This is a genomic window from Nonomuraea sp. NPDC049269, from assembly GCF_043197155.1.
Lineage (GTDB): Bacteria > Actinomycetota > Actinomycetes > Streptosporangiales > Streptosporangiaceae > Nonomuraea.
In genome coordinates this window covers 462,274-517,706 of record NZ_JBICSO010000004.1, presented here as the reverse complement: position 1 = coordinate 517,706, position 55,433 = coordinate 462,274, and the positions used below count along the sequence as shown (strand labels likewise).

The window sequence follows — 55,433 nt, the reverse complement described above, 5'->3', positions numbered from 1 at the left end:
TGCGTACCTACAAGGACCCGAACACCACCGACCTCGAGACCGTCGCCGACGGTGGCCTGCTGGGCACGGAGCAGACCGCGTGGCTGCTGCGCGAGCTCAAGGCGTCGAAGGCGACCTGGAAGGTGATCGCCAACGACCTGCCGATCGGCCTCGTCGTGCCCGACGGGAGCAATCAGGAGTCGTCGTCCAACGGCGACCCGGGTGCGCCGCTGGGCCGCGAGCTCGACGTCGCCTACCTCCTCACGCAGATCAAGCGCCTCGGTATCCGCAACCACGTCTGGCTCACCGCCGACGTGCATTACACCGCCGCGCACCACTACCACCCCGACCGGGCGGCGTACCAGGACTTCGACCCGTTCTGGGAGTTCGTCTCCGGACCGCTCAACGCCGGCGCCTTCGGCCCGAACGCGCTCGACGCGACCTTCGGCCCGGAGGCCGTCTTCCAGGCCGTGCCGCCGCGGCCGTCCACCTCGCCGCTGGAGGGCTACCAATTCTTCGGCCAGGTCGACATCGACCCGCGCACGCAGCAGTTGACCGTCACCCTCAAGGACGTCGAGGGCAAGGCGCTCTTCACACAGACGCTCGCCCCCGAGCGCCGATGACATTGGGTCGCTGAAGATCCTGCTGGGCCGAGGTGCCCGGGTCTCCCGTCTCCTGCTTAGGCTCTGCGGCTGGACGCTGCATGCCCAGGGAGAGCGCCGTGAGGCGGTGGACCTTCGACGGTCTGCCGGGCGCTTGGCCGGTACCTTGACTGCCGACGAAGGAACTGCGCACCGCCGCGGGCAGTTCCTTCAGATCGGATGTGTCCCCACCGCCCGGACAGTGGCCGCCGGAGGGTCCGTCGATCGCCCAGCGGCTTGCCTGGTGGCACGCTGGGCTCAAGAGGCTCCTTACAAGTGAAAGGTCTCTGGTTCGAACCCAGTACCGCCTGCCTGCATCAAGAAGCCCCGCAGCGATCACGCCACAGGGCCGCTTACGCCATTCGCATGCCATCTTGTCTGGCTGGGCGAACCGCCGTACATGGACATCAGCATCGCCCCTACTCCGAGAGCTTCCGGTAGGTTGTTGGCCGCCCTTGGCCCCCAAGTTGCTCGACGAGCCCCCTCGATCTCAGTTCGCGTAGTGCCTTGCGGATGTTGGGTGCGGACAGGTTCAGTTCCTGCTTGAGGTCAGCGACACTGCGTGTCCCGGCCGCCAAGGTGTCGTAGACGCGTAGCTCCGTCTCGTTCAGGTCGTCGCCCGGGCGGATGACGGGAACTGCCTGCCGCCGTAGGACGACAGTGAATCGAATGGCGGCGTCGATATAGTGCGCAGGTGGAAGCCCGGCCTCTGCCAGGGCATCGGCCACGATCGGAATGCCGGTTGCCAGCGCCTCGATCACTCGCGCGCCTGTTTCTGGTGTGCGAGCGTGTTGGCAGATCGCAACGAGTCGCGCATTGCGTGCTGAGGTGACGGCATCCCGGCCGAGCCGATCGACCGTGATGCCGTACAGGCCGCCCGGGTTTGAGACGATCAGCCGGTCACGGCGGAGCCGAACCTCCACGGCCATGCCAGCCGACCAATGATCGAGGTCGCGATGGAGAAGAGCGTTCGCGATGATCTCGCGAAATGCGATGTATGGATAGGCGGGCCGATCACGAACAGTCCCGTCCGGTGCCGACACGACGCTGGTGTCAAAGGTTCGCCGTGCCCAGTTCAGGGCCTCTTCCAGCATCCGTGGAATAGCTCCAGTGATCGTTGTCTGGTTCCGAGCCCGCGATCCTACGGGATCGGTCGGCAATGGCTCTGCCGAAGCCTGGATGACGAAGCGCGGAAACCACTCCTGTGGATGAACCCCCAAAGCCAACACTCCTGCGACGGTCGGAGTGCCGTCGGGCAGAGTAACTCCAGCACGCCGCAGCAACTCGGCATCGTCAAGGAAACGGCCCAGGCCGTAGGGATCCCGTTCGCGGACCGAACGTAGGAACGCTGCGACAAGGTCGCTGTCCAGGTCCTCGCGGCTGGCGCCTGTGACGGGCTGCCGGTCGAAGAGCGGCGGCTTCCGGGCGGCAAGGAATGCCTGCTCTTCCAAATCCGACAGTGGGAAGTCCCCGTCGTACCCCCGCATGTATGCCGTACCCGACGCCGTGATCCGACACGGCTTGGCCGACGGATCGCATTCATGCACCCTGGCGACGATGACCGGTGCCCCATCCACTTCCGCGTCGCTGATCGTAAGCTGGACAGGCGGCGAGAACGAGCGAGCCTTGTGAGCGAGGCCCTGCTTGAGAGCTTGCGGATCTGAAAGCTGTACCGGACGAAAGCCGGTGGCCTCGTCGAGGCCGAGGATGATCATCCCGCCGCCTGGATGGTTTGCCAGCGCACTCAGAGTTGAGGCGAGCGACTGCGGCAACCCTCCTGCCGCCGACTTGACCTCGACATCGTCGTAGTCGCCTCCGGCTGTGCGGAGACGTGCGACCAACTCGTTTACGCTCTGGCTCACAGGTAAATGTAATCATGTGCTGGTTACATTTACTCGGTTTCCGGTTACATTTCGTCCTGTTCCGATTCGGCGCCTTCAGACGCGTCGCCTCCGAGAGAGCCCAGCACCCCGGAGCCGGCTGTCCGAGCATCGCGCAGCCTGACGAGTTCCCGATCGACGTGATGTCCGAGGCGCCCCCCGTCCGGCGCCGCCGACGTCACCAGCCTCCTGATCGAGCGTCTTGCCAGTCGTCTCAATGCCGCCGTCACCGCCCGTTCACCGTTCGCTCTACATTTACATACATGGTGCATGTATGTATTCTCGCGTCATCATCACTCCAGGAGGGGCGGTCATGCGGGCGATGCAGCAGTCGGCGTGGGGAGAGGCCGAGACCATGGCGTTGGTCGAGGTGGAGGAGCCTGCGCCGGTGTTCGGCGAGGTGCTGGTCAGGGTCATGGCGGCCGGGGTCAATCCGGTGGACGTCTTCACGCGCCGGGGGCAGGCGTACAACCGGGTGCTCGACCTGCCGTTCATCAATGGCTGGGACGTCGCGGGGACAGTGGTGAGGACCGGCTACGGCACGGCCCGGTTCCGGCCCGGCGATCGGGTGTTCGGGATGCCGTGGTTCCCCCGGGCCGCGGGTTGTTATGCCGAGTACGTCACCGCCCCTGCCCGCCACTTCGCCCGTATGCCGGAGGGCTTGAGCTTCACCGAGGCGGCGGCGCTGCCGCTCGCCGGGTTGACGGCGTGGCAGATGCTCACCGAGGTCGCCGCCGTCGCCCCGGGGCAGCGGATCCTCGTGGCGGGCGCGGCCGGGGGCGTGGGACACCTGGCGGTCCAGATCGCCAAAGCCCGCGGCGCCCACGTGACCGGCACCGCGAGCGCCGCCAAGCATGCCTTCGTCCGCGGATTGGGGGCGGACGAAGTGATCGATCACACCACGACAGAGGTGTCCGCCGTGGCGCGTGACATGGATGTCGTCGTCCAGATGTTCGGCGGTGAGGCCGGGCTCAAAGCGCTGGAGTGCCTGCGGCCGGGCGGCGTCCTGGTCAGCGGGCAGGCGGCCTGGACCCCCGGGTTGCACGAGCGTGCCGACGAGCTCGGCGTGCGTGCCGTGGCCTACCTCGTCGATCCCGACGGCGCCGGGCTCGCCGCACTGGCCGGCCTCGTGGCCGAGAGGCAGTTGAAGGTGCACCTCGACGCGGTGTTTCCGCTGGCGGAGGCGGCTAAGGCGCATGACCTCCTCGGTTCGGGGCGTACCAGGGGCAAGGTTGTGCTCGCCGTCGGCGAGATGAATTAAGGAGGAGCAGTGTCGGAACAGCACACCACACCGGCTGACGTGGTCCACGCTTACGCGCAGGCCAAGAGCCGCGCCGATATGCAGGCGGCTCTGCGGTACTGCAGCCCGGACACCGTTTTCGAGACGATCGCGTTCCAGGCCGTCGCGACCGGCATCGATGAGGTCGCCCGACAGAACGCCGCGTTCCTGCGCACCTTCCCCGATTACGGTGTGGAGCTCGAATATCTCGTTGCGGCGGGCGACCTGGTCGTCGGCGCCGGGACGATCCGAGCCACCATGGTGGAGAGCCTGGTGGGGATCGAGCCCACGGGCAGAGCCTTCGCGCTGCCGTTCGCCTGCCACTGGAGAGTGCGGGACGGGCTGATCGCCCACGAGCGGTTCTTCTTCGACTTCCATCAGATGTGCGAACAACTCGGGCTGTCCACCGCCGAGGCCGCGGCGCGGTTCGCCGCCTGGCGGGAGCGGGCGAAGGCGGCGGCGCGATGATGGCCTACGTGCTGGTTCATGGGGCCGGGCACGGCGGCTGCTGCCGGCGGCACGTGCCCGCGCGGTTGTGAGAGACCGGTCGTGAGGTCCACGCTCCGACGCTGACCGGTCTCGGCGAGATAGCTGAACTCCTACATCCGGGTAGGAGCCCGGCACGTCATCATCCGGCTGGCCGCTGATGACCATCACGCGGCCCTGGAAAAGGTCGCGGGCCAGGTCCTGCCACTGCTCCACCTGCACGGGCACCCGTGACGGCTCAGAAAATACGTTCGCCGCGTATGTTCTTCTAACCTCGAGTTGAGAGCAAGAGGAGATATGCGGGTGGCAGAGAACACGAATGTGCGACGGAGCCAGCACGAGCGCACCAAGGCGACCACGGGCGCCTTGGTCGCGGCGGCGCGCGAGCTTTTCATCAGCGACGGTTTCTCCGCCACCGCGGTGGACGAGATCTGTGCCAGGGCCGGCGTGACACGTGGCGCTTTCTACCATCACTTCAGCAACAAGGAACACATCTTCCGCGAGGTCTACGCCGCCGACCAAAAGGCGCTCGCGATGATCGTCCGGCGGGCGTTCCAGGCCCAGCGGGATCCGTGGGACGGGGTGTCGGCGGGCTGCCGACGCCTGCTGGAGGCGTCCCTCGAACCCGCCGTACGCCAGATCACGCTGGTCGAGGCGCCGGGCGCGCTCGGCTGGTCCGCCATGCGAGACATCCAGGCCGGGTGCAAGGAGCAGATGCGGGGCGGGCTGGCCATCGCGATCGAGGCCGGATGCATCCCGAACCGGCCGTTGGACCCCCCCACCTCGCTGCTGTACGGGGGGATCTGCGAGAGTGCCCTGGACATCGCACGCGCCCCGGACCAGCGTGCCGCTCTGGAGGACTCGCTGGCGGAACTCGACCTGGTGCTCGCCGGCGTCGCCCACCGTTCAACTCCGGGCTGCATGCACGCAAGATAGGGGAGCGGCATCCAGGCGCGGCTCCGCAGGCCGAAGTCACGTTCCTGAAGTCCTTCGGTGGCAACGGGTTTCAGTGGCCGGGTCGGAGGACGAGGACCTTCCTCGCATGGCCGAACTCGTCGAGAGGTCTATAGATCTTTCTCTCGGCCTGGTGGACGCCGCTGTCATCGCGATCGCCGAGTGCCTGGGACTCAGGAGGTGGCAACCGTCGAACACCGGCACTTGCTAGTGGTTCGCCCGCGCCACGACGAGGCCTTCACTCTGCTTCCCGGCTGATCGCAGGCGCCGCCGTACTGGGTGACCATCTGGGTGCCGACGGCCGTGTACAGGCTCGGACAGTGGTGGCCAACCGTGGACTGTCTGCCCAAATCAGGGTAGGTGCTGGTGCTGCTCCCGCCCCTTCCCGGGTTGGCTTACAAGCGAGGGGTCACTGGTTCGATATCAGTATCGCCCACCGGCAGAAAACGGCTTGTGCTCGTTGATCATGGCGTTCGTCGCGTCGGCGATCTTACGGTCTGCTTCATGGAAGTGCGGGCCGGGAGCCGATCTTCCGTGTGTTCTCGTCCCACTTGGCCGCGCCTCGGAAGTCGCTCCGCCGCAGGATGAGGTCCAGGTCCATTCGACGGAGGGCTGCCACTTCGCCCCAGCGCAGGCTCGCGAAGGTGGCGGCAGGATCAGGGAGCGCAGCGGATAGCATCGAGGGGTGGACGATGATCTCTCAGGTGGACCAGTGACCAACGTCGAGATCGCTCTCGGGGTCGGCCTCATGGTGTTGCTCCTTCTGCTGCCCACCATCATTTGGCTTGCCACGATGTTGCTGCCACGCCGTAGATAGAGCCTGCGGCGGGGCCTCGGCTCCGGGAATCGCGACGGGCGCCGCAGGCGGTCAGTGCGGGCGTGCCATTCGCTGGCCCTGGCGCGATGAGGAAACCCTGATCAGACGGCATAGTGACATGGTGGAAGAGCATGATCGTCGTGCCATGGGATCCGGCGGAAGCCTGGCGGACCTTTCGGAAGTCGCGCCGTACGTGTGGGCCGTGACAGGCGTCCCCGTCCGTGTGCAGAACACGAGGTCCGTGTCCTTCCACGCTCGCAGCTTGCGAGCCCGAGAGCAGGCAACCACATGCTTGTCGGCGCAGGTGTTGTGCATCTTCACCGTGGCGACCGACCTGCGCCGAGGCCGCGCTCCAGCCAGGTCCCAGCAGGTACGGATCATGCGACGCGCTTGGTCGGTGACGGGGATGGCGTCGAGGCTCAGATCCGGTTTGCGTTCCGTGCCGTGGCATAGGTCGCAGGTGGCCGTCAGGCTCAACCGCCCGCGTCCGGCGCACACCCGGCAGGACAGGCGATGAACGACGGTGCCGGCGGCTTCGGCGCCCTTGGCGGCGTACGGGGGCAGCCAGTGATCCCGGTGGAACGTTTGCCCAGGTGAGAGCCGACATCATCCGAACGAGTGGGCACGCTCAAGGTGCGCGGCGGGAGGACATCGCCGAGAACAAGAACCATGAACCTGCCATGGTGCATCCGATCGCGAGAAAGATCAGCGCCAGAGACAATCCATGTGACCAGCCCATCACCATATTGGACAGTGCCAGGAAAACGGAGAAGAGCCCCATGAGTAGTTGCCCCAAGCCGTAGCGGCGAGGCTCATATTGCGCGCGTTTGCCGATCAACGGGCGGGGGAGTCGATTGGTGACCAGCGTGTATATCCCGAATGCGCGAGGACGCATCCGAGTCCTAATATGACTGCCCACATTGTGAAGTTCACTTGAGTCGGCTCCTTGGCTGCGCAGGGTAAGTGCTGTTCAGATCATCCTGCTGCTCGCCTTGATGAAGATCAAGCGGCGGCGCGGCGCGCTGCCCTTTGGGGGAAACTCGCTCATACCCTCGCCGGACACGCCGGGGTCCTGGCCGCCTCGGGGCGGCTGACCCGTCAGGCCCGGCTGGAAGCGCCCCGCGGTCGTTGATCCTGGTCGGATCTGGTGGCCTCGCGCACATCTTTCGCCCGCGTGCCCTCTCTGCGTACCGGCTCCGCAGCGTGAGCGCGAACCGCAGGTCAACCTCCGCTCTCCCGGTTTCCGGTGACTGACGGTGACCAACAGGTGCCCGAACCGGCCGGCCCTCTATGCGGGTTTTGGATGTTCTCTGTATGGCTCATCCGCACTCTTGATCTCCAGCAAGAGACGTTTCGCACGACCTCATAGACAACGCACGGTGCCGGCCAAGCCTCGTCCCCGGCACACGTAGAAAGGATTTCGTATGAGACCCAAAGGGGTACTCACGGTTGGGTTCGCTCTGTTCGTCTGTCTCGCGTCGGGCCAGGCCGCGTTAGCGAGCACGACGGGGACCGAGGCCGGTCCGACGCCGACTGCTACACCGACCGCCACGAAGACCGTCACACCCACCCCCACGCCGACCTCCGGGGCGGACAACAACGACCCCCCGAACCAGGTTGAGGGGCCGCAGGTGTCGACCCTGGCCGCCCCGGGCTTCCAGCTCCCCTTCCCCTGCGGCCAGTCGTGGAACGGTAACAACAGCGGCAGCAGCGCTCACCGGTCCTATGAGATCGACTTCAACCGGGGCAGCACGCCGAACGCCGACCTCGGGGACACCGTTGTCGCCGCCGCCGCGGGCACCGTGGTCATCTCGGCCCACCAGGGTTCGGTCAACGGCTACGGGAACCTGGTCAAGATCGACCACGGGGGCGGCTGGACGTCCTTCTACGCGCATCTGAACTCGCGCGCCGTCGCCGCCGGGGCCAAGGTCACTCAGGGCCAGAAGATCGGCGCGGTCGGCAACACCAGCAAGCCGGGCAACGGCATCTCGCCTCACCTGCACTTCGAGGTGCGCCAGGGCAGCAGCTACCCGTCGAACATCCGCAAGGCCGTCTTCAACGGGGTTACGTTCGGCTACCCGAACCAGACCCTCACCTCCAAGAACTGCGGCGGAGGCGGCGGCGGTAACCCGCACACCGCCGCGTCGGTGTGCGGCAGCGGCTACAAGGTGATCGACTCGGCCGCCCTGGGTACGGCGGGCAAGGTCTACCTGCTGTTCAACTCGGCCAAGGGCCAGAACTGCGTGGCCACCATCAAGGCGACCTCCCTTGGCAAGGCCACCGCGGCCAGCGCCTACCTGGAGGTGAAGGGCAAGACGCGGGTCAGCGACACCGGCAACTTCACCTACTTCGCGGGTCCGGTACGCGCCAGTGCGGCGGACAAGTGCGTCAAGTGGGGCGGCAAGGCCGGTACCGCCACCTACAACAGCCCCTTCGAACACTGCAGCTGACGTCTGAACCATGAACGCCGCCACCCCCTGCGGGTGGCGGCGCTTTCATGCCCTGCAGGCTACCGAGGGCGGTTGCCCTTCTTCTTACGGCTGGTCGGCACGGTCCGGCGGCCGGAGCCACTCTGCGAGGCTTTTTGTGGCTTTCGTGGGTTTTGTGGCTGCCGCTGTGTCCGCTCCTCCGCAGGGGAGGCGGCTGGAGTACGGCCCCGCGAGCTGTTCACGGTCCGGCCGCGTACGATGCCGATGAAATCTTCCACCAGGTCGGTGGTCGCGTCCGTGGGCCAGGCCAGCGCGACCTGAGACTGCGGCGCGTCCAGCACCGGCCGGTACGTGAGATCCCGGCGGTCGTGGAGGCGGGCCAGCGACTGCGGGACCAGGAGCAGCCCAGCGCCGGAGGCTACCAGCTCGACCGCGGCCGCAGTCGTGGCCGGGCGGGTGAAGGCGGGCACTCCGGGCCGGACCGTCCACTCGATTATCTCGTCCAGAGGATGGAACACCTCGTCGTCGGCCAGATCGGCGATGGCCACCTCGTCGGCGGCGGTAACCGCGTGGTCCTTGGGCACCACGACCACCGTGGTCTCCACGTACAGGGGAATCACGCTGAGCCCGTCCCGGTCGACCGGCAGCCTGACGAATCCGGCGTCGGCGCCGCCTTCGCGCAGGAGTCCCACCACCTCGGCGGCGGGAACCGCGACCAGGGTGATCGGTACGTCGGGCAGTCTCTCGGTCCAGACGCCCACCCATTTGGCTGGTGTCACCCCGGGCACGTACGCCAGCCGGAACTCGTCGCCGGTCTCCCCATCAGTCACTTCCTCAGCGTACCGATGTCAGCGGAACCCGTTTCGACTGACTACGCTTTGCGCCATGTCCAAACCGAAGACCATCCAGACGATGAAGCCTGAGACCGCGGCCAAGAAGCTGGGTGTCCTTCTCTCGGCCACGCCCGCCGAGTTCCAGGCGGGTGTCGTCTCCAGGGACGAGTTGAACGAGTTGCAGTCGACGCCACCCACCTGGCTCGCCGACCTGCGCCGCAACGGCCCGCACCCCAAGCAGGTCGTCGCCGCGAAGCTCGGGGTCTCCATTTCCGGCCTGGCCAGAGGCGGGATCACCGAACCGCTCACCACCGCTGAGATCGACGCGCTGAAGGCGGAGAACCCGGCGTGGCTGGAGCGCGAGCGGACCGTCCAGGCCGAGACCCGCAAAGAAGCAGTCCGCCTCAAGCAACGCTAGACGGCGGAGGTCCTGAGCCCCTGGGCCGACCCGAGCCGAGCTCGTGGGGCGATGCGGTTCCGCGCCGGGCTGGGCACGACCCACCTGCGACCCAGCTGACCAACTATGGTGACCGGCCATGAGAACCCTCATAGTCGGCGGTAGTGGCTTGCTCGGCGGCGAGCTCGCTCGACAGTGTTCGCTGGCAGGACACGAGGTCGCCGCCACGTACCTGACCCGACCGGGAGAGACCGCCGGCGTTGAGTGGTCGCAGCTCGACGTGCGCCGACGAGAGGACGTCGATGCGTTGATCAGCGCATTCCGGCCAGAGGTGGTCATAAACGCTGCCTACCGGCAGACCGATTGGGTTACAACGGCGATCGGCGCCGCGAACGTGGCCCTCGCGATCTCCACGGCAGGTGGACGCCTCGTCCATGTGTCCAGCGATGCGGTCTTCTCCGGCGCTGCGGTTCGCTATGACGAGATGTGCGTCCCTGACCCGATCAGCCCGTATGGTGCGGCCAAAGCCGCCGCCGAGACAGCGGTGAACGCGATCGTGCCCGCCGCGGTGATAGCCCGGACATCCTTGATCATCGGCGACGGTGACTCCCCGCACGAGGCCCTGGTGCATTCACTTGCCACAGGGAGCGCGAGAGGAGTGCTGTTCACCGATGACGTGCGGTGTCCCGTGCATGTCGTCGATCTTGCTGCGGCGCTGCTGGAACTTGCCGCTGCTGAGTATCGGGGTATCCACCACGTCGCCGGAGCCGATGCCGTAAGCCGATACGAGCTTGGGCTGCTCATCGCTCGCCGCGATGGCCTCGACACGCACCACTTGCCGTCAGGCAGGCGGGCGGACACCAGGCTGCCCGGCCCCATAGACGTGCGCTTGGACTGCGCCATGACCCAGCGGCGGCTTCGGACCGAGTTGCGCGGCGCGCGGCAATTCCTGGGTGACGGTCAGCGGTGATCATGATGCGGTGGGCCGGGCCCACCGCATCATGATCATCACTCAGGTGCAGGGTCGGTTGTTCACCCTGCAGATGCAGTTGGTGCCGCTCTTTCTGTAGTCGCAGCACTCGAACCGGTACAGCGTGCTCCCCAAGTAGGCGCATGTCGTCCAGCAGTGCTTGCCGCCGCAGCTGTTGATGCTGGTGCAGCCGCTCGAGCAGCAGGTCGTGGCTGAGCAGCAGCTACAGCCGTCGTAACCGTAGCAGCCGTCCGGCGCCGCTTCGGCTCGTCCGGGGAACCACGCGTTGGTGGCGACCCCGACGATTGTCGCCCCGGCGACGGCGAGGAACTTGTTCCTCGTCAGCCGAGTCTTCTTCACGTGCTCGACGATCATGCTCTCATCCCCTCTGGTACGTCCACTCTCTGTTCCCACAGCACCTCGAGGTCCGCGGCGCTGTCGGCGTCGCTGCCCGTCGCGACGGCGACCATGAAGCCGTCCCGCTGCAGGACGACGGTGGGCCACATCGCCATGGGCAGGTCGGCGTCGACGGCCTTGGCCCGCTCGCCGTCGAAGGCATTGACGTGTGATGGGATCATCGCGAGCAACTCGGCGGTGGAGTCGCCGGCGATGATCGCCACCGTTTGACGGTCCGCGAACTTGTCCAGATCTGCCGCGAGGCCGTGACAAGTGCCGCAGGTGCTGGACATGAAGAGCAGCAACGCGTCCTGCGTCGCGTCGGGGATCAGGGAGACCAGGCTGTCTGGAAGTTTCCTGCCGATGATCAGCTGGGCGCTGGGATCCATGCCGCGCCCGGTGAGGCGCAGGCGCAGCTCCGCGATTCCCCGCAGGCAGGCCAGGAAGGCCACCGTGAGGACGACGCACGCCGCCACCAGCACGACGGCGAGAACGCGTTCCATCAGGCAGCCTGCCTGATCCGCCGCATGAAGTGGACGGTCAGGGTGCCGTCCACGCGGTTGTCGAAGCACTCCAGGGCGACGGTGTCCCCGGCCTTCAGTGGCTGGGCCAGCGGTTTGGCGGCCGGTTCGGCCGACATGCCCTCATAGTGCAGCGTCCGCGGGTCGAGCAGGCAGACCTGGCCGTTCACCGAGATGCGATCGGCGGTGACCTCCGTCACGCTTCCGGTGATGTTGCGGTGCAGAGTGACCGCGACGCGCTGACCCGCGGTGGACTCGTCGAGCACGACGAGGTCGCCGGGCCTGAGCGTCCAGCCGTAGGGCAGTTCCTCGGCCTTGGCCGGGACGGGCGCGGCGGCCGTGAGGCCGGCCGAGCCGTAGCGGCGCACTGTCACGTCCTGGCCCGAACCGCTGACCAGGACGCCGGCAGAGGCGTCGGACGGGGGTAGTGGCGAGCTGCCGGCCGTGTCTTTGAAGACTCCGGCGAACAGCCCGCGTCTGGTTGTTTCCTCCTTCATTACTTCTTCCTTTCTGTTGGTGACACAACGGTCTGTTGGTCACAGCAACGGCGTGAGGATGGGGTAGAGGGCGCCGAGCGCGGCGAGGGCCAGCGGGTCGGCGATCATGCGGGCGCGAATGATCCCGTCGGAGATATAGATGTCCGCTGAGGTGAGCAGCGCGGACAGGCCCACCCGCGTCAGCGCGAAGACGGTGAAGCCGAGCGCTCCGAGGACCGGGTCGGCCGTGATGAAGGCGGTCAGCGGGACCAGGTACCAGAGCCAGAAACCGATACGCGTGGTGAAGCCGACGCCGAGCGCCAAGCCGTTGTACGCGGCGGTGCGCCAGTCGTTGTACGTGAGCCAGCGGGTGTTGGTCTCACGGTCCAGTTGCCAGGGAACGGGCTTGAACGCCGCTCCGATGATGACTGCCGACACTGCGGTCACAGCGAGCAGAACCCGCATCGAGGGTTCCATAACCGCGCCGAGGAGACCGACGAATGCCCCGGTGAGCGCTGCTCCGGCCATTGCCGACAATATGAGGACGGCACCAGCCACCACCGAGGAACCGAAGCACCCGGACACGCGGGCGCGCGTGATCATGATGATCACGTTGGGGCCTCAAGGGAGGGTCTGCTGCGCGATCGCGACTATCAGTGCGGACATGACGAGCAGCGTCCAGGGCTGGAGGCCCAGGAGATGGCCGGCGAGCACACCCAGCGCGGCCAGCGGTGTCGCCAACGCCGGCCTGATCCGAGGGCTGGCCAGGATGCCACCCATCATGTCTCCTTTACCTGCCGACCGAGGTCGCGCGGTAGGCAGAGCTATGGAGATGTTCCAGGTCGTCGGCATACCGCAGGATGCCCTTGGCCACCACCAGGCCATTGGACACCGCCACGCCGAAGGGGCCGGAGTGGACCTTGTACCGGTCTCTCACGGCAGCGGCCTCATCGCCCGTGAGCACACGCGCGTTCTCGGGCAGGATCTGCCGGAAACCGGCCGACGACCCGGCCATGGTGCCGTCGCTGACCACACAGGCGAACCCGCCGGGATCGGCGGACCGGGCCACCTCCGTCGCCACCTCGTGGCAGGGCTCGCAGTCCCCGAAGAAGAACAGGACCACGTCGTCCGGCCGCATGCCGGGAAACTGCGGGGCGAGCGCGCCCACGGCGAGTCCGTCGGCGGGCGCGTTTCCGCTCACTGACACACGGTCCTGGAGGATCGACAGTTCACGGCGTACGACCAGCAGTCCGAGAGCGAGCAGAAGTAACCAGACGGAAGCCAGGAAAAATAGTGCGGTATAGCTCATGACGTCTCATTCACCCGTCGAGTCGGACGCTGAAAGGCTTGACTACGGCCAGTGTGGAAAATAGTAGATATCCGCAGGTGATTGCCGTACCGATGAGCAGTCCTGAAATGCGCTGGTCCAGGGTGGGCACCGCCGATGCCGCGGCGACGAACGCCGCGACGCCGATCAGGACGAGGTTGCGCACCACGGTCGCCCACGAGGTCGTCTCGCCCGTGCCGAAGCAGGCGCACTCCACGCTCTTCCCCGCCATGACCGACCGTACGACCACCGCGGTGAAGGCGACCAGAAGCACAAGAGCGCAGGTCGCGGCCGGAAGCAGGGCCGGGCTCACCGCTACGGCGACACCGACCGCGACCTCCAGGGCGCCGAGAATCCGGCCCAAGCCGGGCCGTACGCGCTTGACGACACCGAAGCGGACCAGCGCGAGCGCGAGCGCGAACGGCCGTCTGATCTTGGGAACGCCGCTGGCGACGAAGAGGGCGGCGAGAAGGCCGCAGCCCACTCCAACTAATTCGGCCATGTCCATGGACGTGATCATAAATGGCCGCAATACTTTGATCAATGAGTAAGTCAAAAATCTTGTCATGCTCGGCGGCACTAGTTCTGTTATGCAGCCAAACGGCCTGTTCATCGGGCACAGCGGAGGTAAAACAGGCATCGAGCCCCCCGAGCACACTGGGCTGGACGACCCCCGTGTCATCGCCGGCGACCCCGCCTGGCGGTGTGCCGTGCATCGACGCCGACAAGGCCGGAGAGAAGGGTGCCTCGGTGGGCGGTGTGCGGGCAGGCCCGTTCGGCGCGTCCCTGCGCCAGCAACGCGGTGGCGTGGCCAAACTATGGGTCGCGCAGGATGCCAAGGGCCGGGCGGACGCGCTGATCCGGATCGAGCACGTCGAATCGGGCACCATCGCCTACTTCGTCCGTGACGCCGCGGCGACCGCCACCACAACCAACGACGACGGCACACCCTCCGGGGACACGATCTACCCCGGCGCGATTCTGCTGCCACGTGACGGGCACGTCCGCATCACCGTCAGCATCGGCCGCGCCTCCGGCTGCTTCGCCTACACCCTGTAGGCCGCCAGGTTGCCCGGCCCTCGGGACGTGCGCTTGGACTGTGCCATGACTCAGCGGCGGCCTCGGACCAGGTTGCGCGGCGATTTCTGGGTGACGGTCAGGGCTGATCGCGACGCGCCTGGCAGTATGCGTGGCGCTACGGTCTGTCGAGCGCGGTCGGGGCTTAACGTGGGACCGTGATCGATCCCACGGGCGAGCAGCCGGTATATCTGCAGGTCGCGGCGTCCCTCCGCGAGCGTATCGAGTCCGGCGAATGGCTGCCTCGCCACCGCCTGCCTCGGGTCGCGGAGCTTGAGGGCGAGTATGGCGTGGCTCGGAGCACCATCCTCGAGGCGATCAATCATCTGCGGGACAGCGGTTACGTCTACACGGTCCCGAACTGGGGCACCGTGGTACGTCTCGGATCGGACGACATCACCGTTGTGGTGATCGAGCCGGGGGACTGCGGCATCTTCCGGGTGGCGAGCGAGCAGGAGAGTGAGCGGCTCGGTCTCGATCCGGAAGCCGCCGTGTTCGTGCTTGAAAAGGCGAGTGGCAGGGTCGCGGTGCTGCCTGCCGACAAGGTCGAGATCCGCGGGCCGGAGCTCTGAGCCGACGCCGGCTCTTCGCGAGCGGTCACGTTCTTGAGCCTGTTTCCAACCTCGGGGTCTTTTCCGGAGTTCTTTAGGACATGGACCGTTATGAGGGGTTCCACGAGTTCGTGCGTGCCCGTCAGCAATCGCTGATGCGGACGGCGTACCTGCTCACCGGAGACACCCACCTCGCCGAGGATCTGTTGCAGACGGTCCTCACCCGCGTCGCCTCACACTGGGCCAAGCTCGCCAAGGGCGGCAATCCCGAGGCGTACGCCCGTAAGGCCCTGGTCAACCAGAACATCTCGTGGCGCAGACGCAAGCGGGTCGAGCTGCCGGGAGCCGAGTTGCCGGAGGTCGGTCAGTCGCACGACGAGGCGACCGTGCGGCGGCTCGCCTTGCTGCACACGCTTGCCCAGCTCACCCCGAAACAGCGGACGGTGATCGTGCTGCGTTACTACGAAGATCACACCGAACACGAGACCGCCCAGCTCATGGGCACGTCGATAGGCACGGTCAAGAGCCAGACGCATTACGCGCTGTCGAAGCTGCGTGCGCTCACCCCACAGGAGGTGGACCGATGAACACGCTCCGCGAGGATCTGCACGAGCTGGCCGCCCACGCGCCCGACGTCGACCTGGCCGACGTGGCGATCAGGGGAGCGCGCCGCCGCAACCGCGTGGTCCGCCTGTCGCTGGCCGCCGCCGTGGTGGCTGCCGGGATCGCCGGCGGCTCCGTCATACGTCTTCAGCAGGAGGTACGGCCGGTGCCGCCGGTCGTTCTCACACCGCCGGAGACCAAGGCGCTGCCGCTGCCCGACAAGGGGGTCGCGCCGGTGGAGCAGGTCTATCGGCCGTTCTGCCGGGGCGGGTGCCAGGAGAGCGGGTGGCGCATCGTGACCCGACGCGGCGAAACCTTTCAGCTGCCCGAGGTGCCGGGGCCGGTGGAGGCCACGGTTGACGGGCGCCGGATCGCCTACTACAGCGAGAAGGACCGCAGGATCGTGGTGCGCGACCTGGCCAGTGGCCAGATCTGGAAGGCGCCGCTGAAGCAGCCGAAGCAGGACTTCAAGGTCGAGTACACCCTGCGGATGTCACCCAACGGGTTGCGGTTCATCGTCTCCGGCTGGGGTGGTCGGCGTGAGCCGAACATGCTGGTGGACATCGAGCAGGGGACGGTGGAGCAACTGGACAGTGGCTGGTGGCCGGTGAGCGTGGCAGACGGTGACGGCCCGGTGGTGCTGGCCAAGCCGTACGACAAGAGCACCAAGGTCTGGGTACGCGGCCATAAGCCGGTCACCATCCCCACCTTCACCTACGAGTTCAGCGCTTTGAACCCTGATGGCCGCAGGCTCGTTCGCATGGGGCAGTTCCTGAGCAGTACGGAGCCGATGGTGCGGAGAGACGGAATGATCGTCACCTTCGACGCCCTCACCGGGGGCATCCAGGCGCGGGTGCCGGTGTCCGGAATTCCGGGAGATCTGGAGCCGGCCAAGCTGGGCGGCTGGTTGAGCGCCGACGAGGTCACGTTGGTCGCCGTCGCGCGGTCGCCCGGGAGCGATGCGTCGGCGGTGGCCTACGCGGTGAATGTGCTGACGGGGAAGGCCCGTAAGTTGTTCCCGCTCCGGGCGGAAGGAGCGTACGCCGTGCCCGGCTTGGTGCATTGATCCAGCGAGGAGGCGGCCACGGGGCGCGCGAGCGTCCCGTGGCCGCCGAAGCCGAAGGAGTTTACTTCAGCCCGTACGCGCGGTCGACGGTCTGGGTGACCGTGCCGCCCGTCTTGTCCTCAGCGTTGACTCGCAGTGACACGAAACCGCTGGTGGCGGCCAGTGCCGGGTGGAGGATGCGGACGCGGAAACGGCCGTCGCCGAGCTTGCGGACGTTCTCGGCCGGGCGCCAGGTGGTGCCGTCGTCGACGGAGTACTCCACCCTGGCCGACCGTGCCTGCGAAGCCGAAGGCGCCGCCGGGCGGGCGGTCAGTTCGAAGGTGAAAGGCCGCCCGGACGGGGCTCGGTTGAGCAGGTCCACCGGCAGGTCGTACTTGAGCACCAAAGCGGGCTGGAACGTGCAGGCCGGGCCGAAGGAGCAGGAGGCGCCGCGGGGCGTGCCTGACGGGTCTGCCGAGGAGGTGAACCGCCAGCCGGTGGTCACCTTCGGCGACAGCGCCCGGTAGCTGGTGTCCACCGCGTCCAGCCGGTACGCGGACGAGCCCGCGGGCACGGTGAACGAGCGGGGGCCCCAGCCCTTCACCGGGATCTCGGTGCCGCCCGCCACAAGGTGAGGGGCGGAGGAGACCGTGCTCAGCGCACTGTAGTGGCGCGGGTCCGAGTCCAGCCACTGCTCGGCGGGCACGAACCGGTCGCCGTCCCGGCACAGCGCGCACGGCACCGTCGCCGGGTAGCGCGCCGGCACGGCGGCCGCGCCGGGCACCAGCGGAGCCTTGAACCAGTCCTCGTCCGTACGGCCCGCCCGCGCGAACGTGTCCTGCGACGTGAGCTCCAGGCCCTGGTTGCCGACCCAGCGCGACCAGAGCACGTCGTCCCCGGCCGGGCCGTAGTACTCGGTGCGTTCGAACGGCATCGTCACCCACTGGCCGAACGACAGCGCGGACGCGCCGGCGGACGTCGTCACCAGCAGGTGTCCCTGGGCGTTCGGCTGGTCGGCGTGGTAGCGGGTGTCGACGCGGGCCAGCCGGTCCCGGTCCAGCTTCGCCGGCTTGCGAGGGATCTTCCCCTGTTCGTCATAGCGCAGCCGGTAGAAGGTGGACTCTCCGGTGTAGGGGGTGAGGCGCAGCGAGTTCGTACCCCGCCGTACGGTGTCCCGCAGGGCACGACCCTGCGCCGCGTCCAGCCCGAACCGCAGGAACCTGGTGTCGGCGAACCCGGGCAGCCGCGTCCCGGCCCCGTCGGCGTCGTAGAACCCGATGAACCCGGCGGCCCCACCCTGCTTGGCCAGCGCGGACGCCTCGTCCATCAGCGGGGTCGCGTCGCTGTACGGTGTCGCGCCGGTGCCGAGGGGCACCCCCACCAGCACCAGCTTGCCGGTGACGTCGAGGCCCGCGAAGTCGGCCGGCCTGCCCTGGCCGGCGTAGACGACGGGATAGGTGGTGGGCTTGGTGATGATCGAGCGCACCGTGTCGACCTCGTACGACGGGTCGAGGGTGAGCCTGCCCGCCGTGGCGGTGGCCAGCACGCCCGGCTCCAGCTGCCACATGTGCGACAGCCTCATCGTGCCTGCCTTGACCGACGACACCGGCGTGGCGTACAGGTCCACGTGCCTGCCGTTCTCGGTGCTCGCCGTGATCGAGATGGGCGAGGGCCGGTCGGTGAAGGTCCGTACGTACTGGACCTTGCCCTCGGCGTCCATGGCGTCGCGCGCGGCCGGTTTGAGCGGCACGGTGTCGCGGGCGTCCAGGTCGAGGGTCTGGTCGCCCTTCAGGGTCACGTTGCCGATGACCAGGGAGGTGCGGGTCCTCATGTAGGTCTCGTTCGCGACGGCGATCACCTCGTAGTCGCCGTCCGGCAGGTACTGCTCGCCGTTCCCGGTCAGGTCGAGCCGGCCGTAGTAGTACGCGTACGGATGGAAGGGGTCATCCTTGCTGTTGCTCCGCCGCAACGGGACGATGTAGACCAGCGGCCCGAGCCGCCCGCCCTGGCCGGGACGGGAGGAGAACTCCTTGGCGCCGTAGGAGTTGGTCAGCGAGATCTTCAGCAGGTGCGTGTCCGGGCCGGTGTAGTAGCTGAACGGCGTGGACAGACGGGAGTCGCCCGCCGTCGCGGTGACCCAGCCGCCGTAGGCGCCCTCGGGGCCCAGCGCCGGGTTCACGGTGAGGTCGACCGTGGCGGTGCCGTTCGCGGGGACGGTGACGGTCTCCGCGCCCAGGCGGATCGCTCCCGACGGGGTGGGGCCGCCGCTCCAGGCGCGGGTGTCGGCTTTCAGGGCGAGTGTGATGGGTTCAGGGCCGGTGTTGCGGTACGTGACCTTCTTGGTGACGGTGCCCTTGCCCCGTTCGAGGCGGAGGAAGTCGACGACCGGGTCGGCGAACACGCTCTGCGTGACCGCGCGCCCCAGGTCCAGCCGGCCGCCGCCCTCCTCGAACCAGTTGTGCTTCTCGTTGCGCGCCGAGGTGGAGACCAGGGCGGCGCTCAGTTCGTCGGCGTCCCAGTCGGGATGCTGCTGGGCCAGCACCGCCGCGGCGCCCGCGACGTGCGGCGTGGCCATCGAGGTGCCGCTGAAGGAGGTGTAGCGGTCGTTGCCCGGGATGGACGGCTGCCCGGAGGCGCCGGACCGGGCGGCGACGATGCTGACGCCGGGGGCCACGATGTTCGGCTTGACCGCGGCGTCGTCCAGCCGCGGGCCGATGCTGGAGAACGGGGCCAGGGTCGTACCGGTGATCTTGTCCACCGCGCCGACGGCGAGCGCCTTGTCGGCGGCGGCCGGGACGCTCACCGTCTGGGGCTCGCCCTCGTTGCCCGCGGCGGCGACGAACAGCGTGCCGTACTTCCTGGTCAGCTCGTTGACCGCCTGGCTCGTCGGGTCCGTGCCGTCTCCGCAGCACACGCCGAGGCTCATGTTCACCACGTCGGCGCCCTGGGCCGAGGCCCACTCCATGCCCGCGATCAGCCAGGACAGCTCGCCGTAGCCGTCGTCGTCGAGCACCTTGCCGACGAGCAGTGACGCGGCGGGCGCGACTCCCCGGTACTTGCCGTCGGAGGCGGCGCCGGAGCCGGCGATGGTGGAGGCGACGTGGGTGCCGTGGCCGACCACGTCGGTGGTGTCCGGGGTGGTGGAGAAGTTCTCGGTGGCGGCGATGCGGCCGGTGAAGTCGGGGTGCCCGGCGTCGATGCCGGTGTCGAGGACCGCGACCTTGGTGCCGGCGCCGTCGAAACCCTTCTGCCACGCGGTGGGGCCGCCGATGAGCGGGACGCTCTGGTCCAGGGACGCCGTGACGCGCCGGTCCAGCCAGATCTTGGCAGGCCGGTTCGCCTTCAGTCCGTTGGGCAGGAGGGCCGACCACAGCTTGCCCGTCTCGGCGGTCTGCACCGTCACGGCCGCGCCGTCGATGACGTCGAGCGTGCGGGTGCGCTCGGTGCCGGGCAGGGCCTCGGCGGCCTTCGTGACGGCCGCCTCACCGGGGTTGCCGCCGTAGGTGACGATCAGCGGGATCGCTTGGGTGCGGTGCTCCCGTACGAGCGTCTCGACGTCGAACAGCTCGTCGTCGAGGGTGCCCGCGGCCACCAGGTCGGCGGCGTCGGACGGGATGACCAGGGTGCCACCGTCGCGGTCGGGCAGCGTGGCGAACGTCACCGGCTCGCCGTCCGGCCTGGGTGCGGCCCGGGTGGCTAATATCGGCGGCCCGCCGTTCACGCCCGGCGTGAAGTCGACGACGTCACCGGTGATCAGCGTGATGGTGCCGGGCTTGAGCGGTTCGTCCGTTGTTGTGGAGGGAGTCGCCGAGCTGGGTGTGGCTGTGCTGCCGAGCACGAGTGCCAGACCGGTGATCACCGCGGCGATGCGGTTGTGGAACAAAGGGGAGGTCCTCCCGTTCGTTGGCGGGCACGTCGCGGGGCCCTCCCCTCGGGTCGCCAGTGTTTGGTCCATCCCGATCGGTTCCGGGAGCGCTCCCAAACGACGCCCCGACGCTTTCCGTGGTGATCTTTATATCGTGCCGCCGGAGCCGGGCATGGGGTTGGGGGCGCTGCCTTTGAAACCGCCGCCCCGCCGGTGGGTGCGGGGCGGCGGTCCGTTCCGCCGCAGGAAGGCGGAAGGCTCAGGCGACGGAGATCCGGTCCAGGTTGGGGCCGCCGCCGGCCGTGGTCGAGGTCGTACGGATCGCGTTGGCGCCCGCGTTGAGCGGGACGGTCACGGTGACGGTGTTCCAGGTCGTCCACGCGCCGGTGGCGGGGAAGGCGAGCTCGTCCGAGACCAGAACGCCGTTGACCGTGATGTCCATCGGCCGGTTGGCCGTGGTGCCGTTCGCGAAGCGCAGGACCACCGTGGCGTTGCCCGCCTGGGCGGCCGTCACCGCGAACTCGACGTAGCTGCCGACCACGTTGTCGTAGTTCACGAAGCCGGTGCCGGTGAAGCCCGCGTGGTTGGACTCGACCACGCCCTGGGAGATCGTCGCGTTCTCCGCCTGGTACTCCGTGGGGGCGGGCCCGGCCGCGGCGGTGTCGAGATAGTCGAGGTTCGGGCCGCCGCCGGCCGTGGTGGAGGTGGCCCGCACGGCGTTGGCGCCCGCGTTCAGCGGCGCGGTCACCGTCACGGACTGCCAGGTGGTCCAGGCGCCCGTCGGCGGGAAGGCCAGCTCGTCGGCCACGAGAACGCCGTTGACCGTGATGTCCATCGGCCGGTTCGTCGTGGTCCCGTTGGCGTAGCGGAAGGTCAGCGTGGCGTTGCCCGCCTGCTCCGCCGGCGCATTCCACTCGACGTAGCTGCCGACGACGTTGTCGCCGTTGACGAAGCCGGTGCCGCTGAAGCCCGCGTGGTTGGACTCCACGACGCCCTGGGAGATCGTGGCGTCCTCGGCCTCCAGGAACTCGGTGCCGGGATTGCCCGGCGTGCAGGTGTCGGTGGAACCGGTGGCACTGACGCGCAGGGCGCCACCCGCGGTGTTCTGGCTGTTCTGGACGCAGTAGCCGGTGATCGTCTGGAAGACCATGTCGTTCGGGCTGTTGCTGCCCCGCTCGGCCGTGAACCGGTCGAACGTCACCGTGCTGCCCGTGTTGGCGATCACCGCGGGCCGGCAGTCATTGGAGTTGAACTGGACCGAGCTGTCGACGAACTTGATGTCGTGCGCGTTGTGGATGTACCAGCCGTACGCCGGCCGGGTGCCGATGCTGTTGGGGTTGTAGTTGGTCGGGTCGTTGCTCGGCACGCCGGTGCCCACGCAGCCGTTGCCGCCGGGGACGGTCAGGTCGACGTTGGTGAACGTGACGTTGCGGATCCGGTTGCTGGTGTTCGACTCGCCCCACAGGGTGGCGGTGAAGTTGTTGCCGCTCTGGCCGGAGGAGGTGACGTTCTCGTACGTGATGTTCTCGATCCGGCCGACGCCCGGACTGTTGCCGCAGCGTCTGCGGGTGCCGATCTTCTCGGTGATCGCCGCCCGTACGTTCGTCATCGTGATGTCCTTGTAGTGGACGTCGGAGATGACCGTGCCGTCCATCGACACCATGCCGAGACCCGACTTGTTCGAGCCGTTGATGGAGATGCGCTCGAAGTGGTAGCCGGTGAAGTTGCCGCAGGTCTCCGAGCCGAACATCAGCGCGTTGCAGCACACGGCCGAGAGCTGGGCGTCGGTGACGGTGACGTTGCCGTTCGCGTAGGTCTGGCCGAGTGCCCAGTCGCTCTTGAAGACGAGGGCGTCGTCGTTGGCCGCGATGTTGGGGCGGCGGATCGTGACGTTCTGCGCGCTGATGACGTTCCAGCCGTCACGGTCGCTCGCGGTGTCGATCCGCAGGTCGTCGGAGGTGATGTTGTTGCAGGCGTTGGTGAGCATCGCGAAGTGGCCGCCGCGCCGCAGGCGGATGCCGCTGACCGTCAGCCCGTCACAGCGGGTGAGCGAGATGATCTTGTCGGCCTCGCCGGAGTCCGGGTTGCCGGTGATGAGGTTGCCGCCGCCGTCGATGGTGCCTGTCCCGACGAACCCGATGTTGGTGAGGCGGTCGCCCCAGATCATCGCGTTGTGGAAATGGCTGTGCCCGTAGTCCTGATAGTCGTCGTTCGGGTTCGACTCCGGGGCGTCGTAGTCGTCATTGGACGCGCCCATGATGGTGGAGCCGCTGTCGAGCTGGATGGTGACGTTGCTCTTCATGTGGATGGAGTTGGCGGACTTGTAGGTGCCCGACGGGAACTGCACGGTCCCGCCGCCGGCGCTGTTCGCCGCCGTGATCGCCGCGTTGATGGCGGCGGTGTCGTTCGTGGAGCCGTTGCCTGTCGCTCCGTAGTCCTTGACGTTGAACACCGCCAGTGCCCCCGCGGACTGGGCGGGGATGACGATCGAGAAGATCGCCAGAACGACGGCGGCAACCCAGGAGGCTGCTCTTGCTAAGGCGGATTCGCTCATGGGGGGTGCTCCTGCCTAACAGTCGGTTGCAGACCTGACGCTCAAGCTAGGCTCAAAGGTCGGATGTGACAAGGGATAGGATTTGGAAACATCCAGATCGAGGGGTTATCGCGCAAAAAACATCGGGTCTCTAAGCGCCGGAATGACTGCAACCGGTTCTGGGATTTGCATCCCAGCACTACGCTGAGACCCATGATTCGCCGCGCCACCATTGACGATGTCCCCGCGATGCTCCAGCTCGTGCACGAGCTGGCCGAGTACGAGAAGGCCGCGCACGAGGTACGGGCGACCGAGACGCAACTGCGCGAGGTGCTCTTCGGCGCCGAGCCCGCCGTGTTCGCGCACGTCGTCGAACACGACGGTGAGGTGGCCGGTTTCGCGGTGTGGTTCCTCAGCTTCTCCACCTGGCGGGGGACGCACGGGATCTATCTGGAGGACCTGTACGTGCGTCCCGGCATGCGCGGTTCCGGGTACGGCAAGGCGTTGCTGGCCGAGCTGGCCCGGATCTGCGCCGAACGCGGCTACCACCGGCTCGAATGGTCGGTGCTCGACTGGAACGAACCGGCCATCGGGTTCTACCGCAAGCTCGGCGCCGTGCCACTCGACGAGTGGACGATGTTCAGGCTGACCGACGAGCCGCTCCAGCGCCTGGCGGAGTCTGCCGCTGTAGCGCGCTAGATCTCTGGCGGAGTTACCTCACCGGCCTTCTCCGGGGTTCAGACCTTTTCGGAATCGGCCTGCAGGCCGCGTCCGTGAGAGGCGGCCTGCGGTCGATTTGTCGCGTGCCGGCCCGCGGTTGGTTCGCTCCGTGCCAGCGTGCGGTTGTTCGCTGCGTGCCGACGTGTGTCCGGCCCGCTGCGCTTCCGCGTCCCGTGCGTCAGGTACCGGCGGGTGCCCGTTCGCGGACGCCGCCGGAGGCGCGGTCGAACATCTCGGTCTTCGGTTCCTCCTCGATGGCCGCGTGCGTCTCCTCTATGCGGAGCGCGATGCCCAGCGCGAAGAACGTGGGCGCCCACTGGCCGACGAAGATCCCCCAACGGTCCGCCCGGTCGACGCCGGCCATCTCGTAGTTCCTCGACATCATCCAGGACGCGATGGACGCGGCGATCGACGCGGCGCCGGCCGCGTACATATGGCTGGACTTGATGCCCATTTTGTGGAGCATTCTGATCATGATTCCCCCTTGTCCTCGTGCTGTTACCCGAGGTCAGGGGCGGTAATCGTGTCCCGCAGGAGTCGGAGAGGATTCGCTCAGGTCTCGGTGAGACCAAGTCGCCATGATCTGTCGGTGGCGGCTGCGATAGTGGGGGAGTGCTTCACACCTCTCTCCTCCTGCCTTGCCATGTCCGTGAGTTGCCCGGCGACGCCATCGAGCTGATGCCCATCGTGCTGCCCATGACCTTGACCAGCTCCCAGCGCCGGCAGCTCGCCGCGATCCTGCTCGACGGGCTCGACGAGCCCGAAGCGTGCGCCACCGTCCTCCCGACCCGTCGCGGTCACTTCGTCCACGTGGCGACGTGACCTCCGTACTTCACACTCGCCGTGGTCACATCGTCCGCCGCGGCGACGTGACCTCCGTACTTCACACTCGCCGTGGTCACATCGTTCACGTGGCGACGTGACCTCCGTACTTCACACTCGCCGTGGTCACATCGTTCACGTGGCGACGTGACCTCCGTACTCCCCACCCGCCGTGATCACTTCGTCCGCCGCGGCGACGTGATCTCCGTAGTTCACACCTTTGATCTTTCTTGTACGGCACAGCCTGGTAGGCGCCACCCGCCGTACGTGGCCGATGGCCTCCAGGGAGACGGCCTCTGACCCGCACGGGGCCCGGCGCCGTTACGGCGGATCGCCGGCCGTGGCTTCCCTGAAAACCCCCGCGACAGCGGAGGCAGCGCCGGCAGGTCAGTCCGGCGCGGGAGCCACCGCCAGAGCCGCACGGCGCAGGAAAGCGCGTTCGGCCGCGTTGCCGCTGCGCGCGATGGCCGCCTCATATGCCAGTGCCGCCTCCGCGCCACGGCCCAGGCGGCGGAGCAGGTCCGCGCGGATCGCGTGATACAGGTAGAAATCGTCCAGGTCGAGCGTGTCCACCAGGGCCAGTGCCGCCGACGGGCCGTTGACCTCGGCCACCGCCACCGCCCGGTTCAACGCGACCACCGGGCTCGGCGTCAGCACCATCAGCTGGTCGTACAACTGGAGGATCTGCCCCCAGTCGGTGGCGGCGGCCGACGGCGCGTCGCTGTGCACCGCGTTGATCGCCGCCTGGATCTGGTACGGGCCCGGCCGGCCGCGCCGCAGGCAGGCGCGGACGAGGACCTGGCCTTCCGCGATCAGGGAGTGCTCCCAGCGGGACCGGTCCTGGTCGGCCAGGAGCACCAGGTCGCCGTCCGGGGTGGTCCGGGTGGCCCGCCGCGACTCGATCAGCAGCATCAGTGCGAGCAGCCCGAGGACCTCGGGTTCGTCGGGCATCAGCGCGGCCAGCAGGCGGCCCAGCCGGATCGCCTCGGCGGCGAGGTCCTCGCGGGTCAGCCGGTCGCCGGAGCTCGCGGTGTAGCCCTCGTTGAAGATCAGGTACACCACGGCCAGCACGGACCGCAGCCGGGCCGGGAGGTCGGCGTCGGCGGGCACGCGGTAGGGGATGCGGGCGTCGCGGATCTTGCCTTTGGCGCGGACCAGGCGCTGGGCCATGGTCGGCTCGGGGACCAGGAAGGCGTGCGCGATCTCCGCGGTGGACAGGCCGCCGAGCAGCCGAAGGGTGAGCGCGACCTGGGCGGCGGTGGCCAGCGCGGGGTGGCAGCAGGTGAAGATCAGACGGAGCCGGTCGTCGCGCACGGGGCCCTCCTCGGCCGGTTCGTCGCGGGCGTGCAGCAGGGCGGCCTCGGCGTGACGCCGGTCGCGAGTCGCCTCGCGGCGCAGCCGGTCGACGGCCCGGTTGCGGGCGGTGGTGATGATCCAACCGGCGGGGCTGGGCGGCGGGCCGGTGGACGGCCACCGCTTGACCGCCTCGCCGAAGGCGTCCTGGACCGCCTCCTCGGCGAGGTCGATGTCGCCGAAGACGCGGACCAGGACCGACACGGCGCGCCCGTACTCCGCGCGGAACACGCCTTCGACATCCGGCGGCGTCGGATCGGGCGGCGTCGGATCGGGTGTCATCGGATAGGACGTGTCATCGGATAGGGCGGATCTCGATGGGCAGGGTGGTGGCCTGGGCCATCCGGCCGGCCCAGGCCAGCGCCGCGTCCAGGTCCGGGGCCTCGATCACGGTGAAGCCGCCGACGTGTTCCTTGCCTTCGGTGAAGGGGCCGTCGGTCATCAGCACGTCGCCGTCCCCGGCGCGGACCACGGTGGCCGTGCTCGGTGGATACAGGCCCACGCTGAACACCCACGCGCCGGCGGCGCGCAGCTCCTGGTTCAGCGTCTCCAGGTCGTTCATGATCTTGTCGAGGACCGGCGGAGGCGGCGGGGGCCCGTCCGGCTGGTACACGCTGAGCAGGTACTGGGTCATCACGCCTCCCTCGCGGTGGTGGTCGTCGCGCTGCTGGTCACGACAATGGTCATGGCGAGCTCCTGTCTGGTTCGGCGCCGGCCTCGTGCCGGCGTCTTACCCCTCACACGAACCGCGATGGCCCGGATCGACAGGCGAGCCGGAAAATCTCTCAGAAGTTTCGGTCGCCGCACCTAAAGTACAAGAGATGTTGCACAACAACTCTTGTGGATTTAGGGTGGCGTCATGTCCCAGATCACCGACTCCAGGGTGCTCGCAGCCATGGCGCATCCGGTGCGCCGGCGCCTGCTCGACCTGTTGAAGCTCGATGGCGCCGGCACCGCGAGCGCGCTCGCCCAGCGGACGGGCGAGGCGGTGGGCAACGTCAGCCACCACCTGCGCGCCCTGGCCGCCGCCGGCCTGATAGAGGAGGCGCCCGAGCTGGCCCGCGACCGGCGCGAGCGCTGGTGGCGACGCACCTCCGAGAAGCTCTGCTGGTCCTCCGCGGACTTCGCCGAGGACGCGGCGGGCGAGGCCATCGCCCGCGCCCTGGAGTCGCTCAACCTGGAACGGCAGGTCGGCCACGTACGGCGCTGGGCCGACCAGCCCCAGTCCGAGCAGGAACGCTGGCAGCGCGGCCCGTTCTCCACCGAGACCTGGATCCAGGCGACCGACGACGAGCTGGCGCAGTTCGCCGCCGAGATCATCGCCGTCATGGACAAATGGGCCGAGCGTGACATCCCTGATGACGGCAAGGAACGCGCCACCATCTTCACCTTCGCGCGCGGCGTCCCGGGGCAGCCATGACGGCCGAGACGCTGACCAAGCCCAGGTTCGGCTTGCTCCGGGAGCGTGACTTCCGGCTGCTGTGGATCGGCGAGAGCGCCAGCAGCCTGGGCAGCGCCGTCACCGGCGTCGCGCTGCCCCTGGTGGCGGTGACCGTGCTGCACGCCTCCGCGTTCGCCGTCAGCGTGCTGGCGGCGGCCGTCTGGTTACCGTGGCTGCTGGTCGGGCTGCCCGCGGGGGCCTGGGTCGACCGGCTGTCCCGGCGCAGGGTGATGCTCGCCGCCGACTGGGTGTCGATGGCGGCCTTCCTCAGCGTTCCGGCCGCGGCCCTGCTCGGCGTCCTGACCACCGGCCAGCTCGTCGCGGTCGCGCTGGTCGCGGGGATGGCGAAGGTGTTCTTCGCGACCGCGTATCGGGCGTACCTGCCGTCGCTGGTCGAGGGCCGCGACCTGCTGGAGGCCAACGCGAAGCTGCAGGGCAGCGAGCAGGTGGCCAACCTGGCCGGGCCTGGCGTCGCCGGGCTCCTCGCCCAGTTCGCCTCCGCCCTCGGCGGTCTGGTGGTGGACGCGGTGAGCTTCGCCGTCTCGGCGCTCTGCCTGATGCGCGTCAGGCACGTCGAGATCGTCGAGCCGCGGCCCCGGCGGCGGCTGCGCAGCGAGATCAGGGACGGGCTGCGTACGGTGGTGGGCGATCCGCTGCTGCGCGGCAACATGCTCTACGGCTGTGTGGCCAACCTGGCGCTGACCGGCTACCAGTCGCTGCTCGTGGTCTTCCTGGTCGGCGACATCGGCCTGTCCGCGGGCGTCACCGGCGCGCTGCTCGCGGCCACCAGCGCGGGCGGCGTCGCCGGGGCCTTCGCGGCCCGGCCGCTGGCGGCCCGGCTGGGCAGCGCGCGGGCCGTCCTGCTCGGCAAGGCCGGTCTGGCGCCGCTGGGCCTGTTGATCGCGTGCGCGGATCGCGGTGTCGGGCTGGTGCTGTTCGTCGCGGCCAGCATCACGATCATCGGGGGGATCGTCGCCGGGAACGTGATCTTCAGCGGGTTCACGCAGTCGTACGTGCCCGGCGAGCTGATGGGCAGGGTGAGCACCAGCATCCAGGTGGTCAACTTCGGCGCCATCCCGCTCGGCGCCCTGCTGGCGGGCACGCTGGCCGAGGCGTTCTCCGTGCGCGCGGCCCTGTGGGTGATGCTGGGCGTCTTCGCGCTGAGCGGCCTCATCCTGCTGGCCAGCCCGCTGCGCCGCCTGCGCGACCTGCCCACCGGCCGAATGGACGCGCAGGCCGGCTCGGTCGCGCGTGGCTGACCTCGCGTGCCGCTTTGATCAGATGAACGAGCCGACAAGGCCGGCGAACTCCTCAGGGGTGACGACCCGCACGCCCAGGCCCTCCGCCTTGCTCCGCTTGGAGCCCGCTTTCTCTCCGGCTACCAGCAGCGATGTCTTCGCCGAGACGCTGGAGGACGCCTTGCCGCCCGCGCGCTCGATCAGCTCGTTCATCTGGTTGCGGCTCAGCGCCTCCAGCGCTCCGCTCATCGCGCCGGTGACCACGACGGACATCCCAGCCAGCGGCAGCTCGAACCCGCCGTCGGCCTTCGTGGCACCGGGCTCGGCGGGTGGTGTCCAGCCCGGCTCCGTCATGGTGACGCCGGCCTTGACCAGCTTGTCGATGAGGGAGGCGAGCTCGACCAGCTCCGCCACCACCACCGGGGCCTTCTCTGGGCCGATGCCCTCGACCGCCTGGATCGCCTCGGCCTCGGCCGTGCGGATGGCGTCCATGCTGCCGAAGTGCCGGGCGATGCGCCGGCTCATGGACCGACCGGTGCCGCGCACGCCGAGCGCGCAGAACACCCGGCTGAGCGGCTGGCCCTTGGCCCGCTCGATGGCCGCGAGCAGGTTGTCGGTGCTGGTCTCGCCCATGCGCTCCAGGCCGAGCAGCTGCTCGCGGGTCAGGAAGAACAGGTCGGCGAAGTCGGCGATGAGGCCCGCGTCCAGCATCTGCTTGATGCGGTTCTCGGCCAGTCCCTCGATGTCGAGCTGGTCGCGGCCCGCGGCGTAGACGATGGAGGCGATCGCGCGGCACTGACGCCCGCGCACGCACCGCCACCGCTCCTGGGAGCTGTCGATCGCGTCGCCACAGGACGGGCAGGCCGCCGGAATCTCGATCGGCTGCTCCTCACCCGTGCGCAGATGCACCACCGGCGCCTCGACCCGCGGGATGACGTCGCCCGCCTTGTAGACGGTGACGCTGTCGCCGAGCATCAAGCCTCGCCGCGCGATGTCGGCGGGATTGTGCAGAGTGGCGTAGGTGACGATGCTGCCGTCGAGCTCGACCGGCTCCAGCACGGCCCGCGGGGCGATGATGCCGGTGCGGCCGGTGTTCCACTCCACGGCCAGCAACTTGGTGATCTTCTCGGTGGCGGGCAGCTTGTAGGCCGTCGCCCAGCGCGGCGCGCGCGAGCTGAACCCGGCCTGCGCCTGGTCGGCCGCCAGATCACACTTGATCACGATGCCGTCGATGCCGAACGACAGCTCGGAACGGGCGGCGGCGATCTCCCCGACGCGCTCCTGAACCCGCTCCAGCGACTCGGCCACGATGCCCGCGACCGGCGTGGCCGCCGTGGTCTGCACGCCCTGCCCGGCCACCCACTCCATGACCTCGCTGTGCGGCAGCTCGCGCAGCCGGACTGCCGGCTCGGAGGCGTCGTCGGGGTGGGGCAGCGCGCCGTAACCGAAGAACGTCAGCTCGCACACGTACGGCCGGTCCTGTGCCCGCAGCGTGCCCGCCGCCGCGCTGCGCGGATTGGCGAACGTGGTGCCGTCGTGCGCCTGCCGCTTGGCACAGGCGTCCTCGAACTGCGAGGCGGTCATCATCACCTCACCGCGCAGCTCGACCGTGACCGGCTCGGCCAGCCGCTCGGGCAGGCCGACGATGGTGCCGATGGCGTGGGAGACATCCTCGCCCGCGGTGCCGTCGCCCCGCGTGACCAGCTGGGCCAGCCGCCCGTTCCGGTAGCGCGCCGAGATGGCCAGCCCGTCGAGCTTCGGCTCCACACTCCACGCCGTCACGGGCCTGCCGAGCCTGCGCTCCAGCCCCGCCGCCCAGTCCGCGAGCTGCTCGGGGCCGAAGACGTTGTCCAGACTGAGCATCGGCACCGTGTGCGGCACGTCGCCCGTCACCGCCCCACCGGCCACCTTGCCGGTCGGCGAGGACGGCAGCACCGACGCAGGGTGCGCCTTCTCGTACGCCTGAATGCCCCGGACCAACCGGTCATAGGCATCGTCGTCGAGCGTCGAGGTGCCGTCGGCGTAGTAGGCGGCGGCCGCATCGACAGCCAACTGCACGGCTTCGGCGTAGGCCGTGTCGTCGGACAGGGCGGTGATGGGAGGTGTCTCGGTCATGGGTCCATCATGTCGAGCCCCACTGACACTTCCGCCCTGTCAACTGGGCTGGAACAGACCCTCACGGACCTTCACGCCGGGGCGCCACCCCAGCATGCGTGAGATGGCCAGAGCACAGGTGATCACCGCGGGAAGGATCGCCTGCCGGTCCACGGACCCGGACCGGAAAACGACCGACAGCGCGGCCACCACTTTTCCCTCGTTGTCGATGATCCGGGCCGCGATCGAGTCGGCGCCGTCGGTCAGCTCTCCATGAACAAGAGCAGTACCGGTACGGCGACAGTTGGCGAGCTCCTTGCGGAGCGTCGACGGATCGGTCACCGTCCGGGAAGTGAATCGCTGCAGGCACCTGTCAAGAACCTCCTCGAGAAGGTCAGGTCCACTGTGGCTGAGCAGGATCTTCCCGACGCCGGAGCAATGCAGAGGGAGGCGTCCGCCGACCTGCGACATCAGCTCCATGGCTTGAGGGGCGGAGAGACGCTCGATGACCACCGCCTCGTTGCCCTCCAGCACCGCGAGTTGAACATGCTGATGGAGGGCGCTGTAGAGATCCTCCATGTACGGCCGGGCCATGGCCCGCAGCGATTCTGTCAGGGGTGCCAGCGTGCCCAACCGCCACAGTTTCAGACCGACGGAGAACCGGCCGTCGGCCCGGCGATCAAGGGCGCCTGCCTGCGTCAGTTCCAGCACGAGCCGGCGTACCGTCGGGCGCGGCAGGCCCGTCTTGCGCACAAGCTCGGCCAGGTTCAGCTCGGTCTGGCCGGGCTCGAAGCAGAACAGCAGTTCAAGCAGCCGGGAGCTGACACTTCGCCCCGGTTCGCTCGTACGCGGCATATCGCGGTTGCCTCCCCTGTCGTGTTCCCAACGCACTGTAAGTGCGGCATCGGCGCGAAGGTGGAAGGAGCTTCGATCATTCAATGAGCACCGCGGTTCCCTGAAGAGCGAGACTGGCACAGGATCACCGCATGAGCGCATCGCCTGTCCATGTCGCCATCGTCGGTGGCGGCATCGGTGGCCTCGCCGCCGCCGCCTTCCTGCACCGCGCGGGTATCCCGAGTGTCGTCTATGAGCAGACCCCCGAACTGAGAGAGGTCGGCGCCGGGCTCGTCCTGGCGCCCAACGCGGTACGGCTGCTGCGCCGGCTGGGCGCGATGGACCGGTTGACGGACCACGTGGTCCCGCTGGAGGTGGGGTGGGAGTTCCGCCGGTGGGAGGACGGGCGGGTCCTGTCGGCGGAGGACCTGGTCGGCGCATGCGAGCGTCTGTACGGGGAACGTACCTACACCGTGCACCGGGCCGACCTCCTGGACGCGATCAGCTCCGCGGTCCCTTCGGGCGCGGTCCAGCTGGGGAGACGCTGCACCTCCGTCACGGTACGCGCCGATCGCGCGGTATTGGACTTCGCCGACGGAACCTCGGCCGAGGCCGATGTCGTGATCGGCGCCGACGGCGTTCACTCGACGGTGCGGGGCGCGGTCACCACTCCCACACCGGCGACCTATTCGGGAATCTGCGCCTTCCGCGCCCTCGTGCCGGCCGAGCACGCGCCCGCCTTCGCCCGCCGCCGGGCCCAGACGCTGTGGCTCGGCCCGGACCACCACCTGGTGCACTACCCCATCTGCGGCGGAGCCGTGGTCAACCTCGTGGCGATCGCCCCGGCCGGCGACTGCACGGCCGAGTCATGGAGCGCCACCGCGACCGTGGCGGAGTTCCTCGCCGAGTTCGCGGACTGGGACCCGCGCCTGCGGGAGCTGATCCAGGCAGCCGGCACACCGGGCCGATGGGCGCTGCTCGACCGCAGGCCGCTCGAACGCTGGAGCCACGGGCCACTCACCCTCCTGGGCGACGCCGCGCACCCGATGTTCCCCTTCTTCGCCCAGGGCGCCGCGCAGTCCATCGAGGACGCCGCGGTCCTGGCCCGTTGCATCGCGCAGGACCCGCAGGCCCCCGTACACGCGCTGCGTCGCTACGAGTCGCTCCGGATCGCACGCACCGCGCGGCTGCAGGAGGTCAGCCACGCCCGGGCCCACGTCAACCACCTGCCGGACGGGCCTGAGCAGGAAGCCCGGGACGCGGCGCTCGCGGACGCGGATCCGCTGGTCGCCAATGGGTGGATCTACGCCTACGACGCCGAGGCGGAAGCGAGCGCGGCATCGGTCTGATGCCGCGACCGAACAGGACGACGAGGAGTACACGCATGGAGCTGTTCAGTGAGGAACGATCGGCGCACGTGGTCGCTGAGAGCTTCGCCGGCACGGCGGACCCGCGGTTGCGGGACGTGCTGACCGCACTGGTGCGGCATCTGCATGCCTTCGTGAGAGAGACGGAGCTGACCGAGGAGGAGTGGGGCGCGGGCATCGACTTCCTCACCCGGACCGGGCAGAAGTGCGACGCCGCGCGGCAGGAGTTCGTGCTGCTCTCCGACGTCCTGGGCGTCTCGATGCTGGTGGAGACGATCAACCACCGCAGCGGAGGCACCTCGACGGAGTCGACGGTGCTCGGTCCGTTCCACATGGTCGAGTCCCCGCCACGCGAACTGGGTGAGAACATCGCGCTGGACGGCAAGGGGGAGCCGTGCCTGGTCACCGGCCAGGTCAAAGGACCCGACGGCGAACCGCTGGCCGGCGCGCTGGTCGACGTGTGGCAGGCCAACGCCGATGGCTTCTACGACGTGCAGCAGCCGGGCGTGCAGCCTGAGCTGAACCTGCGCGGGCTGTTCACCTCCGACGAGGATGGCAGGTTCTGGTTCCGGACGATCGTGCCCCGCTATTACCCGATCCCCGACGACGGGCCGGTGGGCGAGCTCCTGGCCGCGACCGGCCGGCACCCGTACCGGCCGGCGCACATGCACTTCATCGTCACCGCTCCGGGATACCGCCCGGTCACTACGCACCTGTTCGTCGACGACAGCCCCTATCTGGACTCCGATGCCGTCTTCGGTGTCAAGGAGAGCCTGATCCGGCGATTCGCGCTCGTCGACCACGAGGCGCGCGCGGCCGAGGCCGGACTGCCCAACCCGTTCCGCACCGTCCACTTCGACGTCGCCTTGCTCCGCGCCGCCCACGCCGGCGGAAGCCTGGATTAACGGCAGGTTTCCACCGTGACACATGTTGATTGCTCGTTACGCCAGTGAGTTACACGTAACGAACGCACAGCCACGGATCGTCAAAGTGCGTAACGCGCGCTTCCTACATTCGAGTCCTCGCCACCGAATGTAGGAGGAACGATGGCGCGCTGGATAGCCGATTGGCACCCCGACGACAAGGCCTTCTGGGAGGGCTCCGGCAAGCGGATCGCCCGGCGCAATCTCGTCTTCTCGATCCTGGCCGAGCACCTCGGGTTCACGGTGTGGACGCTGCTGAGCATCGTGGCCGCCAAGATGGGCGCCTACGACTTCTCCACCGACCAGCTCTTCTGGCTCGTGGCACTGCCCAACCTCGTCGGCTCCGTGTTGCGCGTCCCCTACACGTTCGGGCCGGCCAGGTTCGGTGGCGCCACGTTCACCACGGTCAGCGCGTTGCTGCTGGTCATCCCCACGGTGCTGCTCGGGCTGGCGGTCAGCGACCCGGGCACCCCGTACTGGATGTTCCTGGTGATCGCGGCGCTGGCCGGGGTCGGCGGCGGCAACTTCGCCTCCAGCATGGCGAACATCACCTACTTCTACCCGCGCTCGCGGCAAGGGGTGGCGCTCGGGCTGAACGCGGCCGGCGGCAACATCGGGGTCAGCTCCGTGCAGCTGGTCATGCCGCTGGTGATCGGCGGGTTCGGGCTGGCCGCCGCGGGCTGGTTCTGGGTGCCGCTGGTCGTCGTGGCCGCCGTCTGCGCCTGGTTCTTCATGGACAACCTGGCGGTGGCCAAGGCCAAGCCGCGCGAGCAGCTGGCGGTGGCCGGGCGGGCGCAGACGTGGATCATGTCGTTCCTGTACATCGGCACGTTCGGCTCGTTCATCGGCTACTCGACGGCCTTCCCGCTGCTGGCCAAGAGCCTGTTCCCCGGCTCGCCGTGGGCGGCGGTGGCGTTCGTCGGCCCGCTGCTCGGCTCGCTGATCAGGCCGGTGGGCGGCTGGCTCGCCGACAAGAAGGGCGGGGCGCCGGTGACCCTGTGGAACTTCGCCGGCATGGGCGTCGGAGTGGTCCTGATCTGGCTGGCCAGCACCTCGGGCAACTTCTGGCTGTTCTTCCTGTCCTTCCAGGTGCTCTTCATCACGGCGGGCATCGGCAACGGCTCCACCTACCGGATGATCCCGGCGATCTTCCAGGCCAAGGCCGTGGCCGAGCGCGGCGCCGGCGAGGAGGCCCTGATGTACGGCAAGCGGCAGGCGTCCGCGGCCATCGGGATCATCTCCGCGGTCGGGGCGCTCGGCGGCTTCTTCATCAACCGGGCGTTCGGCATGTCGTTCGCCCAGACAGGTAGCCCGGCCACCGCGTTCGTCGGGTTCGGCGCCTTCTACGTGGCCTGCTTCACGCTGACCTGGTGGTGCTACACGCGCAAGGTCGGCGTCTCGCTCGTGGGCAGCCTGGCCGACGCCCGTGTCTGAGGATCCCGTGGTGACCGCGACCCACTGCCCGTACTGCGCTCTCCAGTGCGGCATGACGATCACCGCCCGGGGATCCGAGATCACGATCGCGCCGCGCACCGACGTCCCGGCGAACTCCGGCGGCGCCCTGTGCCAGAAGGGCTGGACGGCGGCCGACCTGCTGACCAACGGCGAACGGCTGACCACGCCGCTGCTCCACGGCCGGCCCGTGGCCTGGGAGACCGCTCTCGACTACGTGGCCGACCGGCTGGTCGCCATCCGCGCCGCGCACGGCCCCGACGCCGTGGCCGTGTTCGGCGGCGGCGGGCTGACCAACGAGAAGGCCTACCAGCTCGGCAAGTTCGCCAGGGTGGCGCTCGGCACCAGCCAGATCGACTACAACGGCCGCTTCTGCATGTCGTCGGCCGCGGCCGCCTCGCTCAGGGCGTTCGGGATGGACCGCGGTCTGCCGTTCCCGATCACCGACCTGGCCGAGACCGACGTCGTCCTGCTGGCCGGCGGGAACGTCGCCGAGACCATGCCGCCCTTCGTCCGGCACCTGACCGGGCCGCGGCTCATCGTCATCGACCCCCGCCGCACCGCGACGGCCAAGCTGGCCTGGCTGCACCTGCAGCCCACGCCGGGCACCGATCTGGCGCTCGCCCTGGGGATGCTGCACCTGGTCATCGCCGAAGGGCTGGTCGACGAGGACTACGTCGCCGCCAGGACGTCGGGCTTCGAGCAGGTCCGCACCTCGCTGGCCTCATGGTGGCCCGAGCGGGTCGAGCGCATCACCGGTGTGCCGGTCGCCAGGATGCGTGAGGCCGTACGGGCGCTCGCCGCGGCCGGGCGGGCCGCCGTGCTCACCGGGCGGGGCGCCGAACAGCACGCCAAGGGCACCGACACCGTCACCGCGTTCATCAACCTGGCCCTGGCGCTGGGGTTGCCCGGCCGGCCCGGTTCCGGGTACGGCTGCCTGACCGGGCAGGGCAACGGCCAGGGCGGCAGGGAGCACGGCCAGAAGGCCGACCAGCTGCCCGGCTACCGCAAGATCGACGACCCGGCCGCCCGCGAGCACGTCGCCGCGGTCTGGGGCGTCCGGCCCGACGAGCTGCCCGGCCCGGGACGCTCGGCCTACGAGCTGCTCGACACGCTCGGGACGCCCCAGGGGGCGCGCGCCCTGCTGGTCTTCGGTTCCAACCCCGTGGTGTCCGCGCCGCGCTCCGCGCACGTGACCGAGCGGCTCGACGCGCTCGACCTGCTGGTGGTCTCCGACATCGTGCTGTCGGAGACGGCCGCGCGGGCCGACGTGGTGTTCCCCGTGACGCAGTGGGCCGAGGAGACCGGCACCATGACGAACCTCGAAGGCCGGGTGCTCCTGCGCCGCCAGGCCGTACCCGCTCCCGAGGGGGTCAGGAGCGACCTGGAGGTCATCCGGGAGCTGGCCGGACGGCTCGGCCACCGGTTCTCCGCCGAGCCGCGGGAGGTGTTCGACGAGCTGGGCCGGGCCAGCGCGGGCGGCGCGGCCGACTACGCGGGCATCAGCTACGAACGGATCACCGAGGAGACCGGCGTGTTCTGGCCCTGCCCGTCGCCGGAGGACCCAGGCCGCCCGCGCCCGTTCCTCGACTCCTTCGCCACCCCGGACGGCCGGGCCAGGTTCGTGCCCGTCGAGCACCGGCCCGCGGCCGAGGAGCCCGACGACGACTACCCCGTCTACCTGACCACGGGCCGCGTGCTGGCCCAGTACCAGAGCGGCGCGCAGACCCGCAGGATCGCCGCCCTGTCCAAGGCCGCGCCGGAGCCGTTCGTCGAGCTCCACCCCGATCTCGCCGAGCAGCTGGCCATCACCGCCGGAGACGTCGTGCGCGTGCTCAGCCGGCGGGGTGAGAGCACGGGGCTCGCCCGGATCAGCGAATCGATCCGGCGCGACACCGTCTTCATGCCGTTCCACTGGGAGGGCGCCAACCGCCTGACCAACCCCGCACTCGATCCGACATCGCGGATGCCGGAGTTCAAGGTCTGCGCCGTCAGGGTGGAGAAGATCGCATGAGGCTCGTCGTAGTAGGGAACGGGATGGCCGGGTCGCGGCTGGTCGGCGAGGTGCGGGCGCGTGACCCGCACCTGTCGGTCACCGTGTTCGGCGCCGAGACCTGGCAGCCCTACAACCGGGTGCTGCTGTCGAACGTCCTGGCCGGAAGCTCGGGTCCCGACCAGGTACGGCTGCTCGACCCGAGCTGGTACGCCACCCACGACGTCGAGGCCGTCTTCGGCAGCGAGGTGGTGCGCATCGACCGGAGCGCCCAGACGGTGATCACCGCCGACGGCCGGAGCACGCCGTACGACATGCTGGTCCTGGCCACCGGCAGCCAGGCGGTCGTCCCGCCGGTGCCGGGGGCCGAGCTGGCGATCCCGTTCCGCACGCTCGACGACTGCCACCGCATCCTGGAGGCGGCGGAGCGCGCGGACAGGGCGGTGGTGGTCGGCGGCGGCCTGCTCGGCATCGAGGCCGCGCGCGGGCTGGCCGGGCGCGGCCTGCCCGTGACGCTGCTGCACCTGGCCGACCATCTGATGGAACGGCAGCTCGACGCCGAGGCCGGGCTGGTGCTCGGCGAGACGCTCACCGGGCTCGGCGTGGACATCCGCACCGGCGTGTCGGCCGAGGCGATCCTGGAAGAGGGCGTCCGGCTGGCCGACGGCGAGGTGGTCGAGGGCGACCTCGTCGTGCTGGCGTGCGGCGTGCGTCCGGTGACGGGGCTGGCCAAGGATTCGGGCCTGTCCGTACGGCGGGGCATCGTCGTGGACGACGAGATGCGTACCGAGGACCCCGCGGTGTTCGCCATCGGTGAGTGCGCCGAGCACGACGGCACCGTCTACGGCCTGGTCGCCCCCGCCTGGGAGCAGGCGGCCGTCGCCGCCGAGGTCATCACCGGCGGCAAGGCGCTCTACCGGGGTTCGCGGCTGGTGACCAGGCTCAAGGCCAGGAGCGTCGAGCTGGCCGCGATGGGCGAGACCCAGCTCACCGAGGAACACGCCGAGGTGGTGCGCTTCAGCCACCGAGCTCGCGGCACCTACCGCAAGCTCGTCATCCGCGACGGCCGGTTGGTCGGCGCGATCCTGCTGGGCGACACCGACGCCGTCGGCACGCTCACCCAGCTCTTCGACCGCGGTGGGCCGCTGCCGGGCGACCGCGCCGGGCTGCTGTTCCCCGGGCTGGCGACGGTCACCGTGGCCGACAGCCCGGTGCTCATGCCCGACGCGGCGAAGGTGTGCCAGTGCAACAACGTGACCAAGGGCCAGATCAGGGCGTGCTGGGAGGCCGGCGCGCGGGACGTGGCCGCGGTGGCGTCCGCGACCAGGGCCACGACCGGGTGCGGGACCTGCCGGGATGCCGTGGAAGGCATCGTCGGCTGGCTGTGTGAGCAGGAAGGGATCTCGGCATGAACAGGATCGTCGTCGTCGGTTACGGACCCACCGCCCATCGGCTCGTCGAAACGCTGCACGAGCGGGGCTTCGACGGCCGGGTCACGGTGATAGGCGAGGAGCCCCGCCCCGCCTACGACCGGGTCGCGCTGACCTCCTACCTGTCGGGGATCAGCGTCGAGGACCTCACCTACCCGGTGCCGCCGGGCACGGTGACCAGGCTCGGCGGGCGCGTCACCGGGATCGACCGCGAGGCCCGCACGGTCACGCTGGCCGACGGGTCGGCCGAGCCGTACGACGTGCTCGTGCTGGCGACCGGGTCGGCGCCGTTCGTGCCGCCGGTGCCGGGCGCGGAGCACGCCTACGTCTACCGGACCATCGACGACCTCGACGCGATCAGGATGGCCGCCAAGGACGCGACCGAGGGCGTGGTGGTCGGCGGCGGGCTGCTCGGCCTGGAGGCCGCCGACGCGCTGCGCGGGCTGGGGCTCAAGACGCACATCGTGGAGATGAGCCCCTGGCTGATGCCCCGCCAGGTCGACGAGGGCGGCGGCTCGGTGCTCAAGGGCCACATCGAGGCGCTCGGGCTCAGCGTGCACGCGGGCGCGGGCGTGAAGGAGATCGTCGCGGGTGAGCGCGGCGTCACCGGGCTGCGCAAGCCCGACGGCACCCTGCTGGACGCCCAGATCGTCGTCTTCTCCGCCGGGATCAGGCCGCGCGACGAGCTCGCCCGGACCAGCGGGCTGGACGTGGGCGAGCGGGGCGGCATCACGGTGGACGCCGGGATGCGTACGTCCGACCCGGCGATCTACGCGATCGGCGAGTGCGCGCTGGCGGGCGGCATGGTGTACGGGCTGGTCGGGCCGTGCTTCACGATGGCGGAGGTGGCCGCGGACCGCATCCTGGGCGGGGCCGCCACCTTCGACGGGGCCGACCTGTCGACCAAGCTGAAGCTGCTCGGCGTCGAGGTGGCGCAGTTCGGCGCGATGGACGGGGCGCTCGACGTCACCTACATGGACCCGGTGGGCGGCGTCTACAAGAAGCTGTTCATCAGCGACGACGCCAAGACGCTGCTCGGCGGCATCTGCGTCGGCGACGCCTCGCCGTACTCCGCACTGCGCCCCTTCGTCGGCAAGCCGCTGCCGGCGGCGCCGTCCGACCTGCTGTTCACCGGGTCGGGAGCCGAGCTGGACCTGCCCGACGACGCGCAGGTGTGCTCGTGCAACAACGTCAGCGCGGGGACGGTCCGCACCGCCATCGCCGACAAGTCGCTCACCGACGTTCCCGGGATCAAGGGGTGCACGCGGGCGGGCACCACCTGCGGGAGCTGCGTGCCCATGCTCAAGCAGCTCCTGGAGAAGTCCGGGGTCGAGGTGAGCAAGGCGCTGTGCGAGCACTTCACCTACTCCAGGGCCGAGCTGTACGACATCGTCAGGGTGCGCGGCATCACCACGTTCTCGGACCTGATCTCCGCGCACGGGCAGGGCCGGGGCTGCGACATCTGCAAGCCGGCCGTGGCCTCGATCCTCGCCTCGCTGCACAACGGGCACGTCCTCGACGGCGAGCGGGCGGCCTTGCAGGACACCAACGACGCCTTCCTCGCCAACATCCAGAAGAACGGCACCTACTCGGTCGTCCCGCGCATCCCCGGCGGCGAGATCACGCCGGACAAGCTCATCGTGATCGGTGAGGTGGCCCGCGACTTCGGCCTCTACACCAAGATCACCGGAGGGCAGCGGATCGACCTGTTCGGCGCCCGCGTCGAGCAGCTGCCGCAGATCTGGCGGCGGCTCGTCGACGCCGGGTTCGAGTCCGGGCACGCCTACGGCAAGGCGCTGCGGACGGTGAAGTCGTGCGTGGGATCGGCCTGGTGCCGCTACGGCGTCCAGGACTCCGTCGGCCTGGCCATCGACCTGGAGCTGCGCTACCGCGGCCTGCGCGCGCCGCACAAGCTCAAGTCGGCCGTGTCCGGCTGTGCCCGCGAGTGCGCGGAGGCCAGGTCGAAGGACTTCGGGGTCATCGCCACCGAGCAGGGCTGGAACCTGTACGTCGGCGGCAACGGCGGGTTCAAGCCGCGCCACGCCGACCTCCTGGCGGCCGATCTGAGCACCGAGGAACTGATCAGGACGATCGACCGGTTCGTCATGTTCTACATCCGCACCGCCGATCGGCTGCAACGCACCGCTGCCTGGCTGGAGTCGCTCGACGGCGGGCTCGACTACCTGCGGCAGGTGATCATCGACGACTCCCTGGGGATCTGCGCCGAGCTGGACGCCCAGATGGAGCACCACGTCTCCACGTACGTGGACGAATGGCAGACGACCATCGACGATCCGGAGAAGCTCGGCCGGTTCGTCAGCTTCGTCAACGCGCCGGGGGTTCCCGACCCGTCGATCGTCTTCGAGACCGAACGCGACCAGATCAAGCCGGTGGAGGTGTTGGCCCGATGAGTAGCTGGATTCCCGTCTGCGGGTATCAGGCGTTGCTGCCGGAGCGCGGGGTGTGCGCTCTGGTGGACGGACGGCAGGTGGCCGTCTTCCGTACGTTCGACGGTACGGTGCACGCGATCGGCAATCTGGACCCGTTCAGCGGGGTGCAGGTGTTGTCGCGGGGGATCGTCGGCACCCGGCAGGGGGAGCCCACTGTGGCGTCACCCCTGCACAAGCAGGTGTTCTCGCTGGTGAGCGGGGAGTGCTTGGACGAGCCCGGGTTCTCCGTACCGGTGTATCCGATCCGGGTGGACGGTGGGCTGGTGCAGGTGGGCGTCTGACAGCTCTGGTTTGAGGAGGCGGGCCGGTCACGCTCATCGAGCGCGACCGGGTCGCCTCTTCTGGCTTCAGTGCTCGAGCATCATCTCCGCCGGTGGGTATACATGCGCGGTCTGATGTCCCACCGGCAGGACACAGCGCCGTTCGGAGTCGATGCTGTCGCAGCGCTCCGCATCGTCGCGTTGCGGCAAAGGCTCGGGTTCGGTGCTCAGGCTCGTCTCCAGGTGCGGCACTCGTTCGACGCTATCGGACACGGCGGCGGGTTGGTCGCGGCCCGGCAACGATCCAACCTCTGAACGGTCTCACCAACTCCTGTGAAGGTTACTGTGAGCAATCCCCGTGGCTGTGGCGGGGGGTGGTAAAAGGGTTGTCCGAAGTGGATAAATGGTGCATTCGGGGCGGGTGTTGGGGGGAATTAGCCCGCTATGAGCACAAAATCCCAGGCCAGAGCACTCCTGCTGGCGGCAGTCGTCCCGGCGATGCTCGTCACGGGCTGTGCCGCGGGCGGTAGCAATATGCGACTGATGGGCGCGGTGGCGAGCCCGGTTCCGCCCATGCCCTCGGAATCAGGCCCGACACCGGCCGAGTCGGAGACGGGCACCACGAGCCCGATGCCGTCCGAGTCGGGCACCATGAGCCCGGAACCCTCGGGCCCCGAGATGACCTCGCCGCGCGCGGCCGTACAGGCGTACTTCGACGCGGCCAAGGCCGGTGACGCGGACAAGGCCGCCGACGCGTTCGCCTCCGACGGCATGGCCGCCATAGCGGGCAAGCCGACTGCGGACGGCACCGAGGCGCTGCGCAAACTGTTCGAGGACGAGTTCAAGGCGAAGGCCGAACGCACACACACCTTCGACGAGACGCGGACCTTCGGGAACGAGGCGGCCTTCGTCCGCACCACCAGCAAGGAGGGTGACGAGACTTACCGCGAGTTCTTCCTTCTCAAGAAGGCCGACGGTGAGTGGAAGATCGACCTCTTCATGGACAACGAGCCGACCTGAGCGGGCCGGTGACATGCCTGCTTGCCTCTCAGCGGCCGGTCTCCAGGCTCAAGCACGTCTGGGGGCGCCACCGATCACATCGGCGGCGCCCCCAGGCGTGCGGGGCCGTGGGCGCGCGATGGGACGGTGTGCGATTTAGCGTGGGGGCATGCAGGACCTTTCGGAGTTCCAGCATCGACGCTTCGCCCGTATGTACGAGCGGCTCAGCGCCGAGGCCGAGCGGAACGGCATGGCCGGGCTGCGGCGGCGGTTGCTGTCCGGGTTGAGCGGCCGGGTGGTGGAGGTGGGCGCCGGCAACGGGATGAACTTCCCGCACTATCCCCCGCAGGTGCGCGAGGTCGTCGCCGTCGAGCCCGAGGACCACCTGCGCGCGCTGGGCGAGCGGGCCGCGGCTCCGGCTCCGGTGCCCGTGACGATGGTCCGGGGGCATGCCGGCGCGTTGCCGTACGACGCCGGGTCGTTCGACGCGGCCGTGGTGTCGCTGGTGCTGTGCTCCGTCCCCGACCAGGCCGCGGTGCTGGCGGAGGTACGCAGGGTGCTCAAGCCGGGCGGTGAGCTGCGCTTCTTCGAGCACGTACGCTCGGCGAACCCGGTCCGGGGCGTGCTGCAGGATCTCATCACCCCGCTGTGGCGGCTGATGGCCGGAGACTGCCGCCCCAACCGGGACACCGCGGCGGCGATCCGGGACGCGGGGTTCGTGATCGAGGACATCGACCGGTTCGTCCATAAGGCGACGCCGAAGTCGCCGGCCATGGCCCACATCCTGGGGCTCGCCCGCAGACCTTAGGGGCGCTTACCGCCCGGCAGGCGTGGTGTGATGCGGCCCTGGTCGACGAGTGCCAGATAGACGGCGAACGCGCCATGCGCCCACATCTCGGTCTGTCCGAGGGTGAGCGTGGTCTCCTCGCCGTCGCGCGAGACGATCTCGTACCGGCCGAAAGGCGCTCGCCGCCAGACGAGCAGGACGTTCTCGAAGACCAGGACATCCAGCATCGCGGCCAGGTGGTCACGTCCCACGGCGGACACGGCGAACAGCCTCCTCGCTCCTCGCCTTGTCTCCCATTGTGTGTCGTCAGTGGGGATGCTGTGCATCTATACGGTGGAGATTGCTCACTACCGCGCTTGGCAGACGGCTGGGGTGTGATCGATGCAGGCGTTCTTGGCAGTGCTCGGTCTGGTGGCCCTTGTCGTCGTGGGTGTGGCCGGGGTCTACGCCGTTTCGCTGGTCGTCGCGCCTCGGGGGACGTCGCGGGTGGGGCCGTATCTGTCGGGTGGGCTGCCGCGGGAGCACGCGCTGGCCCGGTTTCACGTTCGCTGGTACGCCGTGACGCTCGTCTTCCTCGCCTTCGACATGGAGATGATCTTCATGTACCCGTGGGCGCTGGTGGTGGCCGAGATGGGCGGTGTGGCGCTGGTGGAGATGTTCGCGTTCCTCGGGTTGCTGATGGTCGGGGTCGTCTACACGTGGCGGGAGGGGGCGTTCCGGTGGGTTTGAGCGGGTGGCTGATGCGGCGGGCGTCCGTGCGGCCGCTGGTCGTCGCCGGGGTGTACGGGACGCGTACGCGGCTGCTGGTGGAAGCGGAGGTGGCGGGCCGGGGGTGGGCCGTCGCTCTGTCGCCGGGGGAGGCGAGCCTGGTGGTGGTGTGCGGCGTGCCGGGGGAGGAGTTGGCGGCGGCGATTACGGTCGTTTGGGGTGGTGTCGCGAGTCCTCGGGCGTTCGTGGAGCTGCCGTCGGACGCCACGCCTGACGTGGTCGCGGGGGCGTTGGACGGTGCGGTGGTGGCGCTGGGGGATGAGCCCGGCCAGCGTCGCGACGCGGCCGAACGAAAGTCGCAGTCCTGGCCGCAGGAGCCGATGGACCGCAGTGACCACGGTGGGATGGATCACGGTGGGATGGATCACGGTGGGAGGCATGGGGGCATGGGGGGCGGTGGGCATGAGCATCACATGGGGAGTCCCGGTGGGGTGGCCATGGCTGAGCGGGGGCCGGATCGGGACGGGCTCAAGCTCGACCGGCTGCACGTCCCGCTGGGACCGGTGCTCGTGGACTGGCCCAGTGGGCTGGTCGTGGAGACGGTGCTCCAGGGTGACGTGATCCAGCAGGCGACCGTGCGTGTGGTTGGCGGCGTCGGGGGTGGGGTGAGCTTCTGGGATGAGCCCTGGGTGGCCGCGTCGGAGGGGCGGGTGGTGACGCGGGGGGAGGCGGAGCGGCGTAGGGCCGCGTCGCACCTCGACAGCCTTGGGCGGCTGCTGGCCGTTGCCGGGTGGCCTTCGGCGGCTCTGCGGGCCAGATGGCTGCGGGACCGTACGTTGGCGGGGGACTCCCGAGCTGGCCTGAGCCGTGATCACGCCCGGTTCGCGCGGCGGGTACGGCGGTCGAGGATCCTCGCCTGGATGCTCCGCGGCGTGGGCCTCGGCGTGCGACCTGGCGTGGAGTCCGACGCGGGAGCCGCTGTGCGACCTGGCGTGGAGTCCGACGCGGGAGCCGCTGTGCGACCTCGCGCGGGACCCGACGCGGGAGCCCTCGCCTTGTCGGAGACGGACGTACTGAGTCGGCTGCGTTGGTGGCTGGACAGCACCGCAGCCGCCATTGACGCGCTGGACGACACGACAGCGCTCGTAGGGGACGACGGACCCAGGGGCCCCGTGGGAGAGCGGCGGTCGGCGGCGGCGTTGGACGTGCTTCCCCGGTTGCTGGACGGAGCCGAGCTGGCCGCCGCCCGCCTGATCGTGGCCGGTCTCGACCCCGACCTCGACCAGCTCCCCCAGGAGGCGTTCCATGGCTGAGCCCGGTGCGGTCCTCGGGCTGGCCGTCGCGCTGGCGGCACTCGTATGGGGCGCTGCGGCACTCGACGCCCGCCTGGGCTCACCCCCGCGGTCGCGGCATCCGGCAAGGCGCCCGGGGCCGCCGCCGCAGGGCGGGCCGTTGCGGGAGGTGGCCCGGTTGCTGGTGCAGCAGCGGCGCCTGACGCTGTTGCCCGACGTCCTGCTCACCCGCATCGGCCTCCTGACGCTGCTCCTGGCCCCCGTTCTGGCCGCCGCCGTGCTGCCCCTCGGCGAGGCGCCGGTGGCGGACCTGGACGTCGGGGTCGTGTGGTTCAACGCCATGGAAGTGTGCGTCTGGCCGGCCCTCTGGCTGATCGGCTGGGGCGCCAACTCCGTCTATCCGCTGATCGGCGGCTACCGCTACGTCGCCCAAGGGCTGGCGTACGAGCTGCCGCACATGTTCGCCCTGATCACCGTCGCCCTGGGCGCGGGGTCGCTGCGGATGACCGGCATCGTCCAGGCGCAGCACGGCCTCTGGTACGCCGTCTGGATGCCCGTCGCCTTCCTCGTCTACCTGGTCTCGGCGCTGGCCATGGCGTTCTGGGGGCCGATGGGGCAGCCGCTCGGCCGGGACCTCGCCGGGGGAGTGCCCGCCGAGTTGTCCGGTGCCGATCGGCTGCTGTTCCTGGCCGGACGGTACGGGGTGCTCGTGGTGGCCGCCGCCGCGGCCGTGCCCCTGTTCCTCGGGGGTGGCGCGGGGCCGCTGCTGCCGGCGTGGGCGTGGACGCTGGTCAAGACCGTCGCGGTGCTGGTCCTGCTGGTCGTGGCCAAGCATCGGCTGCCGGCCGTACGGATGGATCGGTTCATGGACTTCTCCTGGATGGTGCTGATCCCGCTCATGCTGGCGCAGTTGCTGGTGGTCGGGATCGTGGTGCTGCCATGAGCGTCGCCTTCTGGGTTCTCGCCGTGGTGGCGGTGGTGGCCGGGGTCATGGTGTTCGTGGTGGACTCGATGGCGCGGGCGACGTTCGCGCTGCTCGCGTCGCTGCTGGCCGTCGGCGGTACGTTCCTGCTGATCGACCTGCGCTACCTCGGCGTGCTGATCGTGCTGATGATGGTCACGGAGATGATGATCATGGCGATCTTCATGATCATGTACATGATGAACCCTGCGGGGCTGATGCCGATGAAGATGGTGCACAACAACCGGGCCGCCGCGATCATCGCCGGGGCCGCGTTCGTCCTGCTGGCGGCGGGGGCGCTGCTCACCCCCTGGCCGGCCGCGAAGGGACGTCCGGGCGGCGACCCCACCCACGCGCTCGGCCTGTCGATCATGGGGCCGAAGATGCTCGTGATGATGGTCATCGGCGTGGCGATCCTGGCCACGATGATCTCCACCGTGGTGCTCGCCACGCACAAGGGGCGCTACGACCGATGACTCTCCAGGCCTTCCTGCTGCTCGCCGCCGCGCTCTTCGCGGTGGGCCTGTACGGCGCGCTGTCCCAGCAGTCGATCGTCATGCTCATGATGGGCCTCGAACTCATGATCAACGGCCTGATCGTGGCCGGCGGCGCCTTCTGGTACTACGTCGCCCCCCAGAACGCCGACGGACAGGTGCTGGTGCTCGTCGCCGTGACCGTGATGGCGCTGGAGATGGCGATGGGGTTCGCCGTGGTGACCGCGATATTCCGGGCCCGCGATGTGGACACGACGGACGACGCCGGAGACCTCAAGGAATGAACGCCCTCCTCTGGCTGCTGCCCGCCCTCCCCCTCGCCATGGGTGCCGTCCTCCTCCTGGTACGGCGGGCCGCCAGGCCGGTGGCCCTCGCCACGGCCGTCGCCACCCTGGGGCTGGCCGGTTACGCGGCGGTGGCGCGGCCCCGGGTCGGCGCGCGGCTGTTCTTCGAGTCCGGGCTGGCCGTGGACGGGCTGTCGGCGGCGATGGTCGTGACCGTGGCGGGGGTGGCGCTGGCCGTCCTGGTCTTCGCCGCCGGTGAGCTGCGCGAGGCGCGGTTCTTCGGGCTCATGCTGATCTTCGTCGGCGCCATGCTGCTGACCGTGACGGCCACCGACCTGGTGCTGCTGCTCATGGGGTGGGAGGTCATGGGCGCGATGTCGTACGCGCTCATCGGCTACTGGTGGCACGACCCCGAGCGGGTGCGCTCGGCGACGATCGCGTTCGTCACCACCCGGGCTGGCGACCTCGGCCTGTACTTCGCCGCCGGCGCCGCCTTCGCGGGCGCGCTGGCCGCCACCGGCAACGGGGACGGGGCGTTCGAGCTGGCCGTACTGTCCGGTGATCCGCCCCCGTGGCGGGATCTGATCGCGGCCGGGATCGTGCTGGCGGCGCTGGGCAAGTCGGCTCAGGTGCCGTTCTCGTTCTGGCTGTCGCGGGCGATGGCCGGGCCCAGTCCGGTGTCCGCGCTGCTGCACTCGGCGACGATGGTGGCCGCGGGGGCGTACCTGCTGCTGCGTGCTCAGCCGCTGCTGGCCGCGACCGGGTGGGCGGCGGCGGTGGTGGCGTGGGCAGGGGCGGCGACCGCGCTGCTGCTCGGGGCCGTCGCCGTCGCGCAGCGGGACCTCAAGCAACTGCTCGCCGCCTCCACCTGCGCCCAGATCGGGTTCATGGTGCTGGGCGCGGGCGTGGGGGAGGTGCCGGGCGGTGCGGCGCAGCTGGTGGCGCACGCGGCGGTCAAGAGCCTGCTGTTCCTCGGGGCCGGGGCGTGGCTGGCGGCGCTCGGCACCAAGGACCTGACCGGGCTGCACGGGGCCGCGCGGCGGTATCCGCTGGTCGGCGTCACGTTCGGGATCGGGGCGCTGGCTCTGGCCGGGGTGCCGCCGCTGTCGTTGTGGCTGACCAAGGACGCGGTGCTCGGGGCGGTGCGTGAGCCGGTGCTGTACGGGGTGGCGTTCGCGGGTGCGCTGCTGGGTGCCGCCTACGCCGCCAAGGCGCTGGTGGCCGTCTGGCGGCCCGTCGACGCGGGTACCCGTGACGACACCGAACAGCCGGGCACCCGGCGGGTTGGGGTGCTGGAACGGCTGCCGCTGCCGGTGCTCGCGCTGGGCGCGGTCGTGCTGGGGCTGCCCGTCCTGGTGGGCGCCGGACGGCACCTGGCCGTCGGCGAGCTGGCCCTCTCGGGGACGCTGGCGGCGGCCGTGGTGCTCGCCGTCGCCTTCGCGACACGGAATCGACCGGACACTGTGCCGGGCGCGGCCGCACGTCCGGCGGTCGCGGTGCCGGGCATGCGGGGGTTGCTCGCCGGCTGGCTGTGGTTGGAGAAGGCCGCCGTCGTCCTGGTGTGGCGGCCGTTGACGGCACTGGCCGGCGGGGCCGCGTGGTTCGACGATCGGGTCGTCGACGGCGCCGTCAACGCCGTACCCCGGCTGGGGATGGCCGCCGCGCGCCTGGCGCGCAGGCCGTTCGAGTCGGGAATCGAGGGCTTTGTACGGGCGGTGGCCGGCGCGGCCGGACGGCTCGGCACACTGGCCCGGCGTCCGCAGACCGGCCAGGTGCACACGTATTTCGCCCAGGCCGCCGTCGCCCTGATCGTGCTGGCCGTCGTGTTCGCGCTGGCGAGGTGAGCGTGCTCGATATCGTGATCTTCCTCCCCCTGGTGGCGGCGGCGCTGCTGGCGGTGATCCCGCGCGGGAAGGCCGCCGGATGGGTGTGGGTCGGCGTCTGCTCGCTGGACCTGGCCCTGGTGATCGTCATGTGGACGGGCTACCAGGGCGGCATCGGCTACGAGACCAGGCTGCGCTGGATGCCGTCCGTGGGCGCGGGCTATCACGTCGGCGTCGACGGGCTGTCGCTGCCGCTGATCGCGATGACCGCGCTGCTGTTCCTGGTCTGCGCCGTTTACTCGCTGGGGGAGGCCGGCCGGGCGTACGCGGCGTTGTTCCTGTTCCTGCAGACGGTCTCCATCGGCCTGTTCGCGGCGCTCGACCTGCTGCTGTTCTTCGTCTTCTTCGACCTGTCGATCGTCGGCATGTACTTCGTGATCGTCGGCTGGGGGCACGGCGACAGGGCCCGCTCGGCGCTCAAGTTCTTCCTGTACACCTTCCTCGGGTCCCTGGCCCTGCTCCTCGGCTTCATCGGCCTGTACCTCGGCGCCGAGCCGCACACCTTCGACCTGGTCGACCTCACCACGAACCCCGCCAAAGCCGGACCCCTGGTCCTGCTCGCGATCGGCGTGGGGCTGGCGATCAAGACGCCGACCGTCCCCGTGCACACCTGGCTGCCGCCCGCCCACACCGACGCGCCCGCCGCCGGCTCGGCCATCCTCGCCGGGGTGCTGCTCAAGATGGGCACGTACGGCTTCGCCCGCATCGCGATGCCGATGCTGCCGCAGGCGTGGCGCGAGTACGCCTGGGTGATCATCGTGATCGGCGTGGCCGGAGTCCTGTACGGCGCGCTGGTCGCCCTGGCCCAGGAGAACCTGAAGCGGCTGATCGCGTACACCTCCGTCAACCACATGGGCTACATCGTCCTGGCATTGGGCGCGGCCGGGCTGAGCGCTCCGACGCAGGCCAGGGAGCTGGCGGTCAGCGGCGCGGTCACCCAGATGGTCAGCCACGGCCTGCTCACCGGGGCGCTGTTCCTGATCACCGGCATCCTGTGGGACCGGGCCCAAAGCTACGAGATCGGCAAATATGGCGGTATGCCGCCGGTGCTGACCGGGCTGATGGCGGTGGCCGCGTTCGGCTCGCTCGGCATCCCCGGCCTTTCTGGATTTGTCGCGGAGTTTCAGATCTTCACTGGCGTTATCGGTGCAGGTGCGGTGATCTCCGGTGCGCTGGGCATCGTGGGCATCCTCATCACGGCCGCGCTGTTCCTGCGTGTCCTGCAGCGCGCCTTCCTGGGCCGCCCCGGCGAGCTCACCTCGCAGGTCACCGACGTACGCCCCCGCGAACTGGCCGCCATCGCCCCGCTGCTGATCCTCTCGCTGATCATCGGCATCGCCCCCCGCTGGCTCCTCGACCTGATCGAACCCGCCGCCGCCGCCATCGTGAACCTGGTCAGCCGATGACCGAGAACCCGCTCGACCTGGTCCCCGAGCTGCTGATCCTGCTGGGTGCCGTGGCGGGCCTGCTGACCGGCCTCTTCCTGCCCAGGCCCCGGCAGTGGATCGCCGCCTGGATCTGCGGCCTGGCCCTGGCCGGCGCGATGGCCGCCACCGCCGTTGTCATGAAAAATCCTGACAAGATGGCGTTCGCCGCTTACGCCGTGGACCCCCTCACGAACGTCACCCGGGCCACGGTCGCGCTCGCCACCCTGCTCGTGATCATCATGACCACCCGCTGGGCCCGTGGACACCCCCGCGAGACCGAGGTCTACACGCTGCTCCTGCTGGCCGCGCTCGGCACCGTCCTCATGGCGGGCGCCGACGACCTGCTCGTGCTCGTCGCCGCGTACCTGCTCGCCAGCATCCCCGCGTACGCCCTGGCGGGCTTCGGCAAGGACGCGCCCGGCACCGAGGCCGCGCTGAAGTACTACCTGATGGGCGCGTTCCTCGGCGTGCTCATGGTGGCGGGCGTCACCCTCGTGTACGGCATGGCGGGCGCGACGGCCTACCCCGGCCTGGACGCGCCGGTCGTGGGCGTGATCCTGCTGCTGGCCGGGCTGCTGTTCAAGGCAGGGGGCGTGCCCGCGCACTTCTGGGTGCCCGACGTCACCGAGGGCGCCTCCCGGCCGGTGGCCGCGTTCGTCACCACGGTGCCGAAGATCGGCGCGCTGGTGGCGCTGTTCCGGCTGGCCGGCGAGGTGTTCGACGAGCCCGCGCTGATCGCGGTGCTCGCCGTGGCCACGATGACGCTGGGCAACCTGGCCGCCTTCCACCAGGACAACGTGCGCCGCCTGCTCGCCTACTCCACGATCAGCCAGGCCGGCTACCTGCTGGTGCCGGTCGCCATGGCGGGCCGTACCGGCATCGCCTCGCCGGCGTTGCTGTACTACGTGGCCGCGTACGCGATCACGAACCTGGGCGCGTTCGCCGTGGTCGTGTCCTTGGGCTCCGACCGGCTCGGGGACTACGCGGGGCTGGCCAGGAGGTCGCCGTGGGCGGCGTTCGCGCTGGTGGTGTGCCTGCTGGGGTTGATCGGCACGCCGCCGACCGGGGTGTTCGTGGGGAAGCTGCTCGTCTTCGCGGCGGCCTGGGACGGCGGTTATGCCTGGCTGGCCGTGGTGGTGGCGGTGAACACGGTGGCCAGCGTCTTCTACTACCTGCGATGGATCCGGCCGCTCTTCGCCAGGGAGGCTGTTGGGGGGGCGGCTCGGGGGTGGCTCGCACCGGTCATCGCCGTGGCGTCCGTGGCGTTCGGGGTGGCGGGCGGGATCGTCCTGCTGGTGCTGCCGTCGCGGTAGCCGATCGGGCGTTGCCCGGCTGGTCAGAGGTCGCGTTCCTGCTGGTCGAGGATGGCGACGGAGATCGCCACGGCGGCGCCGGGATCGCGGTCCTCGATCGCCTGCAACAGCTCCTCGTGCGAGCCGTCGAGCACCAGCGCCGCCTGTTCCATGTGGCGGACGCTGTCGCGCAGCGCGTCGCTCATGCTCCGGTAGAGGTCGCTGAGCAGCGGGTTGTGCGCCGCGTCGGCCACCAGGAGGTGGAAATCGACATCCGCGTCGGCGAACGCGTCCACGTCCCCCGCCCGCCCGGCCGCGTCCCGGCGTACCAGCGCCTCGCGCATGCCGGTGAGGTCCTCTTCGGTCCGCTTCCCGGCGGCCAGCCGCGCGGCCACCAGATCGAGCCCGCGCCGTACGTCGATGATGTCCATCGCGGCCGCCTTGGCGATCCGCCTGCCCAGCGCGACCTGCGACTCGTCGACCGCCGTGACGTATGTACCGTCACCCTGGCGGGTGGTCAGCAGCCCGGAGTGGGCCAGCACGCGTACGGCCTCACGGACCGAGAGCCGGCTCATGCCGAGGCTCTCCGCGAGCCGCAGCTCAGACGGGATCTTCGTCCCCACCGGCCAGGCGCCGCTGGTGATCTCCTTGCGGAGCTCTTCGATCGCGGCATCCACAAGGGAGGTCCGCGCCACGTTTCGCATGAGCCGATCGCCGATTCTCAGTGATTACTTAGTACGGCACCGTATCGCAAGCGGCGGCCGGCGGCTCACCCCCGGAGCACGCGGGAACGGCATGGAACGCCTAAAGGGCAAACCCATCTCTCAGGAGGATCCATGCGCATCTTCAGACGGGGAGCCTGCGCCGTCGCCGCGATCGTCTCGCTCATCGCCACGCTCGGCATCCAGAGCCCGGCCTCCGCTGACGCCGCCACCGACTCCAGGCTGCTCTCACTCACGTCGAGCTCGCTCTTCGCCCGAGGGGCGTTCGGCAGCCCGTGGAAGGTCGGGGACTGCCATCTGGAGTTTCCCAGCTACGTCTTCATCGAAAGTGGCACTACTCGCGTACACGTGCACGCGGTGAGCGACACCGACTTCACCAAGCACGCCGACGTCTGGCACAGCAAGCTCGTCTTCATGGACGCCCAGCAGCGCGTGGTGGCCAGCGTGGGCAGCACGGGCGAGAGCGTTCTGGACTCGCCCCAGATGGTGCCCGCCGAGGGCGACGAGGGGCCGAGCAACGTGTACGAGTGGGACCACGTCGCGGTGGTGCCCAGCGGCATCCCGTCCAGGGCCGTCTTCGTCAGATGGCTGTCAGCCTGCTGACCTGCGGGGGCGATTCCATGCGCCTGGTGCGTGAAGGGATCATGGACCGGGAACCGGATCAGGCGATCATCAACGAGTATCAGCCGGGGCAGGGCATCAGCCCACATATCGACTGCGTGCCCTGTTTCGGCCCGGTTGTCGCGGCGATATCCCTGGGCTCTGGCTGCGACATGGATTTCACTCACCCCGAGGCGGGACAGCGGTCGCCGGTGCGGCTCGCTCCAGGCAGCCTGTGCGTCATGACCGGACCCGCCAGATATGCGTGGCGGCACGGCATCGCCGCCCGTAAAAGCGACCCGGGTGCGGCGGGCCGGGTCCTACGGGGGCGGCGAGTGTCGGTGACCTTCCGTACGATCATCGGCGGGTAGCGCTCGCGGACGAGGCCGTAGAGCCGGGCGTCAGATGCGGCTATATCTGTCCAACACGCCCCTGTACGTCAACGCACCGGATCTTGTCAGGCCCCCTGCCGGGTGAGAGATTGCGGTTACTTGGCGCCCACCCGTCTCGGAGGACACGCGTGCCACAATTACGCCCGGCCCTCGTCGCCGTCGCCCTCACCATGGCGATCGCGAGTCCCGCGCAAGCGGCCGCCGGCCCCAGGATCACCGTTGAGAACGGCCGCACGCAGCCGGTCTTCTCCTACGCGGACGCCGTCCGCGAATACGTGTACGTCGAGTCGAGCGTCGACAGCGACTCCGACGGCCGGTTGGACCGGGTACGCGTCGACATCATCAGGCCCAAGGAGTCCGGTCCGCGGCTCAAGGTGCCGGTGATCATCGACGAGAGCCCGTACTACGACAATTCTGGACGCGGCAACGAGGCCGAGCGGAAGGTCTACGACGCCGCCGGGAATGTCACGAAATTTCCGCTCTTCTATGACAACTACTTCGTGCCACGCGGCTACGCCGTCCTGAACGTCGACATGCTCGGCACCACCAGGTCCGACGGCTGCCCCGACATCGGCGGCAAGGCGGACGTCCTGGGCGGCAAGGCCGTCGTGGACTGGCTGAACGGCCGGGCCAAGGCCTACCGCGCGGACGGCACCCAGGCCGTGGCCGACTGGACCACCGGCAAGGCCGGGATGATCGGCAAGTCCTATGACGGCACGCTGGCCAACGCCGTGGCCGCCACCGGCGTGCGCGGACTTGAGACGATCGTGCCGATCTCGGCGATCAGCTCCTGGTACAAGTACCAGCGCTCGAACGGCGTGGTCTACAACTACGACTACGCCTCCTGGCTGGCCAACTACGTCGACACCGACCCCGAGCCCAAGTGTCAGGCCGTACGGGATCGTCTGGACGCCGAGGACGGCGACGACACGGGCGACTACAACGCGTTCTGGGCCGAGCGCGACTACATCAACGGCCTGCTCGGCGACGTCTCCAAGGTCAGGGCCAGCGTCTTCGTGGTGCACACCGCCAACGACCTGAACGTCAAGCCGGACAACTTCTCCACCTGGTGGCAGGCCCTGGCCAAGCGGAACGTACCGCGCAAGATCTGGGTGGGCCAGTACCAGCACGTGGACCCGTTCGACTTCGAGGGCCGCAGGGACGTGTGGGTGGACACGCTGCACGGCTGGTTCGACCACTGGTTGCAGGGCGTACGCAACGAGGTCATGAACGCCCCGCGCGCCGACGTGCAGACCGGCCCGACGCAGTGGATCACCCAGCGCGACTGGCCGGCACCGCTGGCGGCGAACGTCGCGCTGCGGCCGGCCGCCGACGGCTCGCTCGGCCTCGTCCAGGCCAGGCGCGATGCCAGCGCCTCCTTCACCGACGTGGCGCTCGAGGAGGAGGAGATGATCGCCGACGTCGGTACGGCCAAGCCGGGCCGGGTGGCGTTCACCAGCGGCGCGCTCCCGCTCGACCTGCGCCTGTCCGGTACGCCCACGGCCGACCTGCGGGTCAAGCTCGACAAACCGGACGCCAATCTGACCGCCCTGCTCGTCGACTTCGGCGACGCCACCCGCGTCGACTGGCGGCGCGGCCAGGGCATCACCACGCTCACCGAGGAGGACTGCCACGGCGACAGCACCGCCGCCGACGACGCCTGCTACCGCAAGGTGACCACGAACACGGTGACGCGGCCCGCCGAGATCGTCGCCCGCGGCTGGATCGACATGCGGAACCGCGACTCGCTGAGCACTCCGTCGCCCCTGCCGGTCGGAACGTGGGGCAAGGTCAAGTGGCAGACGCTGCCGCACGACTACACCTTCAGGAAGGGGCACCGGATCGCCCTGATCGTCGCGGGCACCGACACGACGTACACCTCTGAGGCGGGTACGGGCGCGAACGTCACGCTCGACCTGGCCAGGAGCAGCGTGATCGTGCCGTTCACGCAGGGGGCGCCGACGGTGGACGTGCCGAAGGACGCGGGCCAGTTCCGCGGACCGGCGCGGATCGACCTGCCGGAGCCGGAGAACACCTTCTTCTAGCAGCAGTCAGGTGGTGGGGGGGCGGAGCGCCGCCCCCAGAGGTTAGAGGTGCTTTAAGCCCGTCGTCCAGTATCCCCCGCCCCTTGCGGCGGGGCCGAACGCTCCCAGGGC

Annotated in this window: 55 protein-coding genes (1 of these 55 running past the window's edge); 35 read left to right on the top strand and 20 right to left on the bottom strand. The window is 69.4% G+C overall.

What is annotated here, in order from left to right; translation table 11 throughout:
- A protein-coding gene (locus ACGFNP_RS24945) for an alkaline phosphatase D family protein (protein WP_393322506.1) crosses the window boundary here: on the top strand, positions 1–602 show its 3' end. Its footprint begins 991 nt before the window's first position; the window shows 602 of its 1,593 coding nt (coding positions 992–1,593); the start codon falls outside the window, past its left edge; it ends in the stop codon at positions 600–602.
- Between the two features lie 437 nt (positions 603–1,039).
- Here the strand turns inward: ACGFNP_RS24945 and ACGFNP_RS24940 are convergent, their stop codons facing one another.
- Entirely contained in the window at positions 1,040–2,482 is a 1,443-nt protein-coding gene (locus ACGFNP_RS24940) for an ATP-binding protein (protein WP_358315388.1), read from the bottom strand.
- 292 nt (positions 2,483–2,774) lie between these two features.
- On the opposite strand from ACGFNP_RS24940, the gene ACGFNP_RS24935 reads away from it, so the two are divergent.
- The 3 genes from ACGFNP_RS24935 (at position 2,775) to ACGFNP_RS24925 (ending at position 5,201) form a co-directional block, all read left to right on the top strand.
- Positions 2,775–3,761, top strand: coding sequence for an NADP-dependent oxidoreductase (locus ACGFNP_RS24935; RefSeq protein WP_358315384.1), 987 nt, complete (start codon positions 2,775–2,777; stop codon positions 3,759–3,761).
- Between the two features lie 9 nt (positions 3,762–3,770).
- On the top strand, positions 3,771–4,247 hold the full coding sequence (locus ACGFNP_RS24930; RefSeq protein WP_358315381.1) for an ester cyclase: 477 nt from the start codon (positions 3,771–3,773) through the stop codon (positions 4,245–4,247).
- Between the two features lie 321 nt (positions 4,248–4,568).
- Positions 4,569–5,201, top strand: a complete 633-nt coding sequence (locus tag ACGFNP_RS24925; protein ID WP_393322501.1) for a TetR/AcrR family transcriptional regulator — start codon at positions 4,569–4,571, stop codon at positions 5,199–5,201.
- Positions 5,202–6,664: 1,463 nt separating this feature from the next.
- Here the strand turns inward: ACGFNP_RS24925 and ACGFNP_RS24920 are convergent.
- Complete coding sequence (locus tag ACGFNP_RS24920) at positions 6,665–6,931, bottom strand: hypothetical protein (protein WP_358315375.1); 267 nt, start codon at positions 6,929–6,931, stop codon at positions 6,665–6,667.
- 529 nt (positions 6,932–7,460) lie between these two features.
- On the opposite strand from ACGFNP_RS24920, the gene ACGFNP_RS24915 reads away from it, so the two are divergent.
- Positions 7,461–8,486 (top strand): M23 family metallopeptidase, encoded by a 1,026-nt coding sequence (locus ACGFNP_RS24915; protein ID WP_393322498.1) that lies wholly within the window; start codon positions 7,461–7,463, stop codon positions 8,484–8,486.
- 59 nt (positions 8,487–8,545) lie between these two features.
- Here the strand turns inward: ACGFNP_RS24915 and ACGFNP_RS24910 are convergent, their stop codons facing one another.
- Positions 8,546–9,295 carry a LysR family substrate-binding domain-containing protein gene (locus ACGFNP_RS24910; protein ID WP_393322495.1) on the bottom strand — a complete coding sequence of 250 codons (750 nt, stop codon included), beginning with the start codon at positions 9,293–9,295 and terminating at the stop codon, positions 8,546–8,548.
- Positions 9,296–9,350: 55 nt separating this feature from the next.
- Between ACGFNP_RS24910 and ACGFNP_RS24905 the strand changes: the two genes are divergently transcribed.
- Complete coding sequence (locus tag ACGFNP_RS24905; protein ID WP_358315368.1) at positions 9,351–9,716, top strand: DUF5997 family protein; 366 nt, start codon at positions 9,351–9,353, stop codon at positions 9,714–9,716.
- 118 nt (positions 9,717–9,834) lie between these two features.
- A complete protein-coding gene (locus tag ACGFNP_RS24900; protein ID WP_393322491.1) occupies positions 9,835–10,665 on the top strand; it encodes a sugar nucleotide-binding protein in 831 nt (276 codons plus the stop codon).
- 42 nt (positions 10,666–10,707) lie between these two features.
- On the opposite strand, the gene ACGFNP_RS24895 is transcribed toward ACGFNP_RS24900, so the two are convergent.
- Genes ACGFNP_RS24895 through ACGFNP_RS24865 form a run of 7 tightly spaced genes read right to left on the bottom strand, consistent with a single transcriptional unit; the run spans position 10,708 to position 13,893 of the window.
- The gene (locus ACGFNP_RS24895) at positions 10,708–11,040 is read right to left on the bottom strand and encodes a hypothetical protein (RefSeq protein ID WP_358315362.1); all 333 of its coding nucleotides are present in this window, start codon (positions 11,038–11,040) and stop codon (positions 10,708–10,710) included.
- A complete protein-coding gene (locus ACGFNP_RS24890; RefSeq protein ID WP_358315359.1) occupies positions 11,037–11,564 on the bottom strand; it encodes a hypothetical protein in 528 nt (175 codons plus the stop codon). The genes ACGFNP_RS24895 and ACGFNP_RS24890 overlap by 4 nt, the downstream gene beginning before the upstream one ends.
- Positions 11,564–12,079, bottom strand: coding sequence for a hypothetical protein (locus tag ACGFNP_RS24885; RefSeq protein ID WP_358315356.1), 516 nt, complete (start codon positions 12,077–12,079; stop codon positions 11,564–11,566). Before ACGFNP_RS24885 ends, ACGFNP_RS24890 begins: the two co-directional genes overlap by 1 nt.
- Before the next feature lie 39 nt (positions 12,080–12,118).
- Positions 12,119–12,661 carry a hypothetical protein gene (locus tag ACGFNP_RS24880; RefSeq protein WP_393322486.1) on the bottom strand — a complete coding sequence of 181 codons (543 nt, stop codon included), beginning with the start codon at positions 12,659–12,661 and terminating at the stop codon, positions 12,119–12,121.
- A gap of 18 nt (positions 12,662–12,679) precedes the next feature.
- The gene (locus ACGFNP_RS24875) at positions 12,680–12,841 is read right to left on the bottom strand and encodes a hypothetical protein (protein ID WP_358315350.1); all 162 of its coding nucleotides are present in this window, start codon (positions 12,839–12,841) and stop codon (positions 12,680–12,682) included.
- Positions 12,842–12,848: 7 nt separating this feature from the next.
- On the bottom strand, positions 12,849–13,367 hold the full coding sequence (locus ACGFNP_RS24870; RefSeq protein WP_358315347.1) for a hypothetical protein: 519 nt from the start codon (positions 13,365–13,367) through the stop codon (positions 12,849–12,851).
- Positions 13,368–13,377: 10 nt separating this feature from the next.
- Positions 13,378–13,893: a MauE/DoxX family redox-associated membrane protein gene (locus ACGFNP_RS24865; protein ID WP_393322482.1), complete on the bottom strand. Its 516-nt coding sequence runs from the start codon at positions 13,891–13,893 to the stop codon at positions 13,378–13,380.
- Positions 13,894–14,060: 167 nt separating this feature from the next.
- Here ACGFNP_RS24865 and ACGFNP_RS24860 point away from each other — a divergent pair, with 167 nt between their 5' ends.
- From ACGFNP_RS24860 to ACGFNP_RS24845, 4 genes are all read left to right on the top strand, one after another.
- Positions 14,061–14,444 carry a hypothetical protein gene (locus tag ACGFNP_RS24860; RefSeq protein ID WP_358315341.1) on the top strand — a complete coding sequence of 128 codons (384 nt, stop codon included), beginning with the start codon at positions 14,061–14,063 and terminating at the stop codon, positions 14,442–14,444.
- A 176-nt stretch (positions 14,445–14,620) separates the two neighbouring features.
- Positions 14,621–15,034, top strand: coding sequence for a GntR family transcriptional regulator (locus tag ACGFNP_RS24855; RefSeq protein ID WP_358315338.1), 414 nt, complete (start codon positions 14,621–14,623; stop codon positions 15,032–15,034).
- Between the two features lie 80 nt (positions 15,035–15,114).
- Positions 15,115–15,600, top strand: a complete 486-nt coding sequence (locus ACGFNP_RS24850) for a SigE family RNA polymerase sigma factor (RefSeq protein WP_393322478.1) — start codon at positions 15,115–15,117, stop codon at positions 15,598–15,600.
- Positions 15,597–16,682: a hypothetical protein gene (locus ACGFNP_RS24845; protein ID WP_393322475.1), complete on the top strand. Its 1,086-nt coding sequence runs from the start codon at positions 15,597–15,599 to the stop codon at positions 16,680–16,682. The genes ACGFNP_RS24850 and ACGFNP_RS24845 overlap by 4 nt, the downstream gene beginning before the upstream one ends.
- A gap of 61 nt (positions 16,683–16,743) precedes the next feature.
- Here ACGFNP_RS24845 and ACGFNP_RS24840 read toward each other — a convergent pair whose 3' ends face one another.
- Positions 16,744–20,544 carry a S8 family serine peptidase gene (locus ACGFNP_RS24840; RefSeq protein ID WP_393322472.1) on the bottom strand — a complete coding sequence of 1,267 codons (3,801 nt, stop codon included), beginning with the start codon at positions 20,542–20,544 and terminating at the stop codon, positions 16,744–16,746.
- 241 nt (positions 20,545–20,785) lie between these two features.
- Positions 20,786–23,080, bottom strand: coding sequence for a glycosyl hydrolase family 28 protein (locus ACGFNP_RS24835; RefSeq protein WP_393322469.1), 2,295 nt, complete (start codon positions 23,078–23,080; stop codon positions 20,786–20,788).
- Between the two features lie 192 nt (positions 23,081–23,272).
- On the opposite strand from ACGFNP_RS24835, the gene ACGFNP_RS24830 reads away from it, so the two are divergent.
- Positions 23,273–23,758 carry a GNAT family N-acetyltransferase gene (locus tag ACGFNP_RS24830; RefSeq protein WP_393322466.1) on the top strand — a complete coding sequence of 162 codons (486 nt, stop codon included), beginning with the start codon at positions 23,273–23,275 and terminating at the stop codon, positions 23,756–23,758.
- Positions 23,759–23,957: 199 nt separating this feature from the next.
- On the opposite strand, the gene ACGFNP_RS24825 is transcribed toward ACGFNP_RS24830, so the two are convergent.
- Positions 23,958–24,254 carry a hypothetical protein gene (locus tag ACGFNP_RS24825; protein WP_358315321.1) on the bottom strand — a complete coding sequence of 99 codons (297 nt, stop codon included), beginning with the start codon at positions 24,252–24,254 and terminating at the stop codon, positions 23,958–23,960.
- Between the two features lie 137 nt (positions 24,255–24,391).
- On the opposite strand from ACGFNP_RS24825, the gene ACGFNP_RS24820 reads away from it, so the two are divergent.
- Positions 24,392–24,601, top strand: a complete 210-nt coding sequence (locus tag ACGFNP_RS24820) for a hypothetical protein (protein ID WP_219531178.1) — start codon at positions 24,392–24,394, stop codon at positions 24,599–24,601.
- A 387-nt stretch (positions 24,602–24,988) separates the two neighbouring features.
- Here ACGFNP_RS24820 and ACGFNP_RS24815 read toward each other — a convergent pair whose 3' ends face one another.
- Positions 24,989–26,236: an RNA polymerase sigma factor gene (locus ACGFNP_RS24815; protein ID WP_393322461.1), complete on the bottom strand. Its 1,248-nt coding sequence runs from the start codon at positions 26,234–26,236 to the stop codon at positions 24,989–24,991.
- 13 nt (positions 26,237–26,249) lie between these two features.
- Positions 26,250–26,588: a YciI family protein gene (locus ACGFNP_RS24810; RefSeq protein WP_358315315.1), complete on the bottom strand. Its 339-nt coding sequence runs from the start codon at positions 26,586–26,588 to the stop codon at positions 26,250–26,252.
- Positions 26,589–26,813: 225 nt separating this feature from the next.
- Between ACGFNP_RS24810 and ACGFNP_RS24805 the strand changes: the two genes are divergently transcribed.
- Positions 26,814–27,374 carry a winged helix-turn-helix domain-containing protein gene (locus tag ACGFNP_RS24805; RefSeq protein ID WP_393322457.1) on the top strand — a complete coding sequence of 187 codons (561 nt, stop codon included), beginning with the start codon at positions 26,814–26,816 and terminating at the stop codon, positions 27,372–27,374.
- Positions 27,371–28,654, top strand: coding sequence for an MFS transporter (locus tag ACGFNP_RS24800; protein ID WP_393322454.1), 1,284 nt, complete (start codon positions 27,371–27,373; stop codon positions 28,652–28,654). The genes ACGFNP_RS24805 and ACGFNP_RS24800 overlap by 4 nt, the downstream gene beginning before the upstream one ends.
- 18 nt (positions 28,655–28,672) lie before the next feature.
- On the opposite strand, the gene ligA is transcribed toward ACGFNP_RS24800, so the two are convergent.
- Together ligA and ACGFNP_RS24790 are read right to left on the bottom strand one after the other, a co-directional pair.
- Positions 28,673–30,748: an NAD-dependent DNA ligase LigA gene (gene ligA / locus ACGFNP_RS24795; RefSeq protein WP_393322451.1), complete on the bottom strand. Its 2,076-nt coding sequence runs from the start codon at positions 30,746–30,748 to the stop codon at positions 28,673–28,675.
- Between the two features lie 39 nt (positions 30,749–30,787).
- Positions 30,788–31,702, bottom strand: a complete 915-nt coding sequence (locus ACGFNP_RS24790; RefSeq protein WP_393322448.1) for an IclR family transcriptional regulator — start codon at positions 31,700–31,702, stop codon at positions 30,788–30,790.
- 11 nt (positions 31,703–31,713) lie between these two features.
- Between ACGFNP_RS24790 and ACGFNP_RS24785 the strand changes: the two genes are divergently transcribed.
- The 7 genes from ACGFNP_RS24785 (at position 31,714) to nirD (ending at position 41,457) form a co-directional block, all read left to right on the top strand.
- Positions 31,714–32,910, top strand: coding sequence for an FAD-dependent monooxygenase (locus ACGFNP_RS24785; protein WP_393322445.1), 1,197 nt, complete (start codon positions 31,714–31,716; stop codon positions 32,908–32,910).
- A gap of 35 nt (positions 32,911–32,945) precedes the next feature.
- A complete protein-coding gene (locus tag ACGFNP_RS24780) occupies positions 32,946–33,833 on the top strand; it encodes an intradiol ring-cleavage dioxygenase (RefSeq protein ID WP_393322442.1) in 888 nt (295 codons plus the stop codon).
- A gap of 141 nt (positions 33,834–33,974) precedes the next feature.
- On the top strand, positions 33,975–35,285 hold the full coding sequence (locus ACGFNP_RS24775; RefSeq protein WP_393322439.1) for an MFS transporter: 1,311 nt from the start codon (positions 33,975–33,977) through the stop codon (positions 35,283–35,285).
- Positions 35,286–35,295: 10 nt separating this feature from the next.
- Positions 35,296–37,317 (top strand): molybdopterin-dependent oxidoreductase, encoded by a 2,022-nt coding sequence (locus ACGFNP_RS24770; protein ID WP_358315290.1) that lies wholly within the window; start codon positions 35,296–35,298, stop codon positions 37,315–37,317.
- Entirely contained in the window at positions 37,314–38,708 is a 1,395-nt protein-coding gene (locus ACGFNP_RS24765; protein WP_358315287.1) for an FAD-dependent oxidoreductase, read from the top strand. Before ACGFNP_RS24770 ends, ACGFNP_RS24765 begins: the two co-directional genes overlap by 4 nt.
- Positions 38,705–41,137: a nitrite reductase large subunit NirB gene (gene nirB, locus ACGFNP_RS24760; protein WP_358315284.1), complete on the top strand. Its 2,433-nt coding sequence runs from the start codon at positions 38,705–38,707 to the stop codon at positions 41,135–41,137. Before ACGFNP_RS24765 ends, nirB begins: the two co-directional genes overlap by 4 nt.
- Positions 41,134–41,457, top strand: a complete 324-nt coding sequence (gene nirD, locus ACGFNP_RS24755) for a nitrite reductase small subunit NirD (RefSeq protein WP_358315281.1) — start codon at positions 41,134–41,136, stop codon at positions 41,455–41,457. The genes nirB and nirD overlap by 4 nt, the downstream gene beginning before the upstream one ends.
- 66 nt (positions 41,458–41,523) lie before the next feature.
- Here nirD and ACGFNP_RS24750 read toward each other — a convergent pair whose 3' ends face one another.
- Positions 41,524–41,688, bottom strand: coding sequence for a hypothetical protein (locus ACGFNP_RS24750; RefSeq protein WP_358315278.1), 165 nt, complete (start codon positions 41,686–41,688; stop codon positions 41,524–41,526).
- Between the two features lie 192 nt (positions 41,689–41,880).
- Between ACGFNP_RS24750 and ACGFNP_RS24745 the strand changes: the two genes are divergently transcribed.
- Both ACGFNP_RS24745 and ACGFNP_RS24740 read left to right on the top strand, forming a co-directional pair.
- Positions 41,881–42,456 (top strand): nuclear transport factor 2 family protein, encoded by a 576-nt coding sequence (locus ACGFNP_RS24745; protein ID WP_358315275.1) that lies wholly within the window; start codon positions 41,881–41,883, stop codon positions 42,454–42,456.
- Positions 42,457–42,604: 148 nt separating this feature from the next.
- Positions 42,605–43,243 (top strand): class I SAM-dependent methyltransferase, encoded by a 639-nt coding sequence (locus ACGFNP_RS24740; protein WP_358315272.1) that lies wholly within the window; start codon positions 42,605–42,607, stop codon positions 43,241–43,243.
- Here the strand turns inward: ACGFNP_RS24740 and ACGFNP_RS24735 are convergent.
- Complete coding sequence (locus ACGFNP_RS24735) at positions 43,240–43,482, bottom strand: hypothetical protein (protein ID WP_358315269.1); 243 nt, start codon at positions 43,480–43,482, stop codon at positions 43,240–43,242. The genes ACGFNP_RS24740 and ACGFNP_RS24735 overlap by 4 nt on opposite strands.
- Positions 43,483–43,603: 121 nt before the next feature.
- Here ACGFNP_RS24735 and ACGFNP_RS24730 point away from each other — a divergent pair, with 121 nt between their 5' ends.
- Genes ACGFNP_RS24730 through ACGFNP_RS24695 form a run of 8 tightly spaced genes read left to right on the top strand, consistent with a single transcriptional unit; the run spans position 43,604 to position 51,584 of the window.
- On the top strand, positions 43,604–43,951 hold the full coding sequence (locus tag ACGFNP_RS24730) for an NADH-quinone oxidoreductase subunit A (protein WP_393322431.1): 348 nt from the start codon (positions 43,604–43,606) through the stop codon (positions 43,949–43,951).
- An 11-nt stretch (positions 43,952–43,962) separates the two neighbouring features.
- On the top strand, positions 43,963–45,243 hold the full coding sequence (locus tag ACGFNP_RS24725) for a hypothetical protein (RefSeq protein ID WP_393322428.1): 1,281 nt from the start codon (positions 43,963–43,965) through the stop codon (positions 45,241–45,243).
- On the top strand, positions 45,236–46,165 hold the full coding sequence (locus tag ACGFNP_RS24720) for an NADH-quinone oxidoreductase subunit H (RefSeq protein ID WP_393322425.1): 930 nt from the start codon (positions 45,236–45,238) through the stop codon (positions 46,163–46,165). The genes ACGFNP_RS24725 and ACGFNP_RS24720 overlap by 8 nt, the downstream gene beginning before the upstream one ends.
- Entirely contained in the window at positions 46,162–46,659 is a 498-nt protein-coding gene (locus ACGFNP_RS24715) for an NADH-quinone oxidoreductase subunit J (RefSeq protein ID WP_393322422.1), read from the top strand. The genes ACGFNP_RS24720 and ACGFNP_RS24715 overlap by 4 nt, the downstream gene beginning before the upstream one ends.
- Positions 46,656–46,961 (top strand): NADH-quinone oxidoreductase subunit NuoK, encoded by a 306-nt coding sequence (gene nuoK, locus ACGFNP_RS24710; RefSeq protein ID WP_358315254.1) that lies wholly within the window; start codon positions 46,656–46,658, stop codon positions 46,959–46,961. The genes ACGFNP_RS24715 and nuoK overlap by 4 nt, the downstream gene beginning before the upstream one ends.
- Positions 46,958–48,805, top strand: coding sequence for an NADH-quinone oxidoreductase subunit L (locus tag ACGFNP_RS24705; RefSeq protein WP_393322418.1), 1,848 nt, complete (start codon positions 46,958–46,960; stop codon positions 48,803–48,805). The genes nuoK and ACGFNP_RS24705 overlap by 4 nt, the downstream gene beginning before the upstream one ends.
- Entirely contained in the window at positions 48,802–50,250 is a 1,449-nt protein-coding gene (locus ACGFNP_RS24700) for a NuoM family protein (RefSeq protein WP_393322415.1), read from the top strand. Before ACGFNP_RS24705 ends, ACGFNP_RS24700 begins: the two co-directional genes overlap by 4 nt.
- Positions 50,247–51,584, top strand: coding sequence for an NADH-quinone oxidoreductase subunit N (locus ACGFNP_RS24695; RefSeq protein ID WP_393322413.1), 1,338 nt, complete (start codon positions 50,247–50,249; stop codon positions 51,582–51,584). Before ACGFNP_RS24700 ends, ACGFNP_RS24695 begins: the two co-directional genes overlap by 4 nt.
- Positions 51,585–51,607: 23 nt before the next feature.
- Here ACGFNP_RS24695 and ACGFNP_RS24690 read toward each other — a convergent pair whose 3' ends face one another.
- Positions 51,608–52,267: a FadR/GntR family transcriptional regulator gene (locus ACGFNP_RS24690; RefSeq protein WP_358315242.1), complete on the bottom strand. Its 660-nt coding sequence runs from the start codon at positions 52,265–52,267 to the stop codon at positions 51,608–51,610.
- 132 nt (positions 52,268–52,399) lie between these two features.
- On the opposite strand from ACGFNP_RS24690, the gene ACGFNP_RS24685 reads away from it, so the two are divergent.
- From ACGFNP_RS24685 to ACGFNP_RS24675, 3 genes are all read left to right on the top strand, one after another.
- Complete coding sequence (locus ACGFNP_RS24685; protein ID WP_393322410.1) at positions 52,400–52,888, top strand: hypothetical protein; 489 nt, start codon at positions 52,400–52,402, stop codon at positions 52,886–52,888.
- A complete protein-coding gene (locus ACGFNP_RS24680) occupies positions 52,870–53,256 on the top strand; it encodes an alpha-ketoglutarate-dependent dioxygenase AlkB (RefSeq protein WP_393322407.1) in 387 nt (128 codons plus the stop codon). Before ACGFNP_RS24685 ends, ACGFNP_RS24680 begins: the two co-directional genes overlap by 19 nt.
- A 149-nt stretch (positions 53,257–53,405) precedes the next feature.
- Positions 53,406–55,322: a Xaa-Pro dipeptidyl-peptidase gene (locus ACGFNP_RS24675; protein ID WP_393322404.1), complete on the top strand. Its 1,917-nt coding sequence runs from the start codon at positions 53,406–53,408 to the stop codon at positions 55,320–55,322.
- Positions 55,323–55,433 lie beyond the last annotated feature (111 nt).

Excerpts from the sequence above, each read along its gene's own strand:
- ACGFNP_RS24865 (WP_393322482.1), bottom strand. The coding sequence starts at position 13,893 with ATGGACATGGCCGAATTAGTTGGAGTGGGCTGCGGCCTTCTCGCCGCC.
- ACGFNP_RS24835 (WP_393322469.1), bottom strand. The coding sequence starts at position 23,080 with ATGAGCGAATCCGCCTTAGCAAGAGCAGCCTCCTGGGTTGCCGCCGTC.
- ACGFNP_RS24875 (WP_358315350.1), bottom strand. The coding sequence starts at position 12,841 with ATGATGGGTGGCATCCTGGCCAGCCCTCGGATCAGGCCGGCGTTGGCG.
- ACGFNP_RS24775 (WP_393322439.1), top strand. The coding sequence starts at position 33,975 with ATGGCGCGCTGGATAGCCGATTGGCACCCCGACGACAAGGCCTTCTGG.
- ACGFNP_RS24920 (WP_358315375.1), bottom strand. The coding sequence starts at position 6,931 with ATGCGTCCTCGCGCATTCGGGATATACACGCTGGTCACCAATCGACTC.
- ACGFNP_RS24815 (WP_393322461.1), bottom strand. The coding sequence starts at position 26,236 with ATGACACCCGATCCGACGCCGCCCGATCCGACGCCGCCGGATGTCGAA.
- ACGFNP_RS24720 (WP_393322425.1), top strand. The coding sequence starts at position 45,236 with ATGGCTGAGCCCGGTGCGGTCCTCGGGCTGGCCGTCGCGCTGGCGGCA.
- nirB (WP_358315284.1), top strand. The coding sequence starts at position 38,705 with ATGAACAGGATCGTCGTCGTCGGTTACGGACCCACCGCCCATCGGCTC.
- ACGFNP_RS24785 (WP_393322445.1), top strand. The coding sequence starts at position 31,714 with ATGAGCGCATCGCCTGTCCATGTCGCCATCGTCGGTGGCGGCATCGGT.
- ACGFNP_RS24880 (WP_393322486.1), bottom strand. The coding sequence starts at position 12,661 with ATGATCACGCGCGCCCGCGTGTCCGGGTGCTTCGGTTCCTCGGTGGTG.
- ACGFNP_RS24780 (WP_393322442.1), top strand. The coding sequence starts at position 32,946 with ATGGAGCTGTTCAGTGAGGAACGATCGGCGCACGTGGTCGCTGAGAGC.
- ACGFNP_RS24800 (WP_393322454.1), top strand. The coding sequence starts at position 27,371 with ATGACGGCCGAGACGCTGACCAAGCCCAGGTTCGGCTTGCTCCGGGAG.
- ACGFNP_RS24805 (WP_393322457.1), top strand. The coding sequence starts at position 26,814 with ATGTCCCAGATCACCGACTCCAGGGTGCTCGCAGCCATGGCGCATCCG.
- ACGFNP_RS24845 (WP_393322475.1), top strand. The coding sequence starts at position 15,597 with ATGAACACGCTCCGCGAGGATCTGCACGAGCTGGCCGCCCACGCGCCC.
- ACGFNP_RS24715 (WP_393322422.1), top strand. The coding sequence starts at position 46,162 with ATGAGCGTCGCCTTCTGGGTTCTCGCCGTGGTGGCGGTGGTGGCCGGG.
- ACGFNP_RS24915 (WP_393322498.1), top strand. The coding sequence starts at position 7,461 with ATGAGACCCAAAGGGGTACTCACGGTTGGGTTCGCTCTGTTCGTCTGT.
- ACGFNP_RS24830 (WP_393322466.1), top strand. The coding sequence starts at position 23,273 with ATGATTCGCCGCGCCACCATTGACGATGTCCCCGCGATGCTCCAGCTC.
- ACGFNP_RS24765 (WP_358315287.1), top strand. The coding sequence starts at position 37,314 with ATGAGGCTCGTCGTAGTAGGGAACGGGATGGCCGGGTCGCGGCTGGTC.
- nuoK (WP_358315254.1), top strand. The coding sequence starts at position 46,656 with ATGACTCTCCAGGCCTTCCTGCTGCTCGCCGCCGCGCTCTTCGCGGTG.
- ACGFNP_RS24935 (WP_358315384.1), top strand. The coding sequence starts at position 2,775 with ATGTATTCTCGCGTCATCATCACTCCAGGAGGGGCGGTCATGCGGGCG.
- ACGFNP_RS24680 (WP_393322407.1), top strand. The coding sequence starts at position 52,870 with ATGGCTGTCAGCCTGCTGACCTGCGGGGGCGATTCCATGCGCCTGGTG.
- ACGFNP_RS24725 (WP_393322428.1), top strand. The coding sequence starts at position 43,963 with ATGCGGCGGGCGTCCGTGCGGCCGCTGGTCGTCGCCGGGGTGTACGGG.
- ACGFNP_RS24870 (WP_358315347.1), bottom strand. The coding sequence starts at position 13,367 with ATGAGCTATACCGCACTATTTTTCCTGGCTTCCGTCTGGTTACTTCTG.
- ACGFNP_RS24825 (WP_358315321.1), bottom strand. The coding sequence starts at position 24,254 with ATGATCAGAATGCTCCACAAAATGGGCATCAAGTCCAGCCATATGTAC.
- ACGFNP_RS24900 (WP_393322491.1), top strand. The coding sequence starts at position 9,835 with ATGAGAACCCTCATAGTCGGCGGTAGTGGCTTGCTCGGCGGCGAGCTC.
- ACGFNP_RS24895 (WP_358315362.1), bottom strand. The coding sequence starts at position 11,040 with ATGATCGTCGAGCACGTGAAGAAGACTCGGCTGACGAGGAACAAGTTC.
- ACGFNP_RS24890 (WP_358315359.1), bottom strand. The coding sequence starts at position 11,564 with ATGGAACGCGTTCTCGCCGTCGTGCTGGTGGCGGCGTGCGTCGTCCTC.
- ACGFNP_RS24685 (WP_393322410.1), top strand. The coding sequence starts at position 52,400 with ATGCGCATCTTCAGACGGGGAGCCTGCGCCGTCGCCGCGATCGTCTCG.
- ACGFNP_RS24740 (WP_358315272.1), top strand. The coding sequence starts at position 42,605 with ATGCAGGACCTTTCGGAGTTCCAGCATCGACGCTTCGCCCGTATGTAC.
- ACGFNP_RS24690 (WP_358315242.1), bottom strand. The coding sequence starts at position 52,267 with ATGCGAAACGTGGCGCGGACCTCCCTTGTGGATGCCGCGATCGAAGAG.
- ACGFNP_RS24745 (WP_358315275.1), top strand. The coding sequence starts at position 41,881 with ATGAGCACAAAATCCCAGGCCAGAGCACTCCTGCTGGCGGCAGTCGTC.
- ACGFNP_RS24695 (WP_393322413.1), top strand. The coding sequence starts at position 50,247 with ATGACCGAGAACCCGCTCGACCTGGTCCCCGAGCTGCTGATCCTGCTG.
- ACGFNP_RS24705 (WP_393322418.1), top strand. The coding sequence starts at position 46,958 with ATGAACGCCCTCCTCTGGCTGCTGCCCGCCCTCCCCCTCGCCATGGGT.
- ACGFNP_RS24730 (WP_393322431.1), top strand. The coding sequence starts at position 43,604 with ATGCAGGCGTTCTTGGCAGTGCTCGGTCTGGTGGCCCTTGTCGTCGTG.
- ACGFNP_RS24885 (WP_358315356.1), bottom strand. The coding sequence starts at position 12,079 with ATGAAGGAGGAAACAACCAGACGCGGGCTGTTCGCCGGAGTCTTCAAA.
- ACGFNP_RS24905 (WP_358315368.1), top strand. The coding sequence starts at position 9,351 with ATGTCCAAACCGAAGACCATCCAGACGATGAAGCCTGAGACCGCGGCC.
- ACGFNP_RS24810 (WP_358315315.1), bottom strand. The coding sequence starts at position 26,588 with ATGACCCAGTACCTGCTCAGCGTGTACCAGCCGGACGGGCCCCCGCCG.
- nirD (WP_358315281.1), top strand. The coding sequence starts at position 41,134 with ATGAGTAGCTGGATTCCCGTCTGCGGGTATCAGGCGTTGCTGCCGGAG.
- ACGFNP_RS24850 (WP_393322478.1), top strand. The coding sequence starts at position 15,115 with ATGGACCGTTATGAGGGGTTCCACGAGTTCGTGCGTGCCCGTCAGCAA.
- ligA (WP_393322451.1), bottom strand. The coding sequence starts at position 30,748 with ATGACCGAGACACCTCCCATCACCGCCCTGTCCGACGACACGGCCTAC.